51 protein-coding genes and 1 pseudogene (1 of these 52 only partly in view) are annotated in these 56,274 nt (G+C 65.3%); 11 read left to right on the top strand and 41 right to left on the bottom strand.

Going from position 1 to position 56,274, the window contains the following annotated elements; translation table 11 throughout:
* The 9 genes from addB to ubiE form a co-directional block, all read right to left on the bottom strand.
* Positions 1–106 carry the 5' portion of a double-strand break repair protein AddB gene (gene addB, locus BLV07_RS08040; RefSeq protein ID WP_091882294.1) on the bottom strand. Its footprint begins 3,041 nt before the window's first position, so 106 of the gene's 3,147 nt are visible here — the first part of the coding sequence; it begins with the start codon at positions 104–106; the stop codon falls past the left edge of the window.
* Positions 107–327: 221 nt separating this feature from the next.
* Positions 328–1,050: a nucleotidyltransferase family protein gene (locus tag BLV07_RS08035; protein WP_091882291.1), complete on the bottom strand. Its 723-nt coding sequence runs from the start codon at positions 1,048–1,050 to the stop codon at positions 328–330.
* A 124-nt stretch (positions 1,051–1,174) separates the two neighbouring features.
* Positions 1,175–1,492, bottom strand: coding sequence for a PilZ domain-containing protein (locus BLV07_RS08030; protein WP_091883010.1), 318 nt, complete (start codon positions 1,490–1,492; stop codon positions 1,175–1,177).
* Positions 1,493–1,581: 89 nt separating this feature from the next.
* The gene (gene tsaE / locus BLV07_RS08025) at positions 1,582–3,102 is read right to left on the bottom strand and encodes a tRNA (adenosine(37)-N6)-threonylcarbamoyltransferase complex ATPase subunit type 1 TsaE (protein WP_091882288.1); all 1,521 of its coding nucleotides are present in this window, start codon (positions 3,100–3,102) and stop codon (positions 1,582–1,584) included.
* The gene (locus BLV07_RS08020; protein WP_091882285.1) at positions 3,099–5,603 is read right to left on the bottom strand and encodes a sensor histidine kinase; all 2,505 of its coding nucleotides are present in this window, start codon (positions 5,601–5,603) and stop codon (positions 3,099–3,101) included. The genes tsaE and BLV07_RS08020 overlap by 4 nt, the downstream gene beginning before the upstream one ends.
* A 371-nt stretch (positions 5,604–5,974) precedes the next feature.
* Positions 5,975–6,433, bottom strand: a complete 459-nt coding sequence (dut, locus tag BLV07_RS08015) for a dUTP diphosphatase (RefSeq protein ID WP_091882282.1) — start codon at positions 6,431–6,433, stop codon at positions 5,975–5,977.
* The gene (coaBC, locus tag BLV07_RS08010; RefSeq protein ID WP_091882279.1) at positions 6,430–7,881 is read right to left on the bottom strand and encodes a bifunctional phosphopantothenoylcysteine decarboxylase/phosphopantothenate--cysteine ligase CoaBC; all 1,452 of its coding nucleotides are present in this window, start codon (positions 7,879–7,881) and stop codon (positions 6,430–6,432) included. Before coaBC ends, dut begins: the two co-directional genes overlap by 4 nt.
* 56 nt (positions 7,882–7,937) lie before the next feature.
* Entirely contained in the window at positions 7,938–9,512 is a 1,575-nt protein-coding gene (gene ubiB / locus BLV07_RS08005) for a 2-polyprenylphenol 6-hydroxylase (RefSeq protein ID WP_091882276.1), read from the bottom strand.
* Positions 9,509–10,270, bottom strand: a complete 762-nt coding sequence (ubiE, locus tag BLV07_RS08000) for a bifunctional demethylmenaquinone methyltransferase/2-methoxy-6-polyprenyl-1,4-benzoquinol methylase UbiE (RefSeq protein WP_091882272.1) — start codon at positions 10,268–10,270, stop codon at positions 9,509–9,511. The genes ubiB and ubiE overlap by 4 nt, the downstream gene beginning before the upstream one ends.
* 81 nt (positions 10,271–10,351) lie before the next feature.
* Between ubiE and mutM the strand changes: the two genes are divergently transcribed.
* On the top strand, positions 10,352–11,260 hold the full coding sequence (mutM, locus tag BLV07_RS07995; RefSeq protein ID WP_091882267.1) for a bifunctional DNA-formamidopyrimidine glycosylase/DNA-(apurinic or apyrimidinic site) lyase: 909 nt from the start codon (positions 10,352–10,354) through the stop codon (positions 11,258–11,260).
* A gap of 276 nt (positions 11,261–11,536) precedes the next feature.
* Here the strand turns inward: mutM and BLV07_RS07990 are convergent, their stop codons facing one another.
* Both BLV07_RS07990 and BLV07_RS07985 read right to left on the bottom strand, forming a co-directional pair.
* Complete coding sequence (locus tag BLV07_RS07990) at positions 11,537–12,280, bottom strand: nucleotide-binding protein (protein WP_091882264.1); 744 nt, start codon at positions 12,278–12,280, stop codon at positions 11,537–11,539.
* Between the two features lie 360 nt (positions 12,281–12,640).
* Positions 12,641–14,008: a serine protease gene (locus BLV07_RS07985; RefSeq protein WP_176945406.1), complete on the bottom strand. Its 1,368-nt coding sequence runs from the start codon at positions 14,006–14,008 to the stop codon at positions 12,641–12,643.
* A 233-nt stretch (positions 14,009–14,241) separates the two neighbouring features.
* On the opposite strand from BLV07_RS07985, the gene BLV07_RS07980 reads away from it, so the two are divergent.
* Positions 14,242–15,045 carry a HesA/MoeB/ThiF family protein gene (locus BLV07_RS07980; RefSeq protein WP_091882261.1) on the top strand — a complete coding sequence of 268 codons (804 nt, stop codon included), beginning with the start codon at positions 14,242–14,244 and terminating at the stop codon, positions 15,043–15,045.
* A gap of 6 nt (positions 15,046–15,051) precedes the next feature.
* On the opposite strand, the gene BLV07_RS07975 is transcribed toward BLV07_RS07980, so the two are convergent.
* Positions 15,052–16,059, bottom strand: coding sequence for an aldo/keto reductase (locus tag BLV07_RS07975; RefSeq protein ID WP_091882258.1), 1,008 nt, complete (start codon positions 16,057–16,059; stop codon positions 15,052–15,054).
* A gap of 120 nt (positions 16,060–16,179) precedes the next feature.
* On the opposite strand from BLV07_RS07975, the gene BLV07_RS07970 reads away from it, so the two are divergent.
* Positions 16,180–17,091 carry a LysR family transcriptional regulator gene (locus BLV07_RS07970; protein ID WP_091882255.1) on the top strand — a complete coding sequence of 304 codons (912 nt, stop codon included), beginning with the start codon at positions 16,180–16,182 and terminating at the stop codon, positions 17,089–17,091.
* On the opposite strand, the gene BLV07_RS07965 is transcribed toward BLV07_RS07970, so the two are convergent.
* Complete coding sequence (locus BLV07_RS07965) at positions 17,088–18,089, bottom strand: 2-hydroxyacid dehydrogenase (RefSeq protein WP_091883003.1); 1,002 nt, start codon at positions 18,087–18,089, stop codon at positions 17,088–17,090. The two genes, BLV07_RS07970 and BLV07_RS07965, sit on opposite strands and share 4 nt — an antisense overlap.
* 332 nt (positions 18,090–18,421) lie before the next feature.
* On the opposite strand from BLV07_RS07965, the gene BLV07_RS07960 reads away from it, so the two are divergent.
* A complete protein-coding gene (locus BLV07_RS07960) occupies positions 18,422–18,952 on the top strand; it encodes an SH3 domain-containing protein (protein ID WP_091882252.1) in 531 nt (176 codons plus the stop codon).
* 102 nt (positions 18,953–19,054) lie between these two features.
* On the opposite strand, the gene irrA is transcribed toward BLV07_RS07960, so the two are convergent.
* Complete coding sequence (irrA, locus tag BLV07_RS07955) at positions 19,055–19,546, bottom strand: iron response transcriptional regulator IrrA (RefSeq protein ID WP_091882249.1); 492 nt, start codon at positions 19,544–19,546, stop codon at positions 19,055–19,057.
* A gap of 351 nt (positions 19,547–19,897) precedes the next feature.
* On the opposite strand from irrA, the gene fabA reads away from it, so the two are divergent.
* The 3 genes from fabA to fabI all read left to right on the top strand — a co-directional run bounded on the left by fabA (position 19,898) and on the right by fabI (position 22,653).
* Positions 19,898–20,419: a 3-hydroxyacyl-[acyl-carrier-protein] dehydratase FabA gene (gene fabA, locus BLV07_RS07950; protein ID WP_091882246.1), complete on the top strand. Its 522-nt coding sequence runs from the start codon at positions 19,898–19,900 to the stop codon at positions 20,417–20,419.
* Between the two features lie 39 nt (positions 20,420–20,458).
* Complete coding sequence (fabB, locus tag BLV07_RS07945) at positions 20,459–21,682, top strand: beta-ketoacyl-ACP synthase I (protein ID WP_091882243.1); 1,224 nt, start codon at positions 20,459–20,461, stop codon at positions 21,680–21,682.
* 173 nt (positions 21,683–21,855) lie between these two features.
* The gene (fabI, locus tag BLV07_RS07940) at positions 21,856–22,653 is read left to right on the top strand and encodes an enoyl-ACP reductase FabI (RefSeq protein WP_091882240.1); all 798 of its coding nucleotides are present in this window, start codon (positions 21,856–21,858) and stop codon (positions 22,651–22,653) included.
* A gap of 127 nt (positions 22,654–22,780) precedes the next feature.
* Here the strand turns inward: fabI and BLV07_RS07935 are convergent, their stop codons facing one another.
* From BLV07_RS07935 to BLV07_RS07925, 3 genes are read right to left on the bottom strand one after another with little or no spacing between them, the layout of a single operon-like run.
* The gene (locus tag BLV07_RS07935) at positions 22,781–23,377 is read right to left on the bottom strand and encodes a glutathione S-transferase family protein (protein ID WP_091882237.1); all 597 of its coding nucleotides are present in this window, start codon (positions 23,375–23,377) and stop codon (positions 22,781–22,783) included.
* Positions 23,374–23,838 carry a GNAT family N-acetyltransferase gene (locus BLV07_RS07930; RefSeq protein ID WP_091883000.1) on the bottom strand — a complete coding sequence of 155 codons (465 nt, stop codon included), beginning with the start codon at positions 23,836–23,838 and terminating at the stop codon, positions 23,374–23,376. The genes BLV07_RS07935 and BLV07_RS07930 overlap by 4 nt, the downstream gene beginning before the upstream one ends.
* A 7-nt stretch (positions 23,839–23,845) precedes the next feature.
* Complete coding sequence (locus BLV07_RS07925; protein WP_091882233.1) at positions 23,846–24,772, bottom strand: hydrogen peroxide-inducible genes activator; 927 nt, start codon at positions 24,770–24,772, stop codon at positions 23,846–23,848.
* 113 nt (positions 24,773–24,885) lie between these two features.
* Here BLV07_RS07925 and katG point away from each other — a divergent pair, with 113 nt between their 5' ends.
* Entirely contained in the window at positions 24,886–27,051 is a 2,166-nt protein-coding gene (katG, locus tag BLV07_RS07920) for a catalase/peroxidase HPI (protein ID WP_091882230.1), read from the top strand.
* Between the two features lie 217 nt (positions 27,052–27,268).
* Here katG and pnp read toward each other — a convergent pair whose 3' ends face one another.
* The 8 genes from pnp to rimP all read right to left on the bottom strand — a co-directional run bounded on the left by pnp (position 27,269) and on the right by rimP (position 37,691).
* Positions 27,269–29,431 (bottom strand): polyribonucleotide nucleotidyltransferase, encoded by a 2,163-nt coding sequence (gene pnp, locus BLV07_RS07915; protein ID WP_091882227.1) that lies wholly within the window; start codon positions 29,429–29,431, stop codon positions 27,269–27,271.
* Positions 29,432–29,809: 378 nt separating this feature from the next.
* Positions 29,810–30,079 carry a 30S ribosomal protein S15 gene (gene rpsO, locus BLV07_RS07910; protein ID WP_008540131.1) on the bottom strand — a complete coding sequence of 90 codons (270 nt, stop codon included), beginning with the start codon at positions 30,077–30,079 and terminating at the stop codon, positions 29,810–29,812.
* Positions 30,080–30,081: 2 nt separating this feature from the next.
* Positions 30,082–31,203, bottom strand: a complete 1,122-nt coding sequence (gene truB, locus BLV07_RS07905) for a tRNA pseudouridine(55) synthase TruB (protein WP_176945405.1) — start codon at positions 31,201–31,203, stop codon at positions 30,082–30,084.
* Positions 31,200–31,631 (bottom strand): 30S ribosome-binding factor RbfA, encoded by a 432-nt coding sequence (gene rbfA, locus BLV07_RS07900; protein WP_091882224.1) that lies wholly within the window; start codon positions 31,629–31,631, stop codon positions 31,200–31,202. Before rbfA ends, truB begins: the two co-directional genes overlap by 4 nt.
* A 154-nt stretch (positions 31,632–31,785) precedes the next feature.
* Positions 31,786–34,494, bottom strand: coding sequence for a translation initiation factor IF-2 (infB, locus tag BLV07_RS07895; RefSeq protein ID WP_091882221.1), 2,709 nt, complete (start codon positions 34,492–34,494; stop codon positions 31,786–31,788).
* Positions 34,495–34,564: 70 nt separating this feature from the next.
* On the bottom strand, positions 34,565–35,248 hold the full coding sequence (locus BLV07_RS07890; protein WP_091882218.1) for an RNA-binding protein: 684 nt from the start codon (positions 35,246–35,248) through the stop codon (positions 34,565–34,567).
* A 77-nt stretch (positions 35,249–35,325) separates the two neighbouring features.
* Positions 35,326–36,933 carry a transcription termination factor NusA gene (gene nusA / locus BLV07_RS07885; RefSeq protein WP_091882215.1) on the bottom strand — a complete coding sequence of 536 codons (1,608 nt, stop codon included), beginning with the start codon at positions 36,931–36,933 and terminating at the stop codon, positions 35,326–35,328.
* A gap of 2 nt (positions 36,934–36,935) precedes the next feature.
* Positions 36,936–37,691 (bottom strand): ribosome maturation factor RimP, encoded by a 756-nt coding sequence (rimP, locus tag BLV07_RS07880; RefSeq protein WP_091882212.1) that lies wholly within the window; start codon positions 37,689–37,691, stop codon positions 36,936–36,938.
* A 356-nt stretch (positions 37,692–38,047) separates the two neighbouring features.
* Here rimP and BLV07_RS07875 point away from each other — a divergent pair, with 356 nt between their 5' ends.
* Positions 38,048–39,130: a DUF2336 domain-containing protein gene (locus BLV07_RS07875; protein ID WP_091882209.1), complete on the top strand. Its 1,083-nt coding sequence runs from the start codon at positions 38,048–38,050 to the stop codon at positions 39,128–39,130.
* Between the two features lie 21 nt (positions 39,131–39,151).
* Here BLV07_RS07875 and trmB read toward each other — a convergent pair whose 3' ends face one another.
* From trmB to murJ, 16 genes are all read right to left on the bottom strand, one after another.
* Complete coding sequence (gene trmB, locus BLV07_RS07870; RefSeq protein ID WP_091882205.1) at positions 39,152–39,865, bottom strand: tRNA (guanosine(46)-N7)-methyltransferase TrmB; 714 nt, start codon at positions 39,863–39,865, stop codon at positions 39,152–39,154.
* Positions 39,862–41,019 carry a M20 family metallopeptidase gene (locus tag BLV07_RS07865; protein WP_091882202.1) on the bottom strand — a complete coding sequence of 386 codons (1,158 nt, stop codon included), beginning with the start codon at positions 41,017–41,019 and terminating at the stop codon, positions 39,862–39,864. Before BLV07_RS07865 ends, trmB begins: the two co-directional genes overlap by 4 nt.
* 87 nt (positions 41,020–41,106) lie before the next feature.
* The gene (locus BLV07_RS07860) at positions 41,107–41,520 is read right to left on the bottom strand and encodes a helix-turn-helix domain-containing protein (protein ID WP_024338547.1); all 414 of its coding nucleotides are present in this window, start codon (positions 41,518–41,520) and stop codon (positions 41,107–41,109) included.
* Positions 41,521–41,739: 219 nt separating this feature from the next.
* On the bottom strand, positions 41,740–43,353 hold the full coding sequence (gene lnt, locus BLV07_RS07855) for an apolipoprotein N-acyltransferase (protein ID WP_091882199.1): 1,614 nt from the start codon (positions 43,351–43,353) through the stop codon (positions 41,740–41,742).
* Positions 43,350–44,468, bottom strand: coding sequence for a hemolysin family protein (locus tag BLV07_RS07850; protein WP_244551019.1), 1,119 nt, complete (start codon positions 44,466–44,468; stop codon positions 43,350–43,352). Before BLV07_RS07850 ends, lnt begins: the two co-directional genes overlap by 4 nt.
* Before the next feature lies 1 nt (position 44,469).
* Complete coding sequence (ybeY, locus tag BLV07_RS07845) at positions 44,470–44,979, bottom strand: rRNA maturation RNase YbeY (protein WP_091882194.1); 510 nt, start codon at positions 44,977–44,979, stop codon at positions 44,470–44,472.
* Positions 44,980–45,039: 60 nt separating this feature from the next.
* On the bottom strand, positions 45,040–46,035 hold the full coding sequence (locus BLV07_RS07840) for a PhoH family protein (RefSeq protein WP_091882190.1): 996 nt from the start codon (positions 46,033–46,035) through the stop codon (positions 45,040–45,042).
* 64 nt (positions 46,036–46,099) lie between these two features.
* Positions 46,100–47,494 carry a tRNA (N6-isopentenyl adenosine(37)-C2)-methylthiotransferase MiaB gene (gene miaB, locus BLV07_RS07835; RefSeq protein ID WP_091882186.1) on the bottom strand — a complete coding sequence of 465 codons (1,395 nt, stop codon included), beginning with the start codon at positions 47,492–47,494 and terminating at the stop codon, positions 46,100–46,102.
* Between the two features lie 193 nt (positions 47,495–47,687).
* Positions 47,688–48,368 carry an HAD family hydrolase gene (locus tag BLV07_RS07830; RefSeq protein ID WP_091882183.1) on the bottom strand — a complete coding sequence of 227 codons (681 nt, stop codon included), beginning with the start codon at positions 48,366–48,368 and terminating at the stop codon, positions 47,688–47,690.
* Between the two features lie 230 nt (positions 48,369–48,598).
* The gene (locus BLV07_RS07825) at positions 48,599–49,057 is read right to left on the bottom strand and encodes a Fur family transcriptional regulator (RefSeq protein ID WP_091882180.1); all 459 of its coding nucleotides are present in this window, start codon (positions 49,055–49,057) and stop codon (positions 48,599–48,601) included.
* Positions 49,058–49,094: 37 nt separating this feature from the next.
* Positions 49,095–49,580: a ribosomal protein S18-alanine N-acetyltransferase gene (rimI, locus tag BLV07_RS07820; protein WP_091882177.1), complete on the bottom strand. Its 486-nt coding sequence runs from the start codon at positions 49,578–49,580 to the stop codon at positions 49,095–49,097.
* Complete coding sequence (gene tsaB / locus BLV07_RS07815; RefSeq protein WP_091882174.1) at positions 49,577–50,272, bottom strand: tRNA (adenosine(37)-N6)-threonylcarbamoyltransferase complex dimerization subunit type 1 TsaB; 696 nt, start codon at positions 50,270–50,272, stop codon at positions 49,577–49,579. Before tsaB ends, rimI begins: the two co-directional genes overlap by 4 nt.
* 157 nt (positions 50,273–50,429) lie before the next feature.
* Complete coding sequence (locus BLV07_RS07810; RefSeq protein WP_091882994.1) at positions 50,430–50,999, bottom strand: NifU family protein; 570 nt, start codon at positions 50,997–50,999, stop codon at positions 50,430–50,432.
* A 276-nt stretch (positions 51,000–51,275) separates the two neighbouring features.
* Positions 51,276–51,770: a universal stress protein gene (locus BLV07_RS07805; protein ID WP_176945404.1), complete on the bottom strand. Its 495-nt coding sequence runs from the start codon at positions 51,768–51,770 to the stop codon at positions 51,276–51,278.
* A gap of 108 nt (positions 51,771–51,878) precedes the next feature.
* Positions 51,879–52,931, bottom strand: a complete 1,053-nt coding sequence (gene trpS, locus BLV07_RS07800) for a tryptophan--tRNA ligase (protein WP_091882167.1) — start codon at positions 52,929–52,931, stop codon at positions 51,879–51,881.
* Between the two features lie 207 nt (positions 52,932–53,138).
* Positions 53,139–54,674: a murein biosynthesis integral membrane protein MurJ gene (gene murJ / locus BLV07_RS07795; RefSeq protein WP_091882164.1), complete on the bottom strand. Its 1,536-nt coding sequence runs from the start codon at positions 54,672–54,674 to the stop codon at positions 53,139–53,141.
* A 125-nt stretch (positions 54,675–54,799) separates the two neighbouring features.
* On the opposite strand from murJ, the gene BLV07_RS07790 reads away from it, so the two are divergent.
* Together BLV07_RS07790 and BLV07_RS07785 are read left to right on the top strand one after the other, a co-directional pair.
* A complete protein-coding gene (locus BLV07_RS07790; protein ID WP_091882161.1) occupies positions 54,800–55,801 on the top strand; it encodes an adenosine kinase in 1,002 nt (333 codons plus the stop codon).
* Between the two features lie 207 nt (positions 55,802–56,008).
* Positions 56,009–56,274 (top strand): annotated as a pseudogene (locus tag BLV07_RS07785) (IS110 family transposase); the annotation flags it as partial.

Below are 56,274 nucleotides of genomic sequence, written 5' to 3'. Positions count from 1 at the left end.
CCGGCTCCTTACGCGCCTCGAAGCCATCGACCAGCCGGCCGTCGAGCAGGGCCGCGACGACCGTGCGCAGGAACGGAACTGAGATGGGAACGCTGAAAACGCGCATGAGCTGCCTGATTCGGGAATCAGGCGCCAATATAGGGAGGCGAGCTCAAATGGTCATGGGTGTGGGCGAGGTCTTCCCCGCTGTTCGCGATGCTGGAACAGGTGTCGTAGGGTGGGCAAAGGCGCGCTTGCGCCGTGCCCACCATACTAACTTCGAGTCTTGGCTTGATTGGTGGGCACGCTTTGCTTTGCCCACCCTACGGCACCGTCTTCGAGGCGCCTTTACGCCACGCTCTCCAGAAACGCCTCTTCCGCCGCATGCACGGCATCAGGCGTGCCGACATGCATCCAGACGCCGTCGAGGCGGAGGCCGAACAGCCGTTCCTGCTCGTTGGCGCGGTCGAACATCTTGGTCAGTGAGAATTCGCCCTTGGGCGCATCGGCAAAGATCGCGGGCGACATGATCGCCGCGCCGGCATAGACGAACGGAACGACCTCTTTTTCCTTGCGCTTGCGCAGGGCGCCGTCGGGCAGCATGCCGTAATCGCCACGGCCGCTATAGCCGATGCTGGTCGCGGTCGGCGCCATCAGTAGCAGAATGTCCATGCGCGCGGGGTCGAAGTTTTCCGCAAGCCGCGTCAGGTTCGAGCGCACCCCGTCGATCCACAACGTGTCGGAATTGACGTGGAAGAACGGCGCATCGCCGAGCAGCGGCAGCGCCTTGACCACGCCGCCGCCGGTGCCGAGCACCTGGTCGCGTTCGTCCGAGATGATCACGCGCGGAGATTGGCGCGATGCGGTGTGATCGATGATTTGATCGGGCAGGTAATGCACGTTGACCACCGCCTCGGTCACGCCGGCATGGCTGAGCTTATCGAGCACGTGGTCGAGCAGCGGCTGGCCAGCCACCGGCACCATCGGCTTCGGCATCTTGTCCGTCAGCGGGCGCATGCGCAGGCCGAACCCTGCGGCAAGCACCATGGCTTTGGTCGGTTTGACGGACATTCTTCGCTTTCTCAAATCCCTTTATTTCGCTTTCGCGGCAATCCTAGCATGAGCCTCGGCCTGCCGCACCGCATCCCAACCGCCTTAATCGCCCGCCGTGACGGTTATACGACGAGTGTTGCCGTTACGCCCCGATGGCTGTGGAGCGCGCCTTTTTCTTCTTGTCACCGAGCTTGAGGAAATTGACGCCGATCTGGTCGCCATTGACCCAGGCCAGCTCGCAGCGCCGGTACGCAAGTCCGGTGGACGACAGCAGCAGAAAAAATTCCTTCAGGTGCAGGCCCTCGACCGAGCCGTCGATGGTCAGCTTGGCGCCGGTCTCGGAGACGTCCTCCATGGTGCAGTCGCGCCGCCAGGTGCCGTCGATGCCCATCATCTGGGCCGGAACCCCGCGCTCGAAAACGACCCGGTTATTTCCGCGCTGATCCGCTTTCGCCGCCATCTGCCCTTGCTCCAGCCCCGTGACGATCCGGCTGCCTCGCCGCCAGAATAGCGACATCTTGGCTAACGGCCGGTAAATCGGGCCCCGGATTAGGGCTGCGGCGGCGGGACGTTGGCGAGATACCACTCGCGCAGATGGGTGAGCGCGGGATGCGCCAGCGAGCGCTGGAGATAGGTCCAGATCCGCGGCTGGTGACGCAGATAATGCGGCTTGCCGTCGCGGCGATTGAGCCGGGCAAAGGTGCCGAGCAGGCGGGTGTTTCGCTGCGCCGACATGATGGCGTAGAGCTCGGCGAAGCCGGCCGGATCGAAGCTGGCATCGGCGGCGCGGCGCGCCTTGATGTAGCGCGACAGCAGCGTCAGCTCGAGGCTTTCCGGCACGTCGATGCGGGCGTCCTGGAGCAGCGACACCACATCGTAGGATTGCGGACCGAGCACGGTGTCCTGGAAGTCGATCACGCCGACGCGTTCGATGCCGCTGCGATTGCCAAGCCAGATCAGGTTCGGCGAGTGATAGTCGCGGATGATCCACGTCCGCTGCGCCGCCAAGGGTTTCTTCAAGAGCTCGCGCCACATCGCGAAAAACTCGGCGCGCGCCTCCTCGCTCAGCGGCGCATTGCGATCGGGCAGATACCATTCCGGCATCAACCCGATCTCGATCAGCAGCGCCTCGGTGTCGAAGACCGGAATAGCGTAGGTCTGATCTGCGAGCGGGAGTGTTTCCGGCAGCGTCTTGCCGTGCAGCATTGCCAGCACATCGGTCGCGGCCTCGTAGCGCTCGGGAATCGGGCGCGGCGGATCACCTTCGATCACGCCTTCGCTGCCGAAATCTTCGGTGATCAGAAAGCCATGGTCGAGATCGGAATGATGGATCGCGGGGGCGGAGATTCCCTGTGCGCGCAGACCTTCGTCGATTGCGACGAACGGCTTGACGTTCTCGGCGAGATGCACCGCAGCGCTGTAGGACTTTCCGTTATAGAGAGCCGCGCCGTCGGGCCGCTGCGGAAAGTTCATGAGGATGACGATCTCGCCGTCGCGCAGCAGCCGCGCATAGGAGCGGGTCGAGGCATCGCCGTCCATGCGCCGACGCGTCGCGTCGATATAGCCGGATGCATCGAGGAATTCGCGCAGCGCCTTCAGCCGCGCGACCTGCGCGGCGCCCTTGCCGTAACCGGTGATGTCGGCCGCGCGTGCATTCGAGCCCAGCGCCGGCCGGTGCGTCAGCGCGATGTCGATGCGATCTTCCGGCATCGCCGACGGCGCACGCTCGGGCCATTCGATCAGAACGAGGGTGGCATCGGGGAGCGGCGACAGCCCGATCTCCTCGAGCTCGCTCTCGTCCTCGACGCGATAGAGATCGGCATGCATCACCGGGAAGGGCGGCAGCTCGTAGCCCTGCACCAGCGTGAAGGTCGGGCTCGGCACTTCCAGCGCGTCGTCGCCGGCGAGATAGCGGATCAGGCTGCGCGCCGCCGCGGTCTTGCCGGCGCCGAGATCACCGGTGAGTGTGATGACATCGCCCGGGCCGACCAGCAGCGCAAGGTCGGCCATCAATTGCGCAGTGGCCGTCTCGTTGTGGAGCGCGACGGAGAATGTGGTTGGTTCGGTCATTCGGCGGCGTCGCGATGCGCCGCCTGGTCGGTCGGGAAATCGCAGATCACGACCGTGCCCCGGCCGACGATCGAATCCACCCGCACCTTGCCGCCATGCAGCTCGACGAAGGAGCGCACCAGCGACAGGCCGAGCCCGGCGCCGCGGTGACGCGAGCCCTGCGAACGGCTTTCGAACCAGTTGAACACCTTGTCCTTCATGTCGGCAGGTATTCCAGGCCCGGAATCTGTCACGGTGAAGACCACGCTGCGTTCAGTGCGGCGTGCGCTGATGCCGACGGTGGAATCCTGTGGAGAAAACCCGACGGCGTTGGCGAGGAGGTTATAGAGCACCTGCACCACGCGCTTCTCGTCGCCGATGAAGCTGCCGATGTCGGGCGCGATTTCGACCTTGAGGCGGATGCGGTCGGTGGCGAGGCGGTCCTGGATGCCCTCGGCGGCGAGCTCGATGGTCTTGCTGACGTCGACCGGGCCGAGTTCCAGCTTCATCGCGCCGGCGTCGATGGTGGCGAGATCGAGGATGTTGTTGGTCAGCGCCAGCAGCGCGTTGGTCGATTTGGTGACGTAGTCGAGATATTCGGCCTGCTTCGGCGTCAGCGGCCCGGTTGAGGGATCGCTGAGGAAATGCGCGAAGCCGATGATGGTGGTGAGCGGCGAGCGCAGCTCGTAGGAGACGTGGTGGACGAAATCCACCTTCATCTGGTCGGCAGCCTCCAGCGCCTCGTTGCGCTCGCGCAGCGCGCGCTCGACATTCTCGGTGTCAGTAATGTCTTGGAACGTCAACATGGTCGCGCCGTCAGGCAGCGGGCGGATCATGCCATGAAGCACGCTGCCGTCCTTGCGTTCCAGCTTGAGCGGGATGTCGGCGCGGTTCTCGATCGAGGTGATGGCTTCGCGGATCTGGCGCCAGACGCCGGGGTCGTCGAACAGCTGATGACACCAGCCTTCGACCGTCTGGATATGCGGCTCGCCGCGCATGGCATCGCTGGACAGCTTCCACATCCGGGCGAAGGCCGGGTTGAACAGCTGCGCCTTGCCATTGCTGCCGAACACCGCGACGCCTTCGGCGAGGCTGTCGAGCGTCTCGCGCTGCACGCGGATCAGGCCGTCGAAGCGGCGGGCGAGGTCGAGGCTCTCGGTGACGTCGTCGAACAGATAGGTGACGCCGCCTTCCGGGTTCGGCGTGGTGACGACCGAGAGGGCGCGGCCGTCGGGCAGGAACCAGGTGTCCTTGGCGGTCTCGACCGCGCGGTAGGCCTCGTGCAGCTTGGCCTTCCAGGCGCGGAAGTCCGGCTGCTCCGGCAATTTGCGCGCGGCGCGGAGCTGGTCGAGCACGCTGGAATCATCAGGGTTGGCGTCGAGGAAGGTGCGGTCGAGATCCCACAATCGCCGATAGGAATCGTTGTAAAAGGCAAGCCGGCGCTGACCGTCGAACACGGCCACGCCCGAGGAGAGCTGGTCGAGCGTACGGCGATGCGCCTCCGCCATGCGTACGAGGGCCGAGCTCAGCGCATCCGCCTCGCTGGCATCGATGGCGACGCCGACGCTGCCGCTGCCGACATTGACCGCGCGCACGTCATACATGCGCCGTTCGCCGCCGATCACGATCGGCAGCCGCGAGTTGAAGTTGGCGGCGTCCTTCAGTCCCCGGTCCATTGCGGTGCGGTCGGCGCTGTCGAGCAGCTCGAGCTTGCGCTCCTGGGCATCGGTGACGCTGTTCGCCTCGGTCGCGCGCACATAGGCGGGGTTGGCGTAGGTCAGTGCGCCGTTCTCGCCCTTGGCCCAGATCGGCCATGGGGAAGCGGCGGCGAAGCCGCGCAGCATCTCGGTCTCGTCGGAGAGCGCCTTGTAACGCAGATTGGTCTCGGCCAGATCGCGCCGGAGCCCGGAGAGTTCGCGAATCCTGACAATGGCCTGGCCGCCGATGGCGCGGCCGATGGCTTCCAGCGTATGGCCATGCGCGGTGGTCAGCGTCAGTTGGAACCCGTCGCCGTGCTGGCGCAGCGCATCGACGGCGTGATCCATCTGCAGCGCCGGTTCCGGCGGCAGCCAGGTTCCGAATGCGAGCACGCGCTGCGGCGAAGAATCGCGCGGTAGCACCATCGAGATGTCGCCGGAAATCTGCGCGCGGTTGTCGCCGGCCGGCCAGGAGATCAGGATCTGCGGCTCGGCGAACAGCAGGGCGCCGAAGCGGTCGGCCTGGAGTTGCAGTTCCCCGATCCGGGCGCGCAGCCGCGCCTCGTTATCCGCCGTGCGCACGCGCGTGCGCATCAACAGGATCGCCGCCACCACCGAGAAGCCGAGCAGGGCCAGTGCGGTGGCGAGCACCGCGAGTTCCTGCCGGTTGAAATCCAGCATGATGGAGAGAGTGTCGACGAGGTCGGCGGCCTCAGCCGGCGCAGCCGGCAGCAGCGCCGCGAAAGCGCTTCCCAACAAGCCGTTGCGCGCCAACGATGTGCACGACAACAGCGTCCGACGCATCGACACGATCACGCCTGACATAGTTGCCCCAAGATCGCACGGATTTGCGCGCGGCGACCCCCGTCGCGCGCGAATCAAAAGACAATACCCTCACCGCGACTCCGGCGGTAAGAGTCCAGATCGTGAACGCAAAGGCGGCCCCCCAAAAATGCCGGGCACGATGTTCCAACGCACGTAGTTCTTCGGGTGATTCGGCTGGAGCTGTCGCGCGTTAGCGGGCGATGAAGATTCGGGTAAGACCGCCACTGCGAAGCAGGTGTGCTCCCTCCCCCGCTTGCGGGGGAGGGGTGGGGAGAGGGTGTCTCCCCAACGGGACAATCCCCCGGAGGCAAGAGCCCTCACCCGCGTCGCTTCGCTCCGCGACCTCTCCCGCAAGCGGGAGAGGTGAAGAACTAGCGGCCGGTCGAACCAAAACCGCCGGCGCCGCGATCGGTCGTCGACAAGGTGGCCACGGGAACCAGCGCGGCCTGCACCACGGGCGCGATCACCAGCTGGGCGATGCGCTCGCCGCGCTTGATCACGAAGGGCGCCGCGCCGTGATTGATCAGGATCACCTTGATCTCGCCGCGATAGTCCGCGTCGATCGTGCCCGGCGAGTTCAGCACGGTGACGCCGTGCTTGGCGGCAAGCCCCGAGCGCGGCCGCACCTGGGCCTCGTGGCCCGGCGGCAAGGCGATTGCGAGGCCCGTCGGCACCAGCGCGTATTGGCCGGGCGCGAGCGTCAACGGCTCGCTTTCCGGAACCGCAGCCATCAGATCGAGCCCGGCGGCCTCGGCGGTCTGATAGGTAGGCAGCGGCAGGCCATCGGCATGGGCGAGGCGTTGCAGTTCGACCGTGACTTTGGTGCTCAAGATGCCCGCTCCCGGGATTTGTCGGCCACGCTCCTTGCGACATGCGCGACCAGTTCGATGGCGACCTGTTCCTTGGTCATCACCGGCCAGGAATCAACTGCGATCTCGCCATTCTTCTCACCGTTCTTGCGGCTGATCAGGTGCACGGTGTTGCGGTCGCCGCCCATCACGCCGGTGGCCGGCGAGACATCGTTGGCGACGATCCAGTCGCAGCCCTTGCGCGCGAGTTTTGATTTGGCGTTGTCGATGAGATGCTCGGTCTCGGCGGCAAAGCCGATCACCAGCGGCGGCCGCTTGTCGGTCAGCTTGGAGATGGTGGCGAGGATGTCGGGGTTCTCGACCAATTGAAGCGGGGGCATGCCGGCCGAGGTCTTCTTCAGCTTCTGCTCGCCCTCGTTGGCGACGCGCCAGTCGGCGACCGCGGCGGCGAAGATCGCGATGTCGGCGGGGAGCGCGGCCTGTACCTGCTCCAGCATCTGCCGTGCCGATTCGACATGCTTCACCGTCACGCCCTGGGGATCGCTGAGATCGACCGGGCCGCTGACGAGGATCACCTCGGCGCCGGCGGCCTGGGCAGCGGCGGCGATGGCAAAGCCCTGCTTGCCGGAGGAGCGATTGGCGATGTAGCGCACCGGATCGATCGGCTCGTGCGTGGGTCCTGCGGTGATCAGCACGCGCTTGCCGGCGAGTGGGCGCGGCACGGGCGGCCGCAGCAGCCGCTCGGCGGCATTGGCGATCTCGATCGCCTCCGACATGCGACCGGTTCCGGCTTCCCCGGCCTCCGCCATCTCGCCGGAATTCGGCCCGACCAACACCACGCCGTCGCGCTGGAGCTGCGCGACGTTGCGACGCGTCGCCGCGTTGTTCCACATCAGCGGGTTCATCGCCGGCGCCAGCAGCACCTTGCGATTGGTCGCGAGCAGGATGGCGCTGGCGAGATCGTCGGCATGGCCGTTCGCCATCTTGGCCAGGAGGTCGGCGGTCGCCGGCGCCACCACGATCAGATCGCAGTCGCGCGCGAGCCTGATATGGCCGGCATCGAACTCGCTCTGGGGGTCGAACAGGTCGGTGTAGACGCGCTCATGCGACAGCGCGCTCACCGCCAGCGGCGTGACGAATTGCTGCGCTGCCTTGGTCAACACGCAACGCACCTCGACGCGCCGTTCCTTGAGCCTTCGGATCAGGTCGAGCGACTTGTAGGCTGCGATGCCGCCGCCGATGATCAGGGTGACGCTGGCCTCGGGAGCGGCGCTGATACGTTGGGGTGTCGGGGCTGAGGCTGCCGCAGGCGGCACCGCAAACGGCGTCAGCGGCTCCTCGCGGCCCTCGATCAGCTCCCGCAGGATGACCCGGACCTCTTCCTCGACTGACCTGTGGTTCTTGGCCGAGCGCAGCCGCAGATAGGTTTTGACGGCGTCGTCGAGCTTGCGGATGGTCAGGCTTGCCATGACGCCCTCCAGCACGGAATGATCGCGATGCTATCATTCGTGTGATTGCAGTGCAATCACAGATTCCGGACGGCGATCAGAATGCCGATGAAGGTCGCGGCGATGATCCAGAGCGCCACGGTGCGCCCGCGGTTCTTGCGGCCCTCGCTGCGGCCCATCGCGGCGATGCTCTCCGGCGACAGCCCTATGCCCTCCCGCGTCATGGTCTCGAGCTGCTCCAGCACCTTCACCGACCGCTCGGCGATCTCCGGCAGGCGCATCAGCACGCGCGCAATGTCTCCGGTCCCCGCCAGCGCGCCCTGGACCCGGCCGATCGGCCCGAGATTGCGCTCGATCCATTCGCGCACCACGGGGTCCGCGACCTTCCAGATGTCGAGCTTGGGATCGAAGCCGCGCGCCACGCCCTCGACCACGACCATGGTCTTTTGCAGCAGAATCAGCTCGGGCCGCGTCCTCATGTCGAACAGGCCGGTGACCTCGAGCAGCAGCGTCAACAGCCGCGCCATCGAGATCTCCTCGGCGGTGCGGTTGTGGATCGGCTCGCCGATGGCGCGGATCGCTTGCGCGAAATTCTCGACCGAATGATGCGCGGGCACATAGCCCGCCTCGAAATGCACCTCGGCGACGCGGCGGTAGTCGCGGGTGATGAAGCCGAGCAGGATCTCGGCGAGGAAGCGCCGCTCCTTCATCCCGAGCCGGCCCATGATGCCGAAATCGACCGCGACGAGACGGCCGGTATCATCCAGGAACAGATTGCCCGGATGCATGTCGGCGTGGAAGAAGCCGTCGCGCAGCGCGTGCCGCAAAAAGCTCTGGATCACCTTGCGGCCGAGATCGGGCAGGTCGACCTGCGCCTCTGCAAGGCGCTTGTGATCGTTCAGCGCGATGCCGTCGATCCACTCCATCGTCAGCACGTTGTGCGTGGTGCGATCCCAGTCGACGATCGGCACGCGGAAATCAGGGTCGTCGCGCGTGTTCTCCGCCATCTCCGACAGCGCCGCGGCCTCCAGCCGCAGATCCATCTCCATCGCGACCGAGCGCGACATGGTGTTGATGACTTCGATGAGGCGCAGGCGCCGTGCCTCGGAAGAATAGGCTTCGGCCTTGTGCGCGACGAAGAAAAAGTCGGAGAGGTCGCGGCGGAAACGTGCGGCGACGTTGGGCCGGAGCACCTTGATCGCAACCGGCTTGCGGATGCCGTCGCGCATGACCTCGCCGCGATGCACCTGCGCAATCGAGGCGGCCGCGACTGGGGGGCCGAAGCTCGCAAACACATCCGTCAGCGGCCGTTCCAGCGACGTCGTGATCGCCGCCTCCGCTTCGGCTTGCGAAAACGGCGGCAGGCGATCCTGGAGGCTTTCGAGATCGCGCGCCATGATGACGCCGACGACGTCGGGGCGCGTTGCCAGGAACTGCCCGAGCTTGAGATAGGCCGGGCCCATTCGGGTGAGGGCTCGCGATATCCGCGGACCGTGCTTGACGCCGCGCCGCTCGATGAGGCGGGCCAGCTTCAGCGCGAGCTGTCCCGGCGGCGGCACCAGGCTGCGATCGACCGAGCCGAACACGCCTTCGCGCGCGAACACGAACGCGGCGCGGATCAGGCGCGCAATGTGGCTAATGGCAGAGATCACAAACGCCAGCCTGAATGCAATGCGACGATGCCGCCGCTGAGTGTCTGCCAGCTGACGCGGGAAAAGCCTGCGTCGCGGATCATGTCGGCGAAGACGCCTGGCTTTGGAAACTTGCGGATCGATTCGACCAGGTACTGGTAGGACTCGGCGTCGCCCGTGACCATGCGGCCAAGCGGCGGGATCACCTTGAACGAGAACAAGTCATAGAGGCGATCGAGGCCCGGCATCTCGACGGTCGAGAATTCCAAGCACAGGAAACGGCTGCCGGGCTTGAGCACGCGATAGGCCTCGCGGAGCGCAAGGTCGATCTGCGGCACGTTGCGGATGCCGAAGGCGATCGTATAGGCATCGAAGCTGCGATCGGCGAAGGCGAGCGTTTCGGCATTGCCCTCGACGAAATCAACCTGGGTCTCAAGATGCCGCTTGGCGGCGCGCTCGCGGCCCACGGCGAGCATGTCGGTGTTGATGTCGCAGACGGTGGCATGGAAGCCCGAGCCTGCCGCCTTGGCGGCGCGGAACGAGATGTCACCGGTGCCGCCGGCGACATCGAGCAGCGCGAACGGCCGGCCGCTCCTCGGCGGGTCGAGCGCGTTGATCATGATGTCCTTCCAGACCCGGTGCAGGCCACCGGACATCAGGTCGTTCATGAGATCATAGCGCGAGGCCACGCTGTGAAACACATCGTTCACCAGCGTCTGCTTGTCCCCTAAGGGGACGTCCCTGAAGCCAAAATGCGTGGTTTCGCCCGGCCGATCCATTACTCTACTCCACGAGGCGGACCATAGCGCGCCCGCCGCAATGGCGCTATCACACCGCCCTCATAAGGTGAATGCCTGACCATGCCTGAATTGCCCGAAGTCGAGACCGTCCGCCGCGGCCTTCAGCCCGTCATGGAGGGTGCGAAAATCCTTGTTGCGGAGGCCCGGCGGCCGGATTTGCGCTTTCCGTTCCAGCCGGACTTCGTGGCGCGGCTCAAGGGGCAGGTCGTCACCGGGCTCGGCCGCCGCGCAAAATATCTCATGGCCGATCTCGCCTCCGGCGACGTGCTCCTGATGCATCTGGGCATGTCGGGCTCGTTCCGCGTCATCAAGCCGGACAACGATGCCGCGCAGCCCGGCGAGTTTCACTATCCCCGCGGCAAGGACTCGGCGCACGACCACGTGCTGTTTCGGATGTCCTCGGGCGCCGACATCGTCTTCAACGACCCGCGCCGCTTCGGTTACATGAAGGTGATCGCGCGCAAGGCGCTCGAAGACGAGCCGCTACTGCGTGGGCTCGGCCCCGAGCCGCTCGGCAACGAGTTCGATGCCGCGATGCTGGCGCGGTCCTGTGCCGGCAAGACCACCAGCCTGAAGGCGGCGCTGCTCGACCAGCGCGTGGTGGCGGGGCTCGGCAACATCTATGTCTGTGAAGCGCTGCACCGCTCGCATCTGTCGCCGCGCCGGATCGCCGCGACGTTGTCGACCAAGGCCGGACAACGCAAGGGCGTTGCCGGGGGCGAGCCGACGGACCATGCCAAGCGATTGGTCGGCGCGATCCACACCGTGCTGAACGATGCCATCAAGGCCGGCGGATCGTCACTGCGCGATCACCGTCAGACCTCGGGCGAGCTCGGCTATTTCCAGCACTCGTTTAGGGTCTATGACCGCGAGGGCGAGAAATGCACGACGCCGGGCTGCGGCGGCACCATCAAGCGGTTTACGCAGAACGGCCGGTCGACCTTCTGGTGTCCGAAATGTCAGAAGTGAGGATCAGGCGAGCGGCCGACAGAAGGTGAGTTTCTGCTAGCCGATATGCCTACCGCACTCCGTCATTGCGAGGAGCTCTTGCGACGAAGCAATCCAGACTGTCACCGCGGAGGTACTCTGGATTGCTTCGCTTCGCTCGCAATGACGGGTAGGTCGAGCCTCTCCCCCAAAAGAGAAGCGAAGCAACCCGGCCGGGCTGGTGGCCGGATTGCTTCGTCGCTTGGGCTCTTCAACCGGATAGTGAAGAGCCCGCTGCCGTCCGAGCGATCGCCCCGCTCAGGACGCCAGTATCTTGGTCTCGTCCGCCGAAAGCTCGGCGCTGACATGCAGCATGCCGTCCGCAGCCGACATCATCTGGCTGGCCAGCAGATGGGTCGTGGCGGAGAGTTCGAGCCGGGTCTCGATCCAGTGCCAGAGGCCGCGGATCTCGTCCGCCGATTTGCCGTTCGGCGCGAATTCGCTGACCGCGAGACCGTTCGCGAGTGAGTCCTGGTGATCGTTGCGCATCACGATCAGCGGACGCGCGAGCACCTCGGCAAGATCGAGCGCGGCTTCCTCGGCCAGGGTGCTGGCGGCATTGTCGATGCGCTGGCCGCGGATCGGGGTCTGGTTCAGCACGAAGGCAAAGTGGCGCTTCCAGGCGCGCGCGACGCTGAGCGTCGAAGCGGTCGCCTCGATGTCGGCGACGCTCGGGCGGGCCGGGATCAGGCAGAGATCGGAATGGCGGATCGCAGCCGTGGTGGCGGCGCTGAGACCGGCTGCGGTGTCGACGATCGCGAGCTGGAGGCCGCTGTCGGCCAGCATTTGCAGGCGCGGCGCGATGTCGGCGGCGTGATAGATCGGCTCGACGACGAGATCCTCGGTGGTGCGGCGGCGCTGCCAGCTGGACAGGGTGCCCTGCGGGTCGGTCTCGATCAGGCGGACGGTGAAGCCGGCTTGCTGAGCTGCGAGCGCGAGGCCGATGGCAAGCGTGCTCTTGCCGCTGCCACCCTTTTGGGTGGCCAGTACGATCGTGTGCATTGAAGATCAATCCTTTGGAATGCTTGGGTCAGGAATACGCCACGCGAACGTGCATCGATCTCGATGCTGAGCTCTTCTCGCTCAGGACGTGCCGGCCCGATCCAAAGGGGATCGCGGAGGTCCGAATCAATGGCAACGATGATGGCGGAATAGCGAATGCCAGCGAATCCGTACCATTACCGGACCCGTAGTCGTACGTAGGATGCGTGCCGATTGATCTCGTGCCCCGGACGCAGCGCAGCACGCAGTGATGCGCTGCTGAGCCGGGGCCCAGAAACTCTTGCACAGGATTTGTAGTGGCCTGGGTCCCGGCTCTGCGCAGCAACGCTGGGGCGTTGCAGCGCGTCCGGGACACGAGACTTATTTGCGCACGCAGATCACGCGCACGACGGCCGCCCTTGCATCGGTCGATGTGCCGTTTGCGATGACGGCGTTCGCCTTGAGGAAATCGCGCACCGTCTCCGCGGCGACCATCACCGCCTGTGACGCCGACATTGATGTCGCGGGGCCCGCGACCATCGCCGGCTTCAGCAGCGCAATGCCGGCGAACTTGCCGTCGGCGTCAATGGCCGGGCTGCCGGAGAATCCCACCGATGGTGGCGGCGATAATGCGGAACTGCTTGATGCGACCGGCGCCAGCGCGGACTTGAGGCTCGACACGCCGGCCGCGCCGCCCTGGCTCTGCGGATCGGCGATACCGACGACATCGACACTCGTCTTTGCCGTACCGCCGACGAGGCTGAGCGGCTTCAGGCCGCGCGCGCCGTAAATGTGCAGGAGCGCGAGATCGTGCTCCTTGTCCTCGGCGAGACGGTCGGCGCTGCCATAGCCCGCGATCGTGATCGCGAGACAGCCATCGGTGACGAGGCGGTCAGTGACGATCGCACCATCGTCGCTGACGACAATGCCGGTGCCGTATTCGACGGTCTTGCGCGGCGGCGGCCCGGCTTGCGGTCCCGACGGAAATGCATTGAAGGCGCTCGACATCGCGATCACGACCGGCTCGACCGTGTTCTCGGTCGCCTGATCGTAGAGGATTGTCATGGTGCGGACCTCGTCGCCTTTGAAGGTGCCGCGGACATAAAACTTCTTCAGGCCCTGCAATCCCGACAGCACGAAGAAGTCGGGCTTCACCACGGTGTAATCGACCTTGCGCCCGGACGGCTCCTTCTCCAAGTCGGCGAGTTTCGCCGAGGTCGGGTTCGCCTCTTTGCGGCGGCTGAGCAGCACCTGAACCGTGCCGGTCGGCGAAGTCCATTTCGAACCGTTGGCGTCGCTCGCCTGCTGCGGCACCAGCTTGCCGGGGATGCCGAGCCGGGCGCCGCTGGTCGGCTCCGTCACGATCTTCCAGCCGACGCTCTCCTGTTTCTTTCGTGCCGTCTCGGCGAGCGCGGCGCGCTCCTGCGGATTGAGCACGCCGGTCGGCTTGCCGCCCTTGGCCTTCTGGTACTCCTTGATGGCGTTGACCATGCGCTCGCTGACGTCGCCGGTGATGGCGCCGTTGTACTGGCCGACCCAGGCGAGGTCGGACTGGAGCGCCAGCCGCTCAGCTCTTGCCATGGCATCCGCTGTGGCCGACGGCGTCTGCATCGCCGGAGGCTGGATCGGCACGGTCTGCACCGTCTTCGGCTTGGTGCCGGGGACCTGTGGCGCCGTCATCTGGGCGTTCTGGGCGTTCGCGCCTGTGGCAGCCGCAAACATCAGTGTTGCCGCAAGCATCGATCTCATGACAAATCCAGCCAGCCCATTGAACGCCATGTCATTGAAGCACATCTCCTTGGTCGCGACCAATGATGCGGTGGTTCAGGTGGCGATAGAGGCCACGAACTCAAGTCCTCTTCCTGAGGAGCGGCCTCAAGGCGGCGTCTCGAAGGATGGCCACGGGCGAGATCGGGGCCCTTCATGGTTCGAGACGGCGCTTTGCGCCTTCTCACCATGAGGGTCGAGAGGAACATACGACGATGCTGAGCCCGGATGAACTCGAACGCTATGCCCGCCATATCGTGCTGCGCGATGTCGGCGGTCCCGGCCAGGCTGCGCTGAAGCGGGCCTCCGTGCTGGTGATCGGCGCCGGCGGGCTCGGCGCGCCCGCTCTGATGTATCTGGCCGCCGCCGGCGTCGGCACGCTCGGCGTGGTCGATGACGACGTGGTGTCGCTGTCCAACCTCCAGCGCCAAGTCATCCATACGACGCCCGATATCGGCCGGCACAAAGTCGAAAGCGCCGCCGAGCGGATCGCCGCGCTCAATCCGCATGTCCGTTTCGTCGGCCACGCCACCTGGCTCAACGCCGACAATGCGCTCAGCCTGATCGGCGACTACGACCTCGTGCTCGACGGCTCCGACAATTTCTCGACGCGCTATCTGGTCTCGGACGCCTGCTTCTTTGCAAAGCGGCCGCTGATCACGGCGGCGCTCGGCACCTTCGACGGCTCGCTCACCACCATACGCGCACATGAGAAGAACGAGCAGGGCGAATTCAATCCGACCTATCGCTGCCTGTTTCCGGAGGCACCGCCGCCCGGCACGGTGCCGGCCTGCGCGGAGGCCGGCGTCATGGGGGCGCTGGCGGGGGTGCTCGGCTCGATGATGGCGCTGGAGGCGATCCGCGAGATCGTCGGCTTTGGCGATGGACTCATCGGCCGCCTCCTGATGATCGATGCGCGCGCGATGCGCTTCGAGACGCTGCGCTACGGGCGAGATCCGGCCAATCCGCTCAACGGCGATGGGCCCGTCGTCACCGACCTCAGCGCCCACCGCACCTGATCGCCGTTACCTCGTGGCCGGCTTCTCGCTGTCGAGATGCGCCATCTGCTCGGCCGCATAGCGCGTGCCGGCGGCGACATCCGGCGGAAATGCCTTGGCCAGCGCAGCGAGATGAGCCTGTGTCAGCGTCACCCTGGTCGCGCCGAGCGCTTCGGTGAGACGGGTGCGGGTTCTCGCGCCGACCAGCGGCACGATCTCCTGGCCCTGCGCCGCCACCCAGGCGATTGCGACCTGCGCCGGCGTTGCGCCGATCTCGGCGGCGATCGCGCGCAGGGATTCCACCAGCGCGAGATTGGCGTCGAGATTTGCGCCCTGGAAGCGCGGCGTCATCAGCCGGTAGTCCTTGCCGGCCTTGCCGCTGTCCCTGGTCCAATGGCCGCTGATCAGCCCGCGCGCCAGCACGCCATAGGCCGTGATGCCGATGCCGAGTTCGCGGCAAGTTTTGAGGATATCGGGCTCGATGCCACGCTCGATCAGCGAATATTCGATCTGGAGATCGGCGATCGGATACACGGCATGCGCGCGGCGGATGGTGTCGGAACCGACCTCGGACAGGCCGATATGCCTGATGTAGCCGGCCTTCACGAGATCGGCGAGGCCGCCGATGGTCTCCTCGATGGGCACGTTCGGATCGAGCCGCGCCGGGCGATAGATGTCGATGCAGTCAGTGCCGAGACGTTGCAGCGAATAGGCGAGAAAATTCCTGATCGCTGCCGGCCGACAATCCATGCCGGCGAATTCGCCGGCCGGGCCGCGCAGCGCGCCGAACTTGACGCTGATCTGGACCCTGTCGCGCGCGATGTCCTTCAGCGCTTCGCGGACCAGCATCTCGTTGTGGCCCATGGCGTAGAAATCGCCAGTATCCAGCAGCGTGATGCCGGCATCGAGCGCCGCATGCACCGTGGCGATGGCCTCGCCGCGATCGGCGGGGCCGTAGACCTCCGACATGCCCATGCAGCCGAGCCCAAGGGTGGAGACGATGGGGCCGGTTGAACCGAGTTTGCGCTGTTCCATGATGGCTCTCCTCGAAGACGCGGCAGGCGGAGTACGCCGCGTGACGAGGGCAGATATGCGCCCTATCGATTGCGCCGATAAGCTGGACAATCCAGAATGGCTTGTTCATTCTGGCGAACAATGGCCGAGCCTGACCTGCGCGATCTCGATGTCTTCGTGGCGGTCGCCCGCACCCGCAATTTCCGGCGTGCGGCGCAGGATATTCGCGTGTCGGTGTCGAGCCTTAGCCAGCGATTGCGAGACCTGGAGGAGCGCCTTGGGGTCCGCCTGATGAACCGCACCACCCGCAGCGTCGCGCTGACCGAGGCGGGCGAACTGCTGCTGTCACGCGTCGCACCGGCCTTGCGCGACGTCGGCGATGCCCTGGATCAGGTACGGGGCCTGCGCGAGATCGCCTCGGGCCGCTTGCGTATCAACGCGCCGCCGCCGGCGGTCGACCTTGTGCTGGCGCCGATGGTCGGGCCGTTCCTACAAGCGTATCCGCAGGTCGATCTCGACATCGTCTCCGAGAGCGGTTTCGTCGACATCGTCAGTGCCGGCTTTGACGCCGGCGTCCGCTATGGCGAACATCTCGCGCAGGACATGGTGGCGATTCCGCTGAGCGGCCCGCAGCGCTATGTCGTCGTCGCGTCGCCGGCTTACCTTGCGCGCCGCGGCAGGCCGAAACATCCGAAGGATCTGCTCGACCATGATTGCATCCGCGCCCGCTACTCGAGCGGCGTCATGCACGATTGGGAGTTCGAGAGGGCTGGCCAGATCATGAAGGTCGATCCGCCGGCCAAGCTGATCTCGACGAATATGACCCTGGCCATGCACGCCGCGCTCGACGGCGCCGGCATCTGGGCAACGATCGATGGCTATGTCGGCGAAGCCCTGAAGTCCGGCGCACTGGTCAGCTTGATGGTAGATTGGTGCGAGCCGTTTCCCGGCCCGTTCCTGTACTATCCGAGCCGACGCCAGGTGCCACCGGCGCTGCGCGCCTTCATCGATTTTGTCGCGGACTGGCGCAAGCGCAAGACGGATAGATCCTAGAGCATGCTCGGCAGCACGCGATCCGGCGGCTTGTGGGCGTCGAGGAAGGTGCGGATGTTGATGATCACCTTCTCGCCCATCTCGACACGGCCCTCGATCGTGGCCGAACCCATGTGCGGCAGCAGCGTGACCTTGCCGGCCTTGGCGAGCCGCACCAGTTTTGGATTGACCGCGGGCTCGTGCTCGTAGACGTCGAGGCCGGCGCCGCCGATCTCGCCGCCTTCGATCAGCTTGATCAGCGTGTCCTCGTCAGTGACCTCGCCGCGCGCGGTGTTGACGATGTAGGCGTCTTTCCGAATCAGCTTCAGCCGCCGCGCCGAGAGCAAATGATAGGTCGCCGGCGTGTGCGGACAGTTCACCGAAATGATGTCCATCCGCGCCAGCATCTGGTCGAGGCTTTCCCAATAGGTCGCGCCCAGCTCTTCGGCGATCTTCGGCGCGACGGGACGGCGGTTGTGATAGTGGATCTGCAGGCCGAAGGCGCGGGCGCGGCGCGCCACCGCCTGGCCGATGCGGCCCATGCCGATGATGCCGAGCCGTTTGCCGCCGATGCGGTGTCCGAGCATCCAGGTCGGCGACCAGCCCGGCCAAGGTTTTCCTTCGGTCAGGATCGAGGCGCCTTCGATCATCCGCCTGGGCACCGCGAGGATCAGCGCCATGGTCATGTCGGCGGTATCTTCGGTCAGAACTTTTGGCGTGTTGGTGACGGTGATGCCGCGGGCATGCGCGGCTTCGACGTCGATATTGTCGACGCCGTTGCCGAAATTGGCAATCAGGCGGAGCTTGCAGTCGGGCTGATTGATGACATCGGCGCTGATGTGGTCGGTCACGGTCGGAACCAGCACGTCGGCGGTACGCGCGGCTTCCGCGATCTGATCGGCCGACATCGGCGTGTCGTCGAGATTGATCCGCGCGTCGAACAACTCGCGCATCCGCGTCTCGATCGAATCCGGCAGCTTGCGCGTCACCACGACGAGGGGCTTTTTCTTCACCGACATGTCCTGCCTCATGAAGCGTCGCAGGCCGCCTCTGTCACCAAAGGCCGGCCGTTGAGGCCTCATTAACCCGGTTGTTCGACACTGCCCTTGCCGTGTCGTCCCCGGCATTTCCTTCAAGCTCTCCCGATATTTCCGGCCGGAAAATCGGGGCAAACTGGTTGTTCAAGCGTCCGTCCTCTCTAGCAGAAGGCCGGGCCAAGACAAGAACCACGGGTTAGGGCTTGCGGACCTGGCTTTGGGGAACACCCGCATGGGGCGGGATTGGGGGCTGATGCGGCAGGGTTTTAGGGTGAGGACCTGGCTTGGCCGGGTCTTCGACAGGAGACGGGTTGATGGCGTTGGGGCGTTTTTGTTCGGTGATGGCGCTCGTTTGTACCTGGTTGAGCGCCTCGGTCAGCCCCTCGCATTCGGCGAAGGACAACACCCCCCAGACCGCCAGCGGGCTGCCGGTGCCGCGCTATGTCAGCCTCAAGTCGGATCACGTCAACGTTCGCGCCGGCCCGACCAAGGACAATGACGTGGCCTGGGTCTATACCCGCGCCGGCCTGCCGGTCGAAATCACCGCTGAATTCGAGAACTGGCGCCGGGTGCGCGATTCCGAAGGCGCCGAGGGCTGGGTCTATCACTCGCTGCTGTCGGGTCGCCGTACCGCGGTCGTCACCATGAAGCACAAGGACGACCTCGCGCCGATCTACGACCGCCCCGATTCCGACAGCGCGGTTGCAGCCAAGCTCCAGGTCGGCGTCGTCACGCAGGTGAAGAAGTGCACCGCAAACTGGTGCCACGTCACCGGCAACGGCTTTGACGGCTGGATCCAGCAGGAGCGCCTCTGGGGCGTCTACTCGGACGAGCAGGTGAACTGACGCCGCGGGCTCACCCCGGGTGGCGCTAGCGCACCATCCCGGAAACGAAAATGGCCGGGACAAGCCCGGCCATGACGACGAATTCAGCGTTTCAGGACGATCTCAGCGCTTCTTGCGCAGGCGCACGACCATGTCGATGCGCGAGATCTCGTACCCCTCGGGCACTTCAGGCATCTTGGACAGCGCCAGATGCGGATCCTCGATATCGACCAGCTCATGGCTGTTCTCGAGGTAGTAGTGGTGGTGCGTGGTGACGTTGGTGTCGAAATAGGTCTTGGTGCCGTCGACGCTGACCTGGCGCAGCAGGCCGGCATCGGTCAGCTGGTTCAGCGTGTTGTAGACGGTCGCCAGCGACACCGGAACCTTGGCCAGCGTCGCTTCCTCATAGAGCATTTCAGCCGTGAGGTGGCGCGCACCCTTGCCGAACAAGAGCCAGCCGAGCGCCATGCGCTGGCGCGTCGGGCGGAGCCCCGCGGACTGGAGCATTTCGTTGACGTCGTGCCACGGGCAGCCGGTCAGGGCCGGCTGGCGGCCGGACAAGAGGGCCGCGGAATGGACGTCGTCGTCGTGATGGGGCGCGGTATTCTCGCTCATTTCCAGATTTCGGGCACGCGTGAACAATATCTCCCTGCAATATAAGAACAGAAAGATGCAGATGCAAGTTTCTCGCAACTAGAGAGGTTCTAATCAGGCTTGGAACCGGTCGAGGGGAGCGGTCATTTTACCTTCATGGACGCGCTTTGCGACCCGAAATGCCTGTGTTAGAGAGCGCGCGGTTCCGCTTAGCCGATTTTGGCGCAGCCAGGCATGGCGGCCCGTCCGCAGTCCATCGGGGCTTGCGGGAGGTGCGCCTGACGATGGCAATTGGCGTTGCTCTCCGACCGAGATGGGGCCCATTTTCGCCAAAAAACGTCGCTCAATCGGGATTAGAACAGAGGCTCGTGCATGCTGAACAGGCGCAACGGTTACGAATACGAAGATCTGCTGGCGTGTGCCCGCGGCGAGATGTTCGGCCCGGGCAATGCCCAGTTGCCGCTGCCGCCGATGCTCATGTTCGACCGCATCACGGAAATTAGCGACAATGGCGGGGAGTTCGGCAAGGGCCTGGTGCGCGCCGAGCTCGACGTGAAACCCGACCTCTGGTTCTTCGGCTGCCACTTCAAGAACGATCCGGTGATGCCCGGTTGTCTCGGCCTCGATGCGCTGTGGCAGATGGTCGGCTTCTATCTCGGCTGGATCGGTGGCGAAGGTCGCGGCCGCGCGCTCGGCCTCAGCGAGCTGAAGTTCGGCGGCCAGGTGCTGCCCGAGGCCCGCAAGGTTGTGTACAACGTCGATATCAAACGCGTGATGCGTTCAAAGCTCGTGCTCGGTATCGCCGACGGGTGGCTTTCGGTCGATGACCAGATTATTTATCGCGCCAAGGACCTGAAGGTCGGCCTGTTCAAGCAGGGCACGAGCCTGGGCTGAGCGCATCACCAAGAAGGCAACGATTTAGGCGAGGCTGTCATGAGGCGGGTTGTGGTCACCGGGATGGGCATTGTCTCGTCGATCGGAAACAACACCCAGGAAGTGCTTGCGAGCCTGCACGAGGCGAAGTCGGGCATTTCGCGGGCTGAGAAATATGCCGAGCTCGGCTTCCGTTCGCAGGTGCAAGGCGAGCCGACGCTCGATCCTGCGACGGTGGTCGACCGCCGTGCCATGCGTTTCCTCGGGCAGGGCGCGGCGTGGAATCACGTCGCGATGGAGCAGGCGATCCAGGATTCCGGTCTGTCGCCTGACGAAGTCTCCAACATCCGCACCGGCATCATCATGGGCTCCGGCGGCCCCTCGGCGCGCACCATCGTCGAATCCGCCGACATCACCCGCAGCAAGGGACCGAAGCGCGTCGGACCGTTTGCCGTGCCGAAGGCGATGTCGTCCACGGCCTCCGCGACGCTTGCGACCTGGTTCAAGATCAAGGGCGTGAACTATTCGATCTCCTCGGCCTGTGCGACGTCGAACCATTGTGTCGGCAACGCCTATGAGACGATCCAGATCGGCAAGCAGGACGTCATCTTCGCCGGCGGCTGCGAAGAGCTGGACTGGTCGCTGTCGGTGCTGTTCGACGCCATGGGCGCGATGTCCTCGAAATACAACGACACGCCCGCCACTGCCTCGCGTCCCTACGACGTCAATCGCGACGGCTTCGTCATCGCCGGCGGCGCCGGCGTGCTGGTGCTGGAAGAGCTCGAGCATGCCAAGGCGCGCGGCGCGCGCATCTATGGCGAGATCGTCGGTTATGGCGCGACCTCGGACGGTTACGACATGGTCGCGCCATCAGGCGAAGGCGCCGAGCGCTGCATGCGCATGGCGATGTCGACGGTGAAGACCAAGGTCGACTACATCAATCCGCACGCGACCTCGACGCCCGCCGGCGATCCGCCGGAGATCGAGGCGATCCGCAGAGTTTTCGGCGTCGGCGAGAAGTGCCCGCCGATCTCGGCGACCAAGGCGCTGACCGGTCACTCGCTGGGCGCCACCGGCGTGCAGGAAGCGATCTATTCGCTGCTGATGATGAACAACGGCTTCATCTGCGAGAGCGCGCACATCCAGGAGCTCGATCCCGTATTCGCGGACATGCCGATCGTGCGCAAGCGCATCGACAACGTCAAGATCGGCACCGTGCTGTCGAACTCCTTCGGCTTCGGCGGCACCAACGCCACGCTGGTATTCAGCCGGCTGGATGCGTGACGGCGTTGTTGGCGCACCGTTGATTTTCTCGTCATGCCCGGGCTTGTCCCGGCCATCCACGTCTTGGCCTCAGGTTTCGAAGGGCGTGGATGCCCGGGACATAGTCGAGCGAAGCGACGCCGTCCTTCAGACGGCTATGCCCGGGCATGACGAAAGCGGAAGGTGATCGTGAGATGGAAGGATTGATGAAAGGCAAGCGCGGTCTGATCATGGGCATCGCCAATGATCATTCGATCGCCTGGGGCATGGCGAAGACATTGCATGCCCACGGCGCCGAGCTCGCCTTCACCTTCCAGGGCGAGGCCCTGGGTAAGCGCGTCAAGCCGCTGGCGGAGCAGCTCGGCATCGATCTGGTGCTGCCGTGCGACGTCGAGGATATCGCCAGCGTCGATGCGACCTTTGCTGCGCTCCGCGACAAGTGGGGCCAGCTCGATTTCGTGATCCACGCGATCGGCTTTGCCGACAAGAACGAGCTGAAGGGCCGCTACGCCGACACCAGCCGCGAGAATTTCTCGCGCACCATGGTGATCTCCTGTTTCTCCTTCACGGAGGTCGCAAAACGCGCCGCCGAGCTGATGACAGAGGGCGGCAGCATGATCACGCTGACCTTCGGCGCCTCGGAGCGCGCGATGCCGAACTACAACGTGATGGGCGTGGCCAAGGCGGCGCTGGAAGCCTCCGTGCGCTATCTCGCCGCCGATTTCGGGCCGCGCGGCATCCGCGTCAACGCGATCTCCGCAGGCCCCATCCGCACGCTCGCCGGCTCCGGCATCGGCGAGGCGCGGGCGATGTTCGCATTCCAGCAGAAGCATGCGCCGCTGCGCCGCGGCGTCACGCTCGAAGAGCTCGGCGGCTCGGCGCTGTATCTGCTGTCGGATCTCTCCGGCGGCGTGACCGGCGAAATCCACTACGTCGATTCCGGCTACAACATCATCCTGATGCCGAGGCCTGACGATTTGAAGGCGGAATAGGCGGCGGCGAGTTGTCATGCCCCGCGAAGGCGGGGCATCCAGTACGCCGCGCCATCTCAATCTATCACTGTTGTCTCTGGAATACTGGATCGTCCGCCTTCGCGGACGATGACAGTTGAACGTGTGCTCACCCCACCGCGATCTTCTCGGCGCGCTGGAATGCCGGCCGCGCCATGCAGCGCGCGAGATAGGCATCGAACGCCGGGCGCGACGGCACCATCTTGAACAGTCGCACCGCGAAGTTCAGGCCGGAGCCGATGGTGATGTCGGCGGCTGAGAACTCCTCGCCGAGAATCCACGGTCCCTTCGCGAGCGCGGCTTCCAGCACGTCGAAGACCTGCGTCGCGCTGCCCCAGGCCGCGGTCGAGGTCGGGATCTCGATCTTGGTGTAGATCTGGATGATGGCGGGCTCGATGCAGCCCGGCGAGAAGAACAGCCATTGCAGATAGCGCGCGCGGCGCGGATCGGTCACAGCGGGAGCGAGCTTGGTCTCGGGATAGCGATCGCCAATGTAGGCGCAGATCGCGGCGGCCTCGCCGAGTGCGGCGTCGCCGTCGGTCAGCGCCGGCACCTTGCCCATCGGATTGATCTTCAAATAGTCCGGCGCCTTTTGCGCACCGGTCGAAATATCGGTCAGCACGCGCTCATAGGTGAGGCCGCTCTCCTCCATCAGCCAGAGCGTCGTGAACGAGCGCGAGCGGGGCGACCAATAGAGCTTGATCATGACGCGTTTCCCTTGTTCTTCCACCGATAATACTTCATCACGAACCCGTTCGACGGTTCGACCTCTTCCTTCTCGAATACAAATCCCTCGCGCTCGTACCAACGCCAGGCCTTTTCGTTCTCGCGCACGCAGCGCAGGTACATCTCATCAGGCAGTTGCGTGCGTGTGAAGGCGAGCAATTGCCGGCCGAGCGATTGGCTCTGATAGGCGGGCGCGACGAAAAGCATATCGAGATAGCGCTTGGGCAGATGTAGCGCCAGCATCGCGGCGATCGTGCCGTTGTCGTCGGCGACGAACAGGCTCCAGCCGTTCTCGATCTCGCGCCGGACGCGCGCGCGCAGATTTGCCAGCAGGAAATCGCTGGCCTCGGCGAGGCCGGTCGAGACCCAGCTCTCCATCCAGACGCGGCCGATCTCGTCATGTTCGTCGGCGCGCGCAGGGCGGATGATCGGATGCGGCATCCGGCGCTCAGGCACTGTGACTGCGCGCGGCCGGACGCGGGCGCGCCTTGCCGGCCGACAGACACACCACCTCGGAGATCTGCAGCAGCTGTCGCGCCAGCGGATTGGTCTTGCGCCAGACCATGCCGATGGTGCGCGAGGGTTGGGGGTCACGGAAGCGCGCCAGCGAGACCGAGGCCGATCGCGTCTCCACCGGCACCGCCATCTCCGGGATCAAGGTGACGCCGATGCCGGCACTGACCATCTGGACCAACGTCGAGAGGGAATTCGCATCCAGCATCTCGCGCGGCGGCGCCGATTGCATGTTGCAGAAGGACAGCGCCTGATCGCGGAAGCAGTGCCCCTCCTCGAGCAGCAACAGCCGCATCTCGCGCATCATCTCGCGCGACGGCACCGGGGTTCCCTCGTCCGCGCCCGGCCGCACCAGCAGGAATTTCTCGTCGAACAGCGCGACTTCGGTGAGCGAGGGCTCGGACACCGGCAGCGCGACGATGGCGGTGTCGAGCCGGCCCTCGACCAGCTCCTGGATCAGCCGCGGCGTCATGGTCTCGCGCACGCGGATATCGAGCTCCGGATGCATGCGCGTCAGGTTCTTGGTGATCTTGGGCAAGAGATAGGGCGCGATGGTCGGGATCATGCCAATGCGCAGGCGACCGGCGAAGCGGTCCCGTGATGCCCGGGCGAAATCGCCGAGCTCATCGACCGAGCGCAAGATGTCGCGGACGCGTTGCGCGAGCTCCTCGCCGAACCGGGTCAGCGCGACCTGCCGCGCGCTGCGCTCCAGCAGCAGGCCGCCGAGGGTCTCTTCCAACTCCTTGATCTGCATCGACAAGGCCGGCTGCGAGATCGAGCAGGCCTCGGCTGCGCGGCCGAAATGGCCGTGGCGCGCCAGCGCATCGAAATAGCGGAGCTGCCGCAGCGTCAGGTTTATCATCAGAAAATCCTATCGCAGCGATCATTAAAGTCAACTTCACCTGATGGGAGGCGACGCTTAGAGTGGTTCTACCTGGTCAAAGGCGCCGTCGGACGCCACCAGAGGAGGTAATCATGGATGACACTTCGAAGTGCCCGTTTACGGGCGGAAAACCCACGCGCGTGAACCGCGACTGGTGGCCAACCCAGCTCAGCATCGAGATGCTGCACAAGAATTCCGACCTGTCCGATCCGATGGGCAAAGAATTCGACTATGCCAAGGAGTTCAAGTCGCTCGACCTGAACGCGGTCGTCAAGGACCTGACCGCCCTGATGACGGACTCGCAGGAATGGTGGCCGGCCGACTTCGGTCATTACGGCGGCCTGATGATCCGCATGGCCTGGCACAGCGCGGGCACTTACCGCATCACCGACGGCCGCGGTGGCGCCGGCGCCGGTCAGCAGCGCTTCGCGCCGCTCAACAGCTGGCCCGACAACGCCAACCTCGACAAGGCACGCCGCCTGCTCTGGCCGATCAAGCAGAAATACGGCCGCAAGATCTCCTGGGCCGATTTGATGGTGCTGGCCGGCAACGTCGCGCTGGAGTCGATGGGCTTCAAGACGTTTGGTTTTGCGGGTGGCCGCGCCGACGTCTGGGAGCCGGAAGAGCTCTATTGGGGCCCGGAAGGCACCTGGCTGGGCGATGAGCGCTACAGCGGCGAGCGTCAACTCGCCGAGCCGCTCGGCGCGGTGCAGATGGGCCTCATCTACGTCAACCCGGAAGGCCCGAACGGCAAGCCGGATCCGATCGCCGCGGCCAAGGACATCCGCGAGACCTTCTTCCGCATGGCGATGAACGACGAGGAAACCGTCGCACTGATCGCGGGCGGTCACACGTTCGGCAAGGCCCACGGCGCGGGCGATCCGTCGCTGGTCGGTCCGGAACCGGAAGCGGGCGCGCTGGAAGATCAGGGCCTCGGCTGGAAAAGCAAGCACGGCACCGGCGTCGGCGCCGATGCGATCACCGGCGGCCCGGAAGTCACCTGGTCGCAGACGCCGACCAAGTGGAGCAACTACTTCTTCGAGAACCTGTTCAAGTACGAATGGGAGCTGACGAAGGCGCCGTCGGGGGCACAGCAGTGGAAGGCCAAGAACACCGAGGCCGTCATTCCCGATGCCTTCGACAAGTCCAAGAAGCATGTGCCGACCATGCTGACGACGGACCTCTCGCTCCGCTTCGATCCGGCCTATGAGAAGATCTCGCGGCGCTTCCTCGAGCATCCCGATCAGTTTGCGGACGCCTTCGCCCGCGCCTGGTTCAAGCTCACCCATCGCGATATGGGCCCGATCCAGCGCTATCTCGGACCGCTGGTGCCGAAGGAGACGCTGATCTGGCAGGATCCGATTCCGGCCGTGAATCACGAGCTGGTCGGCGAGCAGGACATTGCCTCGCTGAAGACCAAGATCCTGGCCTCGGGTCTATCGGTGTCGGAGCTAGTTTCGACCGCTTGGGCGTCGGCTTCGACGTTCCGCGGCTCGGACAAGCGTGGCGGCGCCAACGGCGCCCGCATTCGCCTCGCGCCGCAGAAGGACTGGGAGGTGAATCAGCCGGCTCAGCTCGCCAAGGTTCTCGGCAAGCTCGAAGCGATCCAGAAGGACTTCAACGCGTCCTCAGGCGCGAAGAAGGTCTCGCTTGCGGACCTGATCGTGCTCGGCGGCACCGCCGCGGTCGAGAAGGCCGCCAAGGATGCCGGCGTCGACGTCAAGGTCGTCTTCACGCCGGGCCGCATGGACGCCTCGCAAGAGCAGACGGATGCGGCCTCCTTCGCGCCGCTGGAGCCGCGGGCCGATGGTTTCCGCAACTACACCGGCAAGAAGCATCAGTTCATGATGCCTGAAGAGGCGCTCGTCGATCGCGCGCAGCTGCTGAAGCTCACCGGGCCCGAGCTAACCGTGCTGGTCGGCGGCCTGCGTGTGCTCGGCGCCAACGCGAACGGTTCGAAGCACGGCGTCCTCACCGCGAAAGTGGGAACGCTGAGCAACGACTTCTTCGTCAACCTGCTCGACATGAGCACGCAATGGGCGCCGGTTGCCGACGGCAGCTATGAGGCCCGCGACCGCAAGACCAACGCGGTGAAGTGGACCGGCACGCGCTCCGACTTGATCTTCGGCTCGCACTCGCAGCTCCGCGCCTTCGCCGAGGTCTATGCCACCTCGGACTCCAAGGAGAAGTTCGTGAAGGACTTCGCCAAGGCCTGGACCAAGGTGATGAACCTCGACCGGTTCGATCTCGCGGCCTGAGGCTGGTTCACCTCTCCCGTAGGGAGAGGTCGGCGCGAAGCGCTGGGTGAGGGGGTACGCTCTCTCGTGGGACCAAACCCCCTCACCCGATTTGCTTCGCAAATCGACCTCTCCCCATTGGGGAGAGGTGAAGAGCAGCGCGCTGATCGATCGAAGCAATAAAACAAAAAGGGCGGCCTTTCGGCCGCCCTTCGTGTTTTTGACCGTGTTGCGAGACTTACTCGCCGGCTGCTTCGCGCGGGGCCTTGTCGCCCTCGGCGGCCTTCTCCTTGGCTTCGAGGTCCTCGCCGGTGGTCTGGTCGACCACCTTCATCGACAGGCGGGTCTTGCCGCGGTCGTCGAAGCCGAGCAGCTTGACCTTGACCTTGTCGCCTTCCTTGACGACGTCGGAGGTCTTCTGCACGCGGCTGGCCGCGAGCTGGCTGATGTGGACGAGGCCGTCCTTGGAGCCGAAGAAGTTCACGAAGGCGCCGAACTCCATCACCTTGACGACGGTGCCGTCATAGATCTGGCCGACTTCCGGCTCGGATGCGATCGACTTGATCCACTTGATCGCGGCCTTCATCGCCTCGCCGTCGCTGGAGGCGACCTTCACGGTGCCGTCGTCCTCGATGTTGACCTTGGCGCCGGTCTTCTCGACGATCTCGCGGATCACCTTGCCGCCGGTGCCGATCACTTCGCGGATCTTGTCAGTCGGGATCTTGAAGGTCTCGATGCGCGGCGCGTATTCGCCGAGCTCGGCGCGGGCCGCGGTCAGGGCCTTGGCCATCTCGCCGAGGATGTGGATGCGGCCTTCCTTGGCCTGGCCAAGGGCGACGCGCATGATCTCTTCGGTGATGCCCTCGATCTTGATGTCCATCTGGAGCGAGGTGATGCCCTGTTCGGTACCGGCGACCTTGAAGTCCATGTCGCCGAGATGGTCCTCGTCACCGAGGATGTCGGAGAGAACCGCAAAGCGCTTGTCCTCGAGGATCAGGCCCATCGCGATGCCCGCGGTCGGCCGCTTCAACGGCACGCCGGCATCCATCAGCGCCAGCGAGGCGCCGCAGACCGAAGCCATCGAGGAGGAGCCGTTGGATTCGGTGATCTCCGACACCACGCGCGTGGTGTAGGGGAACTCGTGATGCGGCGGTAGCACCGGGTGGATCGCGCGCCAGGCGAGCTTGCCATGGCCGATCTCGCGGCGCTTGGTGCCGCCGAGGCGGCCGGTCTCGCCGACCGAATAGGGCGGGAAGTTGTAGTGCAGCAGGAATGTTTCCTTGTACGTCCCCGACAGCGCGTCGATGTACTGCTCGTCCTCACCGGTGCCGAGCGTGGTCACGACCATCGCCTGGGTCTCGCCGCGGGTGAACAGCGCCGAGCCATGGGCGCGCGGCAGCACGCCGACCTCGGCGACGATGTTGCGCACCGTCTTGACGTCGCGGCCGTCGATGCGCTTGCCGGTGTCGAGGACGTTCCAGCGAACGATCTTGGCCTCGAGCTCCTTGAACACGCCGGCGATACGGAGCTTGTCGTATTTCGGCTCCTGGCCCTCCGGGAAGTAGTGGGCCATCACCTTTTCCTTGGCGACGCCGACCGCGGCATAGCGCTCCTGCTTCACGGGGATCGCGTAGGCGGCGCGCAGCTCCTGCTCGATCAGGCCGAGCATTTCCTTTTCGATCGCCGAATTGTCGATCGCGGTGACTTCGCGCGGCTCCTTCGCGGCCTTCTCGGCGAGCTCGATGATCGCGTTGATGACCGGCTGGAAGTGGCGGTGACCGAACATCACGGCGCCGAGCATCACGTCTTCGTTGAGCTCCTTGGCTTCCGATTCCACCATCAGCACGGCGTCGGCGGTGCCGGCGACGACGAGGTCGAGCTGGGTGTCGACCATCTCGTCGAGCGTCGGGTTGAGGACGAATTCGTCATTGGCAAAGCCGACACGGGCCGCGCCGATCGGGCCCTTGAAGGGCACGCCGGACAGCGTCAGCGCGGCGGAAGCCGCGACCATCGCCACGATATCGGGATCGTTTTCCATGTCGTGCGAGAGCACGGTGACGATCACCTGGGTCTCGTTGCGCCAACCGTCGACGAACAGCGGGCGGATCGGACGGTCGATCAGGCGGGAGACCAGCGTCTCCTTCTCGGTCGGACGTCCCTCGCGCTTGAAATAGCCGCCGGGAATGCGCCCAGCTGCGTAGGTCTTTTCCTGGTAATCGACGGTCAGCGGCAGGAAGTCGACGCCTTCGCGCGGCGCCTTCGCCGCGACGACCGTGGCAAGCACCACGGTCTCACCATAGGTGGCGATGACGGCGCCGTCGGCCTGACGGGCGATCTTGCCGGTTTCGAGCTTGAGAGGGCGTCCGCCCCAGTCGATCTCGACTGAATGCTTATTGAACATAGAGGTCTTCTTTCATGGGTTCTCGAAAGAAGGGACACGCTTCGAAAAACAAAAACCATGCGCAAGATTGCGAGGCGCTGATCGGAGCGGGTGATCAGCGTCCTGCGATCCTGCCATGGTTTTTGGATGTCGGATGGCGTCCATCCTTTCGGGTCATACGGGCGCCTTGCCCGTTGTGCCCAGCCGCCGGATTGCTGCTGGACTGTCAGTCGGCACGAACGCGAACACCGAACCTTGGTCTTCGCTCATCATGCCCCGGATGTTCGCCGTCAACGGCTCGCATCCGACGCGCACGCAGCCTCGATCAAAACCTTTAAAGAAGCGCTTTCGTTCGAAACCACGCGCGAAAACGCGCGCCAGTGGCGCGCGCAGGAACTCTTAACGACGAATGTTGTGCTTCTCGAGCAGCGCCTTGTACCGCGCCTCGTCCTTCTTCTTGAGGTAGTCGAGGAGCGAGCGGCGGGTCGAGACCAGCTTCAAGAGGCCGCGACGCGAATGGTTGTCCTTCACGTGGGTCTTGAAATGGTTGGTGAGGTTGTTGATGCGTTCCGACAGGATCGCGACCTGAACCTCGGGCGAGCCGGTGTCGCCGGCCTTGGTGGCATTCGTCTTGATGACTTCCGCTTTGCGTTCTGCGGCAATCGACATCGTCAATTTCTCTCGTTGCGACCGGGGTTGGCAGTCAGGCCGGTCAGGTTGAACACACGCTTGGGGATGATTTCGCCATTGCCAACTTCGGCAAGCGCCAAAAGACGGCCTGCCACCGTGACATAGACTGTGCCGCTACAAGTGGGCGCATCCCGTCCGCGCAACAAAACGGCCTGGCCCCGATGGAGCCTTGCCGCATCAGCCCGAGTGACGGCCAGTGCCGGGATGTCGTCCAGCGCGGTCTCAACGGGCAAAAGCGCGTCGGCGAGGCTGCCCTCGCCGGACGCGGCTCTATGGCACAAAGCCTCCAACTGATCCAGCGGAATCATGTCGTTTTCGCCAAATGGGCCGACCAGGGTCCGCCGCAGCGCGCAGATATGGCCATAAGTGCCGAGAATCCGGCCCATATCGCGGGCCAGCGCCCGGACATAGGTGCCCTTGCCGCACTCGGCCTCGAACACGGCCCGGTCGTTATCCGGTTGATCCACAAGGGTTAAATGGTGAATCTCGACGGGGCGGGGCGCCAGCTCCACGACCTCGCCGTCGCGGGCGAGGTCATAGGCGCGCTCGCCCTGGACCTTGATCGCCGAATAGCGCGGCGGGATCTGCTCGATCACCCCGGTGAAGCGGGGCAACAGGGCCAGGATGGCCTCCCGGGTCGGGCGCTGGTCGGAGGTCGCGGTGACCCGACCCTCGATGTCGTCGGTGTCGCGCTCCTCGCCCCAGCACACGGTGAACTGATAGCGCTTGCGGCCGTCCATCACGAAGGGAACGGTCTTGGTGGCCTCCCCGAGTGCGATCGGCAGGCCGCCCGAGGCGAGCGGGTCGAGCGTGCCGGCATGTCCCGCGCGCTTGGCGTTGAACAGGCGCTTGAGCACGGCGACGGCCTGGGTCGAGGTCATGCCGATCGGCTTGTCGAGCACGACCCAGCCGTGGACGTCGCGCCGGTCGCGGCGCGGCTGGTTGCCCTTCTGCTGCTGCTTGGCGCGCGGATCGTTGTTGACGCGGCGCGGCTCCTGGTACGATTGAGAATTGCTGCCCAGATCCGCAAAATTATTTGTCTGCACGTCGCGTTGATCGCCCTGTTCGCCGCTGATCGTGTCGTGAGCCGGGTCCATCGTCATCGTTCTTCTTCCCGATCCGAATCCGGATCCTGTTCCAAGTCCTTCTGCACCGCAGGTGTTCGCAAAAGCTTCTCGATCCGTTCCGCTTCGTCGAATCGTTCGTCGACGCGGAAGCGAATGTCAGGTGCAAATTTCAGGTTAACGCGCCGCGCGACTTCGCCGCGCAGGAATTTCTTGTTGCGCTCGAGCGCGGCGATGACGATCTCGGTGTCGCGGCCACCGAGCGGCATCACGTAGATTGTCGCGAGCTTCAGGTCCGGCGACATCCGCACCTCCGGCACGGTGATGATGTGACCTTCGAGATCCGCATCATGCACGTTGCCTTGCGCCAGAATCTCGGCCATCGCGTGGCGAACCTGCTCGCCGACGCGCAACTGACGTTGCGAGCCTCCGGCTGGCGAACTCTTCTTTTGATGGTGGCGGGGCATTCTCGAAAATCACCTCGTCATGCCCGTGTTTGGGACACGGGCATTGTCATTTGTCCTGTTGAAACGAAGAGAGGTGGATGGCCGGAAAAATCCGGCCATCGCACTCCCGCAATTTCAGTTCAAAAAGATCCGAACGCTTCGGTAAGATTTGGACTTACAGGGAGCGCTGGATCGTCTCCACGCGATAACACTCGATGACGTCACCGGCACGCATGTCGTGATAGTTCTCGAAGGCCATGCCGCACTCCTGGCCGGACTGGACTTCCTTCACTTCGTCCTTGAAGCGCTTGAGCGTCGACAGCTTGCCTTCGTGCACGACGACGTTGTCGCGGATCAGGCGCACATTGGCGCCGCGTTCCACGGTGCCGTCGGTGACGCGGCAGCCGGCGACCTTGCCGACCTTGGAGATGTTGAAGATCTCCAGGATCTCGGCATTGCCCAGCATGGTTTCGCGCAAGGTCGGCGCGAGCAGGCCGCTCATCGCCTTCTTCACGTCGTCCACGAGGTCGTAGATGATGTTGTAGTAGCGGATCTCGATGCCGTTGCGCTTGGCGGCCGCGGCGGCCTCCTTGTTGGCTCGGACCGAGAAGCCGATGATCGCGGCGTTGAAGCCTTCCGCGAGCGTCACGTCGGATTCCGAGATGCCGCCGACGCCGGCATGCAGGATGCGGGCGGCGACTTCGTCGGTGCCGAGCTTCTCCAGCGAGCCGAGGATCGCTTCCAGCGAGCCCTGCACGTCGGCCTTGACGATCAGCGGGAATTCCTTGCGGCCCGCCGTCTTCAATTGCGACATCATCTGCTCGAGCGAGCCACGCATGCCGGAGATCGAGGCCGCCGCGTTCTCGCGCTTCTGGTGCGCGCGGTAGCTGGTGACCTGGCGGGCGCGGGCTTCGTTCTCGACCACGGCGAGACGATCGCCGGCCTCCGGCGGACCGTTGAAGCCGAGCACCTCGACCGGCACCGAAGGACCGGCCTCCTGCACCGTCTCGCCCTGATCGGAGATCAGCGCGCGGACGCGGCCCATCTCGGCGCCGGCGACGATGATGTCACCGACACGGAGCGTGCCGCGCTGGACCAGCACGGTCGCGACCGGACCACGGCCGCGATCGAGCTTGGCCTCGATCACGGTGCCTTCGGCCGGACGCTCCGAATTGGTCTTCAGGTCGAGGATTTCAGCCTGCAGCGCGATCATCTCGAGCAGCTTGTCGAGATTGGTCTTGTTCTTGGCGGACACTTCGACGTCGACGACTTCGCCGCCGAAGGATTCGACCTGCACCTCGTGCTGGAGCAGCTCGGTGCGGACGCGCTCCGGCTTGGCGTCGGGCTTGTCGATCTTGTTAATGGCAACGATGATCGGCACGCCTGCCGCCTTGGCGTGATTGATGGCCTCGACCGTCTGCGGCATCACGCCGTCATCGGCCGCGACCACCAGCACGACGATGTCGGTGACCTTGGCGCCGCGGGCGCGCATCGCGGTGAACGCGGCGTGGCCGGGCGTGTCGATGAAGGTGATCTTCTTGCCGCTCTCGGGCGACAGCACCTGATAGGCGCCGATATGCTGAGTGATGCCGCCGGCTTCGCCGGAGACCACGTTGGCATGGCGCAGCGCGTCGAGCAGCGAAGTCTTGCCGTGGTCGACGTGACCCATGACGGTCACGACAGGCGACCGCGTCTCGGTGTCGGTGGAATCGTCGACCTGGTCGAACAGGCCTTCTTCGACGTCCGAGGCGGCGACGCGCTTGACGGTGTGGCCGAGCTCTTCGGCGATCAGCTGCGCGGTGTCGGCGTCGATCACGTCGGTGATCTTGTGCATCGCGCCCTGCTTCATCAGCATGCGGATGACGTCGACCGCGCGCTCGGACATGCGGTTGGCGAGTTCCTGGATGGTGATCGCTTCCGGGATCGTCACCTCGCGGACGAGCTTTTCCTTGGGCTCGTTCGAGGCATGGCCCTTGAGGCGCTGGGTGCGGCGGCGGAACGAGGCGATCGAGCGCTCGCGCACGTCATCGGCGTTGAGCGCGGTGACGACGGTGAGGCGGCCGCGTTCCTTCTGCGGGCCGGGCTTGTGCGTGGTCTTGGGGGCTGCCGCGGGACGCATGGCGCCGCCGGGACCGCGACGGATCTGGCGCGGTGCCTCTTCCTCGTCGGGCTCGGCCGCGACTGCGGGGCCGCGGCCAGCCGGTCCACCCGGACGCTGCGCGGTCGTCGTTGCAGGCCGCGCCGTCGTTGTTCCCGGACGTGCCGTCGTGGGGGTGCCGGGCCGCGCCGCGGGGGCGCCGGGCCGCGGCGCAGGAGCGGACGGAGCTGCCGTTGCGGGCCGTGCGGCAGAAGGCTGCTCGCCTTCGCCAAAACGCTTCTTGGCCTCGGTCTCGGCCTTCCGCTTGGCTTCGTCCTCGTGGCGATGACGCTCGTCCTCGGCCTTGCGGCGGGCCTCGGCGGCTTCGCGCTCGGCGCGTTCGGCGGCCTCGCGGACCGCGCGGCGCTGGGCCTCTTCCTCGGCCTGGCGGCGTTCCTCGACCTCGCGCAGCTTGGCATCGGCCAGCGCGCTGGCACGGGCGGAACGTTCGTCCTCGGTCAGGGTACGCAGCACCACGCCGGAGCCGGCGTTGCGCGGCGAGGCGGGCGGTGGCGCCGGGCGCGACGGCGCGGGCGCGGCCGGTGCCGGCTTCGCCGTCACCTCGGGCGCGTGCGGCTCGGGGCCGTCGCCAATGCGGCGCTTGCCGCGCTTCTCGACCACAACCTGCTTGCTCCGGCCGTGGCTGAAGCTCTGGCGCACGGTGCCCGTTTCGACGCGCGGCTTGAGCGATAGCGTCTTGCTCGGAACGCTCAGCTTCTTGTCGCCAGGGGTCTTGGTATCAACCATTCAGCAGTCCTAATCCTGATCTGTTGTCGTTGTGCGTTGCCGCACCGTCGTATCGGTTCGTCGTTGTCTCTCAGAAATCCTGGCCGTGCTTTTCGGCCGTCTTGTCATCGTCCGCCATCCGGTATCGGACCAGCATCTGGCTACGTGACAGGAATGACCTGCTCGCCGGGCCCGCGAGCAGCGCAGCATGTATCACATTTGACCGGGTCAGTGCCAAATCCAATTCTATCGATTTCAGCGCGGTGACGACGGGAATCTGCGGCTTGGAGCCGCGATTTCCGGCATTTTGACGCGCCAGCATGTCCAATTTGCGGATTCCGTCCGCGGCCCCGTCGCTGGCGTGGATCAGGACCTCGACCGTGCCTTCCCGAAGGGCGCTCTCGACCTTGCCGAAACCGGCCACGACCTGGCCCGCCTTGGCGGCGATCCCAAGGGCTTCCGTCACGCTCCGAACCAGGAGCGTCTCGATGTCGGCGGGAAGCGTCTGAGGGGTGCGCAGCTCGCGCTTGAAGGCCTTGCTAAATTGGTGACGCCGCACGGCTTCCGCAACCACCTGCCGTGAGGCGGTGATCCACATGCCGCGTCCGGGCAGCTTGCGCTTGAGATCGGGAACTATGTCGCCTTGGGGCGATACGACGAAGCGGATTAGCTCGTCGATCGGCCGGACCTCGCGGCTGACCGCGCACATCCGCATGGTCGCGGACTTTTCGGTCCGCGGCCCATGGTCGAGTTCGCTGTCAGTGCTGGCGAGCATCCGGTCGACATCCTCCTTCGCCTTCTAAGTCGCGTGTTCTTTACGCAAAACCGGTCTCCACTTTTGCTGAACACGCCTTAAGCCGGCTGATCTTCGGTCGCCTCGGCCTCTTCGGGCTTGGCAAGATCGGCCTCGGTGATCCAGCCGGCCTTGACGCGGGCCTGCATGATCATGGCTTCGGCATCGTCACGGGAGATGTCGATGCCGTCGAGCGCACCAGCATGCTTGGTCGGCTCGCCGCCTTCCTTGCGCTCGGTCCAGCCGACCAGATCGTCGGTGGCGCAGCCGGCGAGGTCGTCGACGGTCTTGATGTCGTTCTCGCCGAACTTCACCAGCATTTTCGAGGTCACGCCGGGCACGTCCTTGAGCGCGTCCTCGACGCCGAGTTCCTTGCGCTTGGCCTCGAGCTCGGCTTCCAGCTGCTCGAGATATTCGCGGGCGCGGTTCTGGAGCTCCTGCGCGGTCTCCTCGTCAAAACCCTCGATGCTGGCGAGTTCCTTGACGTCCACCATCGCGAGTTCCTCGACCGAGGTGAAGCCTTCGGACGCCAGCAACTGGCCGACCACTTCGTCGACGTTGAGCGATTCCATGAAGACGCGGGTGGAGTTCTCGAAGTCCGCCTGGCGGCGCTCCGATTCCTCCTGCTCGGTCAGGATGTCGATGTCCCAGCCGGTGAGCTGCGAGGCCAGACGCACGTTCTGGCCGCGGCGGCCGATCGCGAGCGAGAGCTGGTTGTTGGTATCGGGGACGACGACCTCGATGCGCTCGCGATCTTCGTCGATGACGACCTTGGAGACTTCCGCCGGCGCCAGCGCGTTGACCACGAAGGTCGCGATGTCGGGCGACCAGGGAATGATGTCGATCTTCTCGCCCTGCAATTCGTTCACCACCGCCTGCACGCGCGAGCCGCGCATGCCGACGCAGGCGCCGACCGGATCGACCGAGGAATCGCGGGAAATCACGCCGATTTTCGCGCGCGAGCCCGGGTCGCGGGCGACCGCTTTGATCTCGACGATGCCGTCATAGATCTCCGGCACTTCCTGCGCGAACAGCTTTGCCATGAACTGCGGATGGGTGCGGGAGAGGAAGATCTGCGGGCCTCTCGTCTCGCGGCGGACGTCGAAGATGTAGGCGCGGACGCGGTCGCCGTTGCGGAAGACTTCGCGCGGCAGCATCTCGTCGCGGCGGATGATGGCTTCACCACGGCCGAGATCGACGATCACGCTGCCATATTCGACGCGCTTGACGACACCGTTGACGATGTCGCCGATGCGGTCCTTGAACTCCTGATATTGCCGGTCGCGCTCGGCCTCGCGCACCTTCTGCACGATCACCTGCTTGGCCGACTGCGCGGCGATGCGGCCATATTCCAGCGGCGGCAGCGTGTCGGCGATGGTGTCGCCGACCTGAGCACCGGGATTGGCGCGCTGCGCATCCACCAGCGAGATCTGGTTGGAATGGTTTTCCACCTTCTCGACCACCAGCATGTGGCGCGACAGCCGCAGCTCGCCCTTCTTCGGGTCGATCTCGGCGTGAACGTCAGTCTCGCTGCCGTAACGGGCCCGCGCCGCTTTGGCGATGGCGTCCTCCATCGCGGCGATGACGATGCCGCGGTCGATCGATTTCTCCCGCGCAACGGCGTCCGCGATCTGGAGCAATTCAAGTCGATTGGCGCTGACTGCCATGGCTAGTCTCCTTCGTCAGGCTCGATCTCGCCGCGCCGCGCGCGTTCGGCGGCCAGGCGATGTTTCTTCGTATTGGTCGGTGCCGGCTTCTTCTTCGGCTTGGTGTTCTTGGTGGTCTTCTCGCTGATCTTGGCGTGCGGCGCCGGCGGCGGCTCGAGGCCGAGATTGCGGCGCATCTCGCGCGCCTCGGCCTTGCCGCGACGCATCGATTCGGCGATCAGCTCGTCGGTCAGCACCAGCCGTGCCTCGCCGATATCCTCCATGGTCAGGAGAACGTCGGGATCATCACCCGCCTTGACGTCGTCGCGATGCAGATGCACGCGGTCGCCCTCGACAGCACCGAGCGTGCCGCGGAACCGCTTCCGCCCCTCATGGGCGACCGCCATCTCGACCTTCACCAGATGTCCGGCGTAGCGCTGGAAATCGGAGCGGCGCACCAGGGGACGGTCGATTCCCGGCGAGGAGATTTCCAGCCGATAGGCGCGATCGATGGGGTCGGCGACGTCGAGCACAGGCGACAGCGCCCGCGAGATCGCCTCGCAATCCTCGATCTGCATCGAGCCGTCCGGCCGCTCGGCCATGATCTGCACGGTGCAGCCGGCCTCTCCGGAAATGCGGATCCGCACCAGGCGATAGCCCATACCCTGGAGCACGGGAGCTGCGACCGCGGACACCCGGGCCGCGACGCCCGGCTCGACCACGAGCCGCGGCTCGGCCAGCAATTCGGCATCCGTGGAACCAGAGTTCGGTTCGGTCATGACAGGGGTCAGGCGCTCGATGGTTAAGGCTCGGTTAATTTCAAAGCCCGCTTCGGAACTCTCCCGACAACGCGTCGGGCCGCATCTTCCGCCAAGCCGCGTTCAGGTAATAAAAAAGAGCGGGTCCTTTCGGGCCCACTCTCACTACGCGGATCGTATGAGAAGATGAATTGGCGCTGATATAGCCTTTTCCACCCTCCCGGACAAGGCCCATTGCAGGGAGGACGAGGCTTTTTGCGATCTTCGGACGGCCCGCCGCGCAACGCTTCCTTCATCAAGCAGGCCTAGATTCCCCGATTGTGGTGCGGCTTGAGCTATGGCGCGCCCACGGCGTGCCAGATCCCGAGTTGCGTTTCATGACCGTTGCCACGTCGCTGATTCCTGGACTGGACGATATCGTCAAACGCGGCGATCCGCGGCGTCGCGGCGAGATCGCGCGGGCCATCTCTGCATTGTTCTTCCGGGATGCCGAAAAACTCGGCCCCGAACTGATCGATCTGTTCGACAATCTCCTGATCGATCTCGTCCCGCATGCCGAGCTCGCCTCGCGCATCGATCTCGCCGAGCGCTTCTCGCGCCTCGGCAACGCGCCGCCGCATCTGGTGAACCAGCTCGCGCGCGAAAACGAGATTATGGTGGCGGGCCCCGTGCTGCGCCGCTCGCCCGTGCTCGACGAGGCCGCCCTGGTCGAGATCGCGCGGTTGAAGGGGCAGGGTCATTTGTTGGCGATGACGGATCGCCCCATCTTGCCGGCTGTCGTCACCGACGTGCTGGTCGAGCGCGGTGATCGCGACGTGGTGCGTCGCGCCGCGGGCAATGCCGGTGCGGTGTTCTCGCCCGGCAGCTATTCCGAGTTGATCAAGCGCGCCGCGCAGGACGGCGTGCTGACGCTCAAGATCGGTCAGCGCAACGATCTCTCGGGCGAGCACTTGAAGGAGCTTCTCGACGGCACGCTCGACGTCATCCGCCGTCGCCTCTCCAGCGTGGTCAATCCGGCGCGCCAGATCGAGATCAAGCGCGCGATGGCGGCCATCGAGGAGGCTGCGCTGCCGCCGGGGCCGCGCCGCGATTTTTCGGCGGCACAGCGTACGGTGCTGACCCTGCATCGTGATGGCCATCTCGGCGAGAGCGCGCTGCTCGGTTTCGCCAAGGCGCACAAATACGAGGAATCGATCGCCTCGCTCTCGGCGATGTCCGGTGTCCGCCTTTCGATGCTCGACCGCCTGATCGCGGGTGATCGCTACGATCCGATTTTGATCCTGGGGCGCGTGCTCAATCTCGGCTGGCCCACGGTGCGCGCGCTCATCCTGCTCTGGTACGGCCCGCACCGCACCCCGGCCGATGCCGACGTCGAGACCGCGCGCATGAATTTCACGCGCCTGATGCCGACGACCGCCGAACGCGTCGTGAATTTCTGGCGCAACCGGCAGACGATCTAGCTTCGCGCTCCGCAATGACGGCTAACCGACCCGCCTGAACCGCAGATAGGCCGCCTTGCGCCCTTCGCGCGCGGCTTTCCGGCCGTAGCGCGTCATGGTGTAGCCCGCCCAGGGCTGCCGGAAATCGTCGGCGCGTTCGGCAAGCCATTTGAAGTCCGGAGAGCGCGCAAGATGCGACAGCGTCCAGGCGCAGTAATCGTCGATGTCGCAGACGAAGCGGAATTCGCCGCCAGGCTTCAGCACGCGCGCCATTGCGGCAATGGTCCTGTCCTGCACGAAGCGCCGCTTCCAGTGCCGCCGTTTCGGCCAGGGATCGGGATGGATCAGGTCGATCCGCGACAATGAGGCTTGCGGAAGCCAGGCCAAGAGCTCGGCGGCATCGCCCGCGAACAGACGGATGTTGCCGATATTGGCCGCCTCGATCTGCGCGAGGATCTTTGCCATGCCGTTGACATAGGGCTCGCAGCCGATGAAGCCGGTGGCGGGAAAGTTTTGCGCCTCCGCCGCGAGATGCTCGCCGCCGCCGAAGCCGATCTCGAGCCGCACCTCGCTCGCCGCGGGGTCGAAGATCTCGCCGGCATTCGCCGGCGCGTCACCCACGATGTCGAGCGCAAGATGCGGCAGCAGATGATCGATCAGCCCGGCCTGGTGCTGCCTGAGCTTGTGGCCCTTGCGGCGCCCGAAGAAGGCGCGCTCGCTGTCATCGCGCTCGGAATCTGATTTGCGTTCGCTCATCGCAGCGTCTGATACAGGCGATGGAGCAGCCGCGCGCGCGGCTCGAGCGACGAGACATAGAGCTGCTCATAATGGGTGTGCGCGCCCCTGCCGTCGACGCCGAGCCCGTCGAGCGTCGCGGTGTGCGCGGCGGTGAAATTGCCGTCCGAGCCGCCACCGGTGTGGGTGTCGATCAGCTCGAAGCCGATCTCGGCGGCAAGCGTCTTCGCATGCTCGTAGAGCGCGGCGCCTGCATTGCTCTTCTCGTAAGGCGGACGATTGAGCTCGCCGGTGATCTCAACGGTGACGCCGTCGGTCTTCGACGTGAGCGCGAGGATCTTGCCGACGAACTCGTCGGCGTCGTTGAGGCTCAGCACGCGCAGATCGACTTCGGCATAGGCCTCTTCCGGCGTCACGTTGGGGCGCGTGCCGCCGCGCACCACGCCGACATTGATGGTGACTCCGCGCTTCAGGTCGTTCATTCCCTCCAGCGCCAGGATCACGTTGGCGAGCTCGCGGACGGCACTTCGGCCGTCCCCTGGACGCGTGCCGGCATGAGCGGGGACGCCCTTGATGAAGACTTGGAAGCGTCCGACGCCCTTGCGCCCCGTGACGATCCTGCCGCCGTCGCGCGCCGGCTCCGTCACCAGCACGTATTTGGCCTTGCGCCCTTCCTGCTCGATCAGCGCACGCGAGGTCGGGCTGCCGATCTCCTCGTCGGAGGTGAACATGTGGGTGATGCCGAGCGGCGAACGATCGCCGGTGGCGCAGAGCGCGCCAAAGGCGTGATGGGCGATGTAGGCGCCGCCTTTCATGTCGTAGATGCCCGGACCGAACGCACTGTCGCCTTCGACCTTGAACGGCAGGCGTTCGATGAAGCCCATGGGATGAACGGTATCGAGGTGGCTCAGCACCAGGATGCCCGGCTCGTCCTGGCCCCAGGTCGAGCGCGCCACGAGATGATCGCCGCAGCCGCCGACGCCGGCGACGCGCTCGAGCGTCACAGGCAGATCGCGGTATTGCTCCGCGACCACGGAGATCAGCTTGTTGACCCGTTCAGGTGCTTCCGTCGGCGTCTCGATCTCAACCCAGCGCCGGATGCCATCGAGAATGGTTTGGGAATCGAACCAATTGGAGCTGGCCATGAACGCATCTATGCCTTTGAATCGCATCATCGGAAAGGACGCGCATCGAGGGCGCGGCCGCAAATGACGACATAGGCCAGATTTGGCGCAGTCTCAAATCGCCATTGCGATGACGCGTCAGCGCTTGTCGGGGCCTTCGCGGGCGGCGATCTGCTCGACGAGATCGACGATGGAGCGGCGCATCTTGGAATCGGTGATTCGGGTGAACGCCTTGGTCAGGGCGAGTCCCTCCGATGTCGCGAGGAAATCCGAGACGTAAGAGGGCGAGGCGCCTTCGCTGAAGCCTTCCGGGCCCGGCACACCGCTCGGCCCGCCCTCGAACAGGAACGACACCGGCACCTGGAGAATCTCGGCGATCTGCTGGATGCGGCTCGCGCCGACCCGGTTGGTGCCCTTCTCGTATTTCTGGATCTGCTGGAAAGTCAGGCCCAAAGCTTCACCGAGCTTTTCCTGGCTCATGCCCAACATGATGCGGCGCATACGCACGCGACTGCCGACATATTTGTCAACAGGGTTGGGCGCTTTCGACATTTCCTCAGCCCTCCAAACATCACCCTCGGCGCAATCATCAAGCGTGCCTCGGGTGTCAGCACCGTCAAATCAGACCCTCTTATTGGGAAACATTGCGGAGAAATTTAGCAACGCACCGCTGTCTTTTGCAGCTGGTGCAGAATGGGGAGCCCGCGTGCAGTCTGTCAACCGTGGGACTACGGTTGTCAAAGGATTCCGGCTAAGTCCGCGGCGAGGCGATCAGAGGTGCCGTTTGGCGACACGTCGGCGGACCGCCACAATCACGGCGAGCGCGACGAGCATGGCTGCGGGCACGTCGCCCACCCGCGCATAGATCGTCGGCGGGATCGCGGCGGGCAGACCTGCATCCAAAATGCCTTCGATTCCGAGGCCGAGACTGGCGATGGTGCGCCCCACCGGATCGATCACTGCGGAGATGCCTGTATTGGCGGAGCGGACCAGCGGCAAGCCGAGCTCGATCGCGCGCATCCGCGCCTGCTCCAGATGCTGATAGGGACCGGTCGAGATGCCGAACCAGCCGTCATTGGTGAGGTTCACGATCCAGCCCGGACGTTCGCTACGTCCGCCCACCTCGCCGGGAAAGATGGCTTCGTAACAGATCAGCGGCAGCGCGGGCGGCGCGCTGGCGACCGGCAGCGCATGGCGCACGGTGCCGGGAATGAAGCCGCCGCGCACGCGCGTCAGCTGCTCGAAACCGAGCTTCTCCATCAGCCCCTGGTAGGGAAGAAATTCGCCGAACGGCACCAAATGCAGCTTGTCGTACACAGCGAGCACGCTGCCGTCGTGATCGATCACATAGATCGAATTATAGGCACGCGTGATCGGCGTGCCCCGCGGCAGATCCGGCGCGCGGACCGAACCCGTGATCAGCACCGTGCCCTTCGGCAGAAGGTCGGCGATCTCAGCCATCGCGTCGGCTTCGCGAGTCAGGAAGAACGGGAAGGCGGATTCCGGCCAGATCAGGATGGTGGCATCGCGCACGCCGGTCGATTGCGGGCCGGAGGCGCGGTCGGACAGCGCCAAATATTTCTTCATCACCTCCGCTTTGGCGGCGTAGTTGAATTTCGCGTCCTGCTGGAGGTTCGGCTGCATCAGGCGCAGCTTGGCGCCCGCAACCATCGTGGTCGGATGCAGCGACAGGCGGATCGCGCCGAAGATGCCCATGACGATCAGAAGCGCAATTGCGGCGGCCGGCGCGCGCCATTGCAGTCGGCGATCGGGCGCGCGATCGAACAGCGCCGCAGGGCTCGCGAAGATCGCGACCGTCAGGAACGTCATGCCCCACAGGCCGATCAGCGATGCCGTTTGCGCCAGCGGCAGCGGCTCGGACAGCGCGTAGCCGAACGCGTTCCAGGGAAAGCCGGTCAGCGCGTGGCCGCGCAGCCATTCGCTGATGGTGAGGCTTGCTGCGAGCGCCAGCACGCGCGTGGCGTTCTTGGTCCAGAGCAGGCGCGCCAGCGCAAAGCCGATTGCCGTGAAGATCGAGAGATAGGCCGGCAGGCCCAGCACGGCGAATGGTGTCAGCCAGGCGAACACGTCGGCCTCGACGAAGAAGGCGTAGCCGATCCAGTAGAGGCCGGGCACGAAATAGCCGAGCCCGAACCAGTAGCCGGTCAGCGCCGCGGCCGGAACGCCGCCATATCGTCCGCCGCCGGCGCCGTCGATCAGCCAGACCAGCACCGGGAAGGTGACGAACAGCACCGGGAAGAGGTTGAATGGCGCCAGCGCCAGCACCGACAGCGCCCCGGCCGCCATGGCGATGACGGCGCGCTTCCATCCCCAGCTGAGGATAATGGCAAGCGCAATCTGCCGAAGTCGCTGGAGCGGGCTCACTGCGGACCGGCCCCGTCGCTCGGCGGCGGGGTCGGCGTGTCACTGGCCGGCGGTTGACCGCTCTCCGGCGCAGCTTCGCGGCGGCGGCTCTCGCGCTGGGTGCGAGGCGCGGGACGCTCCTTCCGCGTCGAGATGCGCAGCCGCTTGACGCGACGCGGATCGGCGTCGAGCACCTCGACCTCGTAAGTGCCGGGGCCCGAGATCACTTCGCCGCGCACCGGCAGGCGCCCGACGAAGCTGACGAGATAGCCGCCCAGCGTCTCCACCTCCTCGCCGGCCTCACCGGTGACGAAATCCTCGCCGATCACCGAGCGGACGTCGTCGAGGCTGGCGCGGGCGTCGGCGATGAAGGCGCTGTCGGGCAGGCGCACGATCGAGGGCGGCTCGTCGCTGTCGTGCTCGTCGTCGATCTCGCCGACAATCTGCTCGACGATGTCCTCGAGCGAGACCAGCCCGTCGCTGCCGCCATATTCGTCGACTACCAGCGCGAGGTGGATGCGCGTGGCCTGCATCTGCGCGAGCAGGTCGATCGCCCGCATCGACGGCGGCACGTAGAGCAGCTTGCGGATGATGCGCGCCTCGTGAAGCGGCAGCGCAAGATCGACGGCGCGCAAATCGAGCCCGGCCGGCAGCGGCTTCTTGCGCTTGGTCTTGGTGGCCTCCGACACGCGCGCACGGGCGGTCATGAAGGCGAGCAGGTCGCGGATGTGGACGATGCCGACGGGATCGTCCAGCGTCTCGTTGTAGACGACGAGCCGCGAATGGCCGGCGCTCTCGAAGCGGTCCATCAATTCGCCGAGCGGGATGTCGCGCTTCACCGCGACGATGTCGGCGCGATGGACCATGACGTCGGCGATGCGGCGCTCGTGCAGGCCGAGGATGTTGCGCAGCATGGTGCGCTCGACCGCGGAGAAGCCGGTGTCGTCAGGCGTCGACGCGTCGAGCACGACCTGGAGGTCGTCGCGCACCGATCCCGCCTTCCAGCCGAACAGCGTCCGGATGGCGCGCAAGAGCCAGCCTTCTGCGGTCGGGCGCATCACCTCGCCTTGGGTCACGACGGCGGGCAAATTGCGCGTGTTGCGCGGGTTGTCCTGGATTGGATCGGAATCCGGCATCTCAATTCGTCCCCGGGCGGTCTGCATAGGGATCGGGAATGCCGAGATGCGCCAGGATCTGCGTCTCCAGCGCTTCCATCTCCTCGGCGTCGTCGTCGTTTTCGTGGTCGTAGCCGATCAGATGCAGGAAACCGTGCACGGCGAGATGACTCAAATGGTGATCGAACGGCTTGTGTTCCTCGTCTGCCTCGCGCCGCATGGTCTCGTAGGCGATCGCGATGTCGCCGAGCATGCGCGGCGCATCGCCCGGCTTCCACTCGCCCTCGGGCTGGAGCGCAGGGAACGACAGCACATTGGTCGGCTTGTCGATGCCGCGCCAGTTGCCGTTGAGGGTGCGGATGCCGGCATCATCGGTCAGCATCACAGCCACTTCGGCGTCGGCGACGTCCTCGTCGACGTTCTCCGCGGCGGCCGCAACCGCGCGCTGGATCACGGTTTCGGAATCGGGCTCGCGCTGCCAGCAATCGGCGACGACGAGAACCTCGGTGATGGGTAGATTGGGATGGGACATTGTGCTGTCTGGGACGAAAAGGCACGCTGTACGCGCCCGCTTGGTCCGGCTGTTGCCTCGTCAGGATTGACCGGTGGCCGGCCGCTGCGGCGACCCTTCGTAAGCGGCGACGATCCGCGCCACGAGCTCGTGGCGGATCACGTCCTCGGCTTTGAAATGCACTTGCGCAATCCCCTCGACGCCGTTCAGGAGCCGGGTTGCTTCCGCCAGACCCGAGGTCTGGCCGTTCGGCAGGTCGATCTGCGAGGGATCGCCTGTCACGATCATGCGGCTGTTCTCGCCGAGGCGGGTCAGGAACATCTTCATCTGCATCGACGTGGTGTTCTGCGCCTCGTCCAGGATGATGGCGGCGTTGGTGAGCGTGCGGCCGCGCATGAAGGCGAGCGGCGCGATCTCGATCTCGCCGGTCTGGAGCGCCCGCTCGACGATGCGCGCGTCCATGAGGTCGTAGAGCGCGTCGTAGATCGGGCGCAGATAGGGATCGACCTTCTCGCGGAGATCGCCGGGCAAAAAGCCGAGCCGCTCGCCTGCTTCCACCGCCGGACGCGACAGGATGATCTTGTCGACCTCCTTGCGCTCGAACAGCTGCGCGGCATACGCGACCGCGAGCCAGGTCTTGCCGGTGCCGGCGGGGCCGATGCCGAACACCAGCTCGTGGCGCTTCAGCGCGCGGATGTAGGAATCCTGCGCGGCCGTGCGCGCGCGCACCGGGCGCTTGCGCAAATTGATGCTGTCGAAGGTTGATTTGGCCGATTTGGCATCGAACTCGAACAGCGAGCCCTGGGCGATCACGGCGCGGATCGCGCCCTCGACCTCGCCCTGGTCGAGATCCTGTCCCTTCACGGCTTGCGCGTAGAGCATCTCCAGCACGCGGCGTGCGGCGTCGCAGCCGTCGCGCGTGCCGCCGATGGTGATGTGGTTGCCCTTGGAGTCGACGATCACGCCGAGCCGCCGCTCGATCTGCGCGAGATGCTGGCCGTACGGGCCGACCAGCGCGGAAGCGGCACGGTTGTCGTCGAAATCGATGACGACTTGGGTCTCGGGCGGTACTTGCATGTCGCGGTCAAATTTGCGGCTGGGAGCGAACGAAGACGAATCCGATGCGCTTTTTGGCAAGGGTTCAGGCTCCAGTGGCTTGCGATAAAGCGGGCTCGCGCGCGTTGCGCGGCGTCACGAGCTCGCCGAGAAAGCTGTAGCGCTCGAGGCTGTCGATCCGGACCGGCAGGATTTGTCCGATGATGTCGGGCGAGGCCATCACATGCGCGGGCTGGAGGTAAGCGGTGCGGCCGACGATCTGGCCTTCCTTGCGAGCCGGACGCTCGAACAGCACATCGATCGTTGAGCCAATCGCAGCCTTGTTGAAGGCCGATTGCTGGCTGTCGATCAGTTCCTGGAGCCGCTCCAATCGCTGGTCCATCTCGGCGGGGGACACCGTCTCCTGCATGTCCGCGGCCGGCGTTCCCGGCCGGGCGGAATATTTGAACGAATAAGCCGCAGCGTAGCCGATTTGCGTGACAAGCGCGAGGGTGGCGAGAAAATCTTGCTCACTCTCGCCGGGGAAGCCGACGATAAAATCCGATGAAAAAGCAATATCTTGGCGTGCGGTACGGAAACGCTCGATGACCCGCCGGTAATCATCGGCGGTATGTTTCCTGTTCATGGCGGCCAGAATCCGGTCCGAGCCCGACTGCACCGGCAGGTGCACGAACGGCATCAGGGCATCGAGATCGCGATGGGCCGCAATCAGGCTGTCATCGACATCGCGGGGGTGACTGGTGGAATAGCGCAGCCGGGCGATGCCCGGGATTTGCGCCAGATGCTCGAGCAACCGGCCGAGCGGCCAGCTTTTTCCGTCCGGCCCCTCGCCGTGATAGGCGTTGACGTTCTGCCCGATCAGCGTGAGTTCGCGCACGCCGTTCTCAGTGAGCCGCTTCACGTCGTCCACGATCTTCGCCACGGGACGCGACACCTCGGCGCCGCGGGTATACGGCACGACGCAGAAGGTGCAGAACTTGTCGCAGCCTTCCTGCACCGTGACGAAAGCGGAAATGCCGCGCGCGCGAATCGCATCGGGCCTGGGCTGGGCCAGGAAGCCGAATTTGTCCTGAGCAGGGAATTCGGTCTCGATCGCGCGACCCTCGTCGCCGGCGCGCTTCAATAGCTCGGGCAGATGATGATAGCTCTGCGGTCCGACCACGACGTCGACGACAGGCGCGCGGCGCACGATCTCCTCGCCCTCGGCCTGTGCCACGCAGCCCGCGACCGCGATCTGCATCGCGCGGCCCGAGTGCGCGGCCTCGTCCTTGGCAACGCGCAGGCGGCCGAGCTCGGAATAGACCTTTTCCGAGGCCTTCTCGCGGATATGGCAGGTGTTGAGGATGACGAGGTCGGCGTCCTCAGCGCTGGCCGTCTCCACGAATCCTTCCGGAGCCAGCGTGTCCACCATGCGCTGGGCATCGTAGACGTTCATCTGGCAGCCATATGATTTGATGTGCAGCTTGCGCGGCGGCGTCATGGAACCCGAAAATGGAGGTGGAGGACGGCCCTGAGATATAGGCTAGAGGCGCGAAAATCCAGCGAAGGGGGCCATTTGGGTCGTCATTCCGGGGCGCGACACAGTCGTGAACCCGGAATCCAGAGGTTCTGGCGCGCGATTCCGGGTTCACGCGCTTCGGGCGTGTCCCGGAATGACGGTGAGAGGGCGAAAATCAGCCCGCCAGGGCGTCCGCCTCGACCCGCCGGACCAGCTCCGGCAGCTGATGCATGTCGGCAAAGAGCAGGTCGGCGCCGGCGTCGCGCAGGGTTTCGGCATAGCCATCGCGGCAATGGCTGCCCCCGTAAAAGCCGAAAACGGTCATGCCGGCGGCCCGCGCGCCGGCAATGCCGGCCAGGCTGTCCTCGATCACGACGCAGCGCTCGGGCGGCACGCCCATTTCGTTTGCCGCGAACAGGAACAGGTCCGGCGCCGGCTTGCCGTTCTTCACCTGCGAGGCCGAGAAGATATTTGGCGCGAGGCGCTCGTAGAGGCCCGTGCTCCCCAAGCTCACGCGCATGCGCTGATGCGAGCCGCTCGAGGCGACGCAGACGCGCTGGGTGACGACATCGAGAACATCATGGATGCCGCGGATTGCTTCGAGGTCGGCCTCGAACGAGCGGAACAGCTCGTCCTGCAGATCGCCGTGATAGGCCTCGGGCAGCTTGCGGCCGAGCTCGGATTCGATCTCGATATTCGCCTGCCGCGTCGAGCGGCCGAGGAAGCGCGCGAACACCTGATCCGACGTGATCGGATAGCCGTGCCTCGTCAGCACATCGGCATGCGCACGACAGGAGATCACCTCGCTGTCCACGAGCACGCCGTCGCAGTCGAAGATGATGAGGTCGATGGGCATTCAGCGCCTGACTTGGTGGAGGCACTCTGGTGCCGCGCGGGTGGTGCCACCTCTCCCATAGGGAGAGGTCGGCGCGAAGCGCCGGGTGAGGGGTTGTGGACTCTCGTGGGACCTGAGCCCCCTCACCCGATTTGCGCTGGACGATGCTTTGCATCGCCAGGAGCAAATCGACCTCTCCCCGATGGGGAGAGGTGAAGGGCCGTCGCCGACGCGCAGAATCCGCAAACGCACTAACTCGTCGGCTTGTCGTCGTCGAGCGGGACGCAATAGAGCTCGAGGCGGTGATCGACCAGCTTGTAGCCGAGCTTGCGGGCGATCTCGGCCTGGAGCTTCTCGATCTCTTCGGAGGTGAACTCGATCACCTTGCCGTCGCGCAGATTGATGAGGTGGTCGTGATGGCTGTCGCGCATCTGCTCGTAGCGCGCGCGGCCCTCGCGGAAATCGTGGCGTTCGATGATGCCGGCATCCTCGAACAGCTTCACCGTTCGGTAGACCGTCGAGATCGAGATCTTGTCGTCGACGGCGACGCAGCGCCGGTACAGTTCCTCGACATCGGGATGATCGACCGCCTCCGCGAGCACGCGGGCGATGACGCGGCGCTGCTCGGTCATGCGCATGCCGGTGGCGGCACAGCGCGCCTCGATGCCGGACGCCTTGGACGTAGTAGAGGAGGGTTTCAGTGCGGTCATGATTGGTCTGCCTGACGGGCGCTTTCTGCCATCAATGTTACGACAAGTCACGTCGCATCAGAAGGGCGTTCAATTGTTCCCCGTTCGGCTGCTTATAGTAGCGTTCGCGGCGCCCGACCACCATGAATCCGGCCCAATCGTAGAGGCGGCGCGCCGGCTGGTTATTTTCCTCGACTTCGAGAAATATTATGCGCACGCCGCGCCCGGCGAGGTGGCCGAGATGGGTCATCAGCAGCGTGCGGGAGAGGCCGCGGCCGCGATAGGCCTGATCGACTGCGATCGAGAGGATTTCCGCTTCGTCCGCGCCGATCCGCGACACCGCAAACCCGATCGTCTTGCGACCGAGGCGCAAGCGATGCACCAGCGTGTTGCGCTCACCGAGCATGCTCTCGAACTCGCCTTCGCCCCAGCCACGTGCGAAGGAGGCGCCATGAAGCTGCGCCAGCCGCGCGGCATCGCGCGCGGACGCGGGCTCGACGGCGGCAGTGCCGCCGCGCCACCATTGCGAGAACCATCCCATCATGAGCTTGCAGCTTGTGCTGCGAGCTGTAGCTGCGCGGCCGGCTTGGCGTCGGGCGCGCGCAGATAGAACGGCCGCGCCGGGGTCGTGTCGGGATTGGCCGCGGCGCCAAGCCAGGCGACCCAGCCGATGTCGGGCGCGGGGTGCGTATCGACCGCAATGGGTTGCGGCGCGCCCGTCGGCCAGCGCTCGGCAAGGATGTTCGCGGCATTGCCGACCAGGTGCGGCGCGCCGAATTGCGAAGCCGCGATCGCCTCGTCGATGCTGGCGACCTTCGGTCGCACCAGCTGGCTGCCGTCGCCGGCGACGATCTGGAAATAAACGTGGTCGTGCCGCGCGTCGATCGCGGACATCACGGGTGCCGATCGGCTCTGGCCGACGATGGCGGCAGCATAGGCGGACAAGGTGGTCAGGCCGACGGCCGGCCGGTTCGCCGCGAGCGCAAGGCCGCGCGCCGCCGAAATGCCGACGCGCAGGCCGGTGAAGCTTCCAGGACCGACGGTGACCGCGATGCGGTCGAGCGCGGCGAAGCCGAGCTCCGCCGATTGCATCACCCGCGCGATCAGCGGCATCAAGGCTTCGGCATGCCCACGCTTCATCGGCAGCGATTCCTGCGCGCGCAGCTCGGCCGTTTCGGTGTCGAGCACGGCCGCGGAGCAGGCGTCGAGCGCAGTATCGATGGCGAGGATCAGCATGACGTGATCATAGCATTGGCAATTGGATGATGCCTAAGGTTCTCGCCGTCATGGCCGGGCTTGACCCGGCCGTCCACGACTTTGCGGCCCCAAAAACGTGGATGCCCGGGACAAGCCCGGGCATGACGGAGGGAAATCGGTGCGCAGACCGTGCAATTTACATCGGCCGGACTTCGACCACGTCGGGCACGAAATGCCTGAGCAGGTTCTGGATGCCGTGCTGGAGCGTCGCAGTCGATGACGGGCAGCCCGAGCAGGCGCCCTTCATGTTGAGATAGACGACGCCGTCCTTGAAGCCGCGGAAGGTGATGTCGCCGCCGTCATTGGCGACCGCCGGCCGCACCCGGGTCTCGATCAGGTCCTTGATCATGTCGACCGTCTCGGCATCGGCCTCGTCGAAGAATTCATCGTGGTCGTCGAGTTCGATATCGCTTTGCGCCGTGCCGTCGGCGAGCAGCGGCGCGCCGGACATATAGTGCTCCATGATCGCGCCGAGGATCGCGGGCTTGAGCTGCTGCCACTCACCGCTCGCTTTGGTCACGGTGATGAAGTCCGATCCGTAGAACACGCCGGTGATGCCGGGCACGTCGAACAGCTTTTCGGCGAGCGGCGAGCGGCTTGCGGCCTCGCGGCTCGAAAACTCCACGGGGCTGCCGTCGACCACGATGCGGCCGGGAATGAACTTCAGCGTGGCGGGATTGGGGGTGGCTTCGGTTTGAATGAACATGGTTTTCTCCAGACGTCGCTGGTTCAAGGCCGGCGCGTGCTCTATCCAGTAGCAGATGGCGACGGGGAACGCACGATCAAGGGGGCGAGGGAGCTGTTTCGTCGTTATATCAGCGGGTTAGGACGCCTCTTCTCCCCGCTTGCGGGGAGAGGGTTGGGGTGAGGGGGAGTCTCCACGAGGACGGTGAGAGTTGGACGCGCGGAGGCTCCCCCTCACCCGGAATTCAAGCGGCGCTTGAATTCCGGCCTCTCCCCGCAGGCGGGGAGAGGCGAGAAGCTAAGACAGCGAATCCACGCTTTGGTCGCTCAGCGCGCCGGAGATAATCGTCACCGGAACCGGAAACGTGCCGAGCGAATGGGCGAGCAGCGAGACCAAAGGCCCCGGTCCCTCCGCACCAGGGCTCGCGGCCAGCACCAGCATGGCGATGTCAGGGTCTTCGTCGATCACCGCGAGCAGTTGTTCCATCGCGGTGCCTTCCCGGATCACGCGCTCCGGCGTGATCGCGGCGATGCCGTTGGCGCGGCCGGCGGCGCGGTCGAGCGCGGCTTCCGCCGCTTCCTGCGCCTCGGCGCGCATGATGTCGGCGACACCAAGCCATTCCTGCGTCTGCTGTTCGGGCTCGATGATGCGCAGCATCACAACGCCGCCGCCGGCGCGGATCGCCCAGCGGCTGGCGTAATACACCGCGCGATCCCATTCGGCGGTGTCGTCGACGATGACGAGGCATTTGGGCTTGTGACCCGGCTCGAAGCAAAGTCGCTTGCTGGTCATGCATGTCCCGGCGTGTGCACGGCCAGCATGCTGCCACACTCCCGGAACGTTTGGGAGAGGGGACATCCACCAGCGCCGTGGCGCAGGCCGGTTTCTCAGATGCGATCTTCAGCGCCGGTGGATGAAGCCGACGATGTCCTTCGACAGCTTCATGGTCTCGTCGGCGATGGCGCGGGCCCGGTCGGAGCCCCCGTTCAGGATCGCGTCGATATGGCCGGGGTCGGCGACGAGGCGCTTCATCTCGCCGGCGATCGGCGCGAGCTTGGTGACGCACAGCTCGGCCAGCGCGTTCTTGAAGCTGGAGAACTGGCCGCCGCCGAAATCCCTGAGCACGTCGGCCTTGGAGCGGCCGGAGAGCGCGGCGAAGATGCCGACGAGGTTGTCGGCTTCGGGGCGCGCTTCCAGGCCCTTCTCTTCGCTCGGCAGCGGCTCCGGATCGGTCTTCGCCTTGCGGATCTTCTGCGCGATGGTGTCGGCATCGTCGGTGAGGTTGATGCGCGAATTGTCCGACGCATCCGACTTCGACATTTTCTTGGTGCCGTCACGCAAGCTCATCACGCGCGTCGCCGGACCGGTGATTAGCGGCTCCGGCAGCGGGAAGAACAGGCCGTCATTGTGTCCCTGGGCGCGAATGGAATCGCCGAAATCGTTGTTGAACTTCTGCGCGATATCGCGCGAGAGCTCGAGGTGCTGCTTCTGGTCCTCGCCGACCGGCACGTGGGTGGCGCGGTACAGCAGGATGTCGGCGGCCATCAGCACGGGATAGTCGAACAGCCCGACCGAGGCGTTCTCGCGGTCCTTGCCGGCCTTCTCCTTGAACTGGGTCATGCGGCCGAGCCAGCCCATGCGCGCGACGCAATTGAAGATCCAGGCGAGCTCGGCATGGCCCGAGACCTGGCTCTGGTTGAACACGATGTGCTTCTTGGGGTCGATGCCGGCAGCGATGAACGCCGCGGTCACCTCGCGGGTGTTGCGCGTGAGCTCGGCCGGCCCGCCCCAGACATCGACGCCTTGCGTGATCGCGTGCATGTCGACGACGCAATAGATGCAGTTGTGCGTTTCCTGCATCTTCACGAAGTTGACGATCGCGCCGAGGTAGTTGCCGAGATGCAGATTGCCCGTCGGCTGGACGCCCGAAAAGACTCGTTCAACGAATGGCATGGTCAGCTTTCCTGGAAGATACGGCCGTCGTTTCCAACAGCGGCGCAGCCCCGTCAAGGGCAATTCCACCTCTCCCATCGGGAGAGGTCGCGCCGAAGGTGCGGGTGAGGGGCTAAGCTCAATCGAGGGACCGGTCCCCTCACCCGATTTGCTGTGCAAATCGACCTCCCGATGGGAGAGGTGAAGAGCCCGGCGGCGCCAAGCGCTCTAACGACCCGGCCGTTTCAACGCGTTAACCGCCTCGCGCCAGGAGGCTGCACCGAGGATTTGCAGGAGCAGGCCGTAGACGGCGATCCCGGCCGCGATCTGCACACCCAGTGCGACGAATTTGATCAAGCCATGGGTCTCGGCAGGCACGAGACCGGCGGTCAGCCAGAGCAGGGCACCCATGGCGATCGCGGCCAGCACGATTCGCGGCAATCGCGTGCGGGCCGCTGCGTCGACCGAGAAGCCGAATTCGGTCGTGCCTTTCCGAAGCAGCGAGAGCGCGCTGCTCCAGGCGCCGGCCGCGATGCTCGCCGCGATCCCGCTCGCGCCAAAGGCATGACCGAGCAGAACCGCGAGCACGACCGTCACCACGAAACCTTTGGCGGTCGCGAGCAACGGCGTCATCGTGTCGCTGCGGGCGTAGAAGGCCGGCGACAGCGCCTTGATCAGCACGTGCGCCGGCAGGCCCAGCGCCAGCCACATCAGTGCGTGCGCGGTAGCCGCGCTGTCCTCGACGCTGAACGCACCGTGCTCGAACAGCAGCCGTACGATCGGATCGGCCAGCACGATCAGGCCGAGCGTGGCCGGCAGCGCCAGCCCGGTCGCCAGCTCCAGCGCGCGCGATTCGGCATGCGCCACCGCGACGCGGTCGCCGCTACCGACCGCACGCGTCAGCTCCGGCACCAGCACCGTGCCCATGGCGACGCCGACGATGCCGAGCGGCAGCTCGATCAGGCGGTTGGCAAAATAGAGCCAGGACACCGCCGAGGGCGTCGCCGAGGCAATGATCGCGCCCGCGACCATCAACCATTGCGGGCCCGAGCTTGCGATCATGCCGGGAATGGCCTTGGCGAAGAAAGCCCGCATCTCCTTGTCGAAACTCACGCGCAGCGGCGCCGCGAGGCGCGCGCTTCGCTGCGACAGCAGCATCAGCAATTGCAGCAGGCCTGCGACGCCGACGGTGGCGGCCAGCATCCACGCAGCGAGAACCGCATCGGCATGCCCCAGCAACAGCACCGCGATCGCGGCGATCAGCGCGATGTTGAACAGCAGCGGCGAGAACGCCGTCAGCGCAAAGCGCCCTTGTGCGTTGAGCAGTCCCATCAGCACGGTGACGGGGCCGGCGAAGCCGAGATAAGGCAGCATCAGCCGCGCGTTCTGCACGGCGAGATCGAGCGTGCGGCTGCCGAGAAATCCCGGCGCGATCGCCGTGATGATCAGCGGCATCAGAAGCGCAATGCCAATCGAGATCGCGACCAGGGCCGCGCTGACCGTGCCGAGCACTCGTCCGGCGAACGCCGCTGCAGCGATCTCGCCATCGCGGTCGCGGATACGCAGCCAGGCCGGGATCAGCGCCGCATTCAGTGCCCCCTCGCTGAGCAGCCGGCGCACGACGTTGACGAGCTGAAACGCCGCCAGGAACGCATCCGCTACGGCGCCGGTGCCGAGCAGCGCCGCGATCAGGGAATCGCGGGCAAAGCCCAGTAGCCGCGAGGCCAACGTACCCGTCGAGACGGTCAGGAAGGAGCGGATCATCGGCCCTTTATAATACCGTTGCTTGCCCGCGCGGGTCCGGTCGTGATAGGCCGCGAGCCAGATTTCAAGCCGACAGGAAGCGGATTTCCGCGGGGATCGCAATCCGCCAAACAGGATCAAGGTGAATGGCTGACGTGAAATATGACGTTCTCGGCATCGGCAACGCGCTGTTCGACGTGTTGGTCAGGACCGACGAGGCCTTTTTGGCCAAGCATGGCATGACCAAGGGCAGCATGTCCCTGATCGACGAGGCACGGGCGGCCGCCATCTACAAGGACATGGGCCCTGCGACGGAAGTCTCGGGCGGCTCGGCCGCCAACACCATCGTCGGCATCGGCAGCTTAGGGGCCCGCGCCGCCTATGTCGGCAAGGTCAAGGACGACCAGATCGGCAAGCTCTATGTCCACGACATCCGCGCCGCCGGCGTCGCCTTCAACACGCCTGCCGCAACGGACGGCCCCGCCACCGGCTGCTCCTACATCCTGGTCACAGGCGATGGCGAGCGCACCATGAACACCTATCTCGGCGCGGCGCAGGATCTGTCGCCGGCCGACATCGATCCGGTCGAGGTCGCCGGCGCCGGCATCGTCTACCTCGAAGGCTATCTCTGGGACCCCAAGAACGCCAAGGACGCCTTCGTCAAGGCGGCCAAGATCGCCCATGATGCCAAGCGCAAGGTGGCGCTGACGTTGTCGGATTCCTTCTGCGTCGACCGCTATCGCGACGAGTTCCTGTCCTTGATGCGCAACGGCACTGTCGACATCGTCTTCGCCAACGAGGCCGAGCTGCATTCGCTCTACATGACCTCGGACTTCGACACCGCGCTGAAGCAGCTGCGCAACGACGTCAATCTCGGCGTCGTCACCCGCAGCGAGAAGGGCTGCATGGTGGTCTCAGTGGAAGACGCCGTCGCCGCGCCGGCATTCGCGGTCGACAAGGTCATCGACACCACCGGTGCCGGCGACCTCTTCGCCGCCGGCTTCCTGTATGGCCTCGCGCGCAACTTCGCGTACAAGCAGTGCGGCGAGCTCGGCGCGCTTGCGGCGGCCGAAGTGATCCAGCACATCGGCGCGCGGCCCCAGGTGTCGCTGAAGGAGCTCGCCGAGCAGCGCGGACTGACGGGGTAGGCCTCGCTCTCTCCCCCGTCATTGCGAGCGAAGCGAAGCAATCCAGAATCGTTCCGCGGAGGCAGACTGGATTGCTTCGCGGAGCCTGTCATCGGGCCGCGCTTCGCGCGGACCCGGTGGCTCGCAATGATGGGATGGACGGCCCCCGAACGGCATCGGTGTGCCAGACTGGTGATGTTGAGTCGAACCAGACAAAGGGAGCCGTCCATGACGAAGATTAGCACGATTGGGGTTGATCTGGCGAAGAACGTTTTTCAAGTCCACGGGATTGACGCGTCGGGAGCTGTGGTGGTGAGGCGCCAGCTCAAGCGAGCCTCGGTCGAGAAGTTTTTCGCACAGTTGCCGCCGTGCCTGGTGGGCATGGAGGCTTGCGGCAGCGCTCATCATTGGGCGCGCGTGATCGGCCGGTATGGCCACGAGGTGCGGTTGATGCCGCCGGCCTATGTGAAGCCCTACGTCAAGCGCAACAAGAA

Origin of the sequence: Bradyrhizobium sp. Rc2d, assembly GCF_900099855.1 — a bacterium.
In the GTDB taxonomy this organism is placed as follows: domain Bacteria; phylum Pseudomonadota; class Alphaproteobacteria; order Rhizobiales; family Xanthobacteraceae; genus Bradyrhizobium.
This window is presented reverse-complemented; position numbering and strand designations above follow the sequence as displayed.

Excerpts from the sequence above, each read along its gene's own strand:
- BLV07_RS07925 (WP_091882233.1), bottom strand. The coding sequence starts at position 24,772 with ATGATAAACCTGACGCTGCGGCAGCTCCGCTATTTCGATGCGCTGGCG.
- BLV07_RS07825 (WP_091882180.1), bottom strand. The coding sequence starts at position 49,057 with ATGACCGCACTGAAACCCTCCTCTACTACGTCCAAGGCGTCCGGCATC.
- ubiE (WP_091882272.1), bottom strand. The coding sequence starts at position 10,270 with ATGGATCGGCCGGGCGAAACCACGCATTTTGGCTTCAGGGACGTCCCC.
- BLV07_RS07830 (WP_091882183.1), bottom strand. The coding sequence starts at position 48,368 with ATGCCCATCGACCTCATCATCTTCGACTGCGACGGCGTGCTCGTGGAC.
- irrA (WP_091882249.1), bottom strand. The coding sequence starts at position 19,546 with ATGAGCGAGAATACCGCGCCCCATCACGACGACGACGTCCATTCCGCG.
- fabA (WP_091882246.1), top strand. The coding sequence starts at position 19,898 with ATGCTGAACAGGCGCAACGGTTACGAATACGAAGATCTGCTGGCGTGT.
- BLV07_RS07985 (WP_176945406.1), bottom strand. The coding sequence starts at position 14,008 with ATGAGATCGATGCTTGCGGCAACACTGATGTTTGCGGCTGCCACAGGC.
- BLV07_RS07980 (WP_091882261.1), top strand. The coding sequence starts at position 14,242 with ATGCTGAGCCCGGATGAACTCGAACGCTATGCCCGCCATATCGTGCTG.
- BLV07_RS07865 (WP_091882202.1), bottom strand. The coding sequence starts at position 41,019 with ATGATGCGATTCAAAGGCATAGATGCGTTCATGGCCAGCTCCAATTGG.
- pnp (WP_091882227.1), bottom strand. The coding sequence starts at position 29,431 with ATGTTCAATAAGCATTCAGTCGAGATCGACTGGGGCGGACGCCCTCTC.
- BLV07_RS07930 (WP_091883000.1), bottom strand. The coding sequence starts at position 23,838 with ATGCCGCATCCGATCATCCGCCCTGCGCGCGCCGACGAACATGACGAG.
- ybeY (WP_091882194.1), bottom strand. The coding sequence starts at position 44,979 with ATGTCCCATCCCAATCTACCCATCACCGAGGTTCTCGTCGTCGCCGAT.
- miaB (WP_091882186.1), bottom strand. The coding sequence starts at position 47,494 with ATGACGCCGCCGCGCAAGCTGCACATCAAATCATATGGCTGCCAGATG.
- tsaE (WP_091882288.1), bottom strand. The coding sequence starts at position 3,102 with ATGACCGAACCAACCACATTCTCCGTCGCGCTCCACAACGAGACGGCC.
- BLV07_RS07875 (WP_091882209.1), top strand. The coding sequence starts at position 38,048 with ATGACCGTTGCCACGTCGCTGATTCCTGGACTGGACGATATCGTCAAA.
- trpS (WP_091882167.1), bottom strand. The coding sequence starts at position 52,931 with ATGCCATTCGTTGAACGAGTCTTTTCGGGCGTCCAGCCGACGGGCAAT.
- rpsO (WP_008540131.1), bottom strand. The coding sequence starts at position 30,079 with ATGTCGATTGCCGCAGAACGCAAAGCGGAAGTCATCAAGACGAATGCC.
- BLV07_RS07960 (WP_091882252.1), top strand. The coding sequence starts at position 18,422 with ATGGCGTTGGGGCGTTTTTGTTCGGTGATGGCGCTCGTTTGTACCTGG.
- BLV07_RS07965 (WP_091883003.1), bottom strand. The coding sequence starts at position 18,089 with ATGTCGGTGAAGAAAAAGCCCCTCGTCGTGGTGACGCGCAAGCTGCCG.
- BLV07_RS07970 (WP_091882255.1), top strand. The coding sequence starts at position 16,180 with ATGGCCGAGCCTGACCTGCGCGATCTCGATGTCTTCGTGGCGGTCGCC.
- rimI (WP_091882177.1), bottom strand. The coding sequence starts at position 49,580 with ATGATGGGATGGTTCTCGCAATGGTGGCGCGGCGGCACTGCCGCCGTC.
- BLV07_RS07975 (WP_091882258.1), bottom strand. The coding sequence starts at position 16,059 with ATGGAACAGCGCAAACTCGGTTCAACCGGCCCCATCGTCTCCACCCTT.
- rbfA (WP_091882224.1), bottom strand. The coding sequence starts at position 31,631 with ATGCCCCGCCACCATCAAAAGAAGAGTTCGCCAGCCGGAGGCTCGCAA.
- BLV07_RS08030 (WP_091883010.1), bottom strand. The coding sequence starts at position 1,492 with ATGGCGGCGAAAGCGGATCAGCGCGGAAATAACCGGGTCGTTTTCGAG.
- BLV07_RS07850 (WP_244551019.1), bottom strand. The coding sequence starts at position 44,468 with ATGCCGGATTCCGATCCAATCCAGGACAACCCGCGCAACACGCGCAAT.
- BLV07_RS07810 (WP_091882994.1), bottom strand. The coding sequence starts at position 50,999 with ATGTTCATTCAAACCGAAGCCACCCCCAATCCCGCCACGCTGAAGTTC.
- trmB (WP_091882205.1), bottom strand. The coding sequence starts at position 39,865 with ATGAGCGAACGCAAATCAGATTCCGAGCGCGATGACAGCGAGCGCGCC.
- truB (WP_176945405.1), bottom strand. The coding sequence starts at position 31,203 with ATGACGATGGACCCGGCTCACGACACGATCAGCGGCGAACAGGGCGAT.
- mutM (WP_091882267.1), top strand. The coding sequence starts at position 10,352 with ATGCCTGAATTGCCCGAAGTCGAGACCGTCCGCCGCGGCCTTCAGCCC.
- coaBC (WP_091882279.1), bottom strand. The coding sequence starts at position 7,881 with ATGGCAAGCCTGACCATCCGCAAGCTCGACGACGCCGTCAAAACCTAT.
- nusA (WP_091882215.1), bottom strand. The coding sequence starts at position 36,933 with ATGGCAGTCAGCGCCAATCGACTTGAATTGCTCCAGATCGCGGACGCC.
- katG (WP_091882230.1), top strand. The coding sequence starts at position 24,886 with ATGGATGACACTTCGAAGTGCCCGTTTACGGGCGGAAAACCCACGCGC.
- BLV07_RS07860 (WP_024338547.1), bottom strand. The coding sequence starts at position 41,520 with ATGTCGAAAGCGCCCAACCCTGTTGACAAATATGTCGGCAGTCGCGTG.
- murJ (WP_091882164.1), bottom strand. The coding sequence starts at position 54,674 with ATGATCCGCTCCTTCCTGACCGTCTCGACGGGTACGTTGGCCTCGCGG.
- tsaB (WP_091882174.1), bottom strand. The coding sequence starts at position 50,272 with ATGCTGATCCTCGCCATCGATACTGCGCTCGACGCCTGCTCCGCGGCC.
- BLV07_RS08035 (WP_091882291.1), bottom strand. The coding sequence starts at position 1,050 with ATGTCCGTCAAACCGACCAAAGCCATGGTGCTTGCCGCAGGGTTCGGC.
- BLV07_RS08020 (WP_091882285.1), bottom strand. The coding sequence starts at position 5,603 with ATGTCAGGCGTGATCGTGTCGATGCGTCGGACGCTGTTGTCGTGCACA.
- BLV07_RS07805 (WP_176945404.1), bottom strand. The coding sequence starts at position 51,770 with ATGACCAGCAAGCGACTTTGCTTCGAGCCGGGTCACAAGCCCAAATGC.
- BLV07_RS07935 (WP_091882237.1), bottom strand. The coding sequence starts at position 23,377 with ATGATCAAGCTCTATTGGTCGCCCCGCTCGCGCTCGTTCACGACGCTC.
- fabB (WP_091882243.1), top strand. The coding sequence starts at position 20,459 with ATGAGGCGGGTTGTGGTCACCGGGATGGGCATTGTCTCGTCGATCGGA.
- infB (WP_091882221.1), bottom strand. The coding sequence starts at position 34,494 with ATGGTTGATACCAAGACCCCTGGCGACAAGAAGCTGAGCGTTCCGAGC.
- BLV07_RS07790 (WP_091882161.1), top strand. The coding sequence starts at position 54,800 with ATGGCTGACGTGAAATATGACGTTCTCGGCATCGGCAACGCGCTGTTC.
- fabI (WP_091882240.1), top strand. The coding sequence starts at position 21,856 with ATGGAAGGATTGATGAAAGGCAAGCGCGGTCTGATCATGGGCATCGCC.
- BLV07_RS07890 (WP_091882218.1), bottom strand. The coding sequence starts at position 35,248 with ATGCTCGCCAGCACTGACAGCGAACTCGACCATGGGCCGCGGACCGAA.
- rimP (WP_091882212.1), bottom strand. The coding sequence starts at position 37,691 with ATGACCGAACCGAACTCTGGTTCCACGGATGCCGAATTGCTGGCCGAG.
- BLV07_RS07840 (WP_091882190.1), bottom strand. The coding sequence starts at position 46,035 with ATGCAAGTACCGCCCGAGACCCAAGTCGTCATCGATTTCGACGACAAC.
- BLV07_RS07990 (WP_091882264.1), bottom strand. The coding sequence starts at position 12,280 with ATGCACACGATCGTACTGGCCACCCAAAAGGGTGGCAGCGGCAAGAGC.